The following is a 57,671-nucleotide window of genomic DNA, read 5'->3' on the forward strand; positions in this document are numbered from 1 at the left end:
AGCTTTCACTTTTAAATTGATTTAGCCTGACTAAATCCAGGAACTCAAGCAATGAAAAAACTGTTTAGTGTTTTTTTAAGTATTGCAGTCGTTGTTCTCGCAGCTTGTTCAAAACAACCTGAAGATAACAAAGCTGCTGCGCCTGCAAATGCTTTGCATAAAATTACGCTTGCCTCTAGCGGTTCAGATACAGATATCTGGCGTTTTATCGCACAGCTTCCAGAGACCAAACAAGCGGGCATTGAACTTGATGTGAAAAACTTCACAGACTATGTTTCGATGAACACAGCGGTTGCCAACAAAGAAATCGATGTCAATGCGTTTCAATCTTATGCATATTTAGTCGCATTTAATGCGGGAAATAAATCTAAAATTGCTCCATTGGCCACAACTTATTTAGAACCAATGGGGATTTATTCAGATAAAATCAAGAAGATTGAAGACTTCACAAATGGCGAAACGATTGCCGTTCCAAATGACCCTGCTAATGAAGCTCGTGCCTTGTTATTGCTCCAAACTGCGGGCTTGATTAAGTTAAAGCCTGATTTTGATGTCGCTAAAGGCTCTCCTGCCGATATTACTGAAAATCCGAAGAAACTCGTGATTAAAGAAATTCCAATGGCGACTTCTGTACGTGTAAAAAGCGAAGTCGATGCCATTGTATTGGGTAATGTTTTGGCCATGGAAGGTGGTTTGAATGTGCTTAAAGATTCAATTTTCCATGAACCTGTAGATCAATCTACCAAAATGAATGTCAATGTTCTTGCGGTTGCAGAAGGTCGTCAAAACGATCCTGAGTTATTAAAGCTGAAAGACCTTTATCATTCTGCACCTGTAAAACAATTTATTCAGGAAAAATTTCAGGGTACAAAAGTTGATGTGAACGAACCAATCAGCTACCTTACTGGCGGAAAACAGTAATATAATATCCTCTTCATAAACAGGCACACTGTGTTGCCTGTTTTTCTTTTTTTAGCACTCTAGATCATATGATTGAATTTAAGAATATCTCCAAGTTCTACACACAAAATGGGCAAACCATTCCGGCACTGGATCAAATTAACCTGAGCATTCCCGCTGGTAGTATTTTCGGCATCATTGGTTATAGTGGTGCAGGTAAAAGTACTCTCGTACGATTGATCAATTTACTGGAGCGTCCAAGTGAAGGTCAGGTCATCGTCAATCAAAAAGATATGACAGCACTGAGTGCTAAAGATTTGCGTACTGAACGTACTCATATTGGTATGATCTTCCAGCATTTCAATCTATTGCAAACCAAAACTGTAGCAGAAAATATTGAAATGCCATTGCTACTTTTAGGTGTCGATAAAGCCAAACGTCAGGCGCGTCTGGAAGAATTGCTGGATTTCATCGACCTAAAACATAAACGTAATGCTTTTCCTGATGAATTATCTGGTGGTCAGAAACAGCGGGTCGGTATTGCACGTGCTTTGGCAAATCACCCTAAAATTCTATTATGTGATGAGGCGACCTCAGCACTTGATCCGCAAACCACCAAATCTGTCCTCGATTTACTTAAAAAAATTAATGAAGAACAAGGGATTACTATTGTTATCGTCACCCATGAAATGGATGTGATTGAACGTATTTGCGATCAGGTTGCGGTAATGGAAGCAGGCAAAGTGATTGAGCATGGTCCAACCGTGCAAATTTTTAGCCACCCCCAACACCCAACGACCAAAACCTTTATTCAAACCGTGTTTCAGCAACAATTACCACGCAAGATTCTGGATAATTTGCAACATAAAGGAATTGATACCATCTACCGTTTACAGTTTTTAGGCAAATCAGCACATCAGCCTGTGATTCAAACGGTCATTCGTGAATTTGATATCGATTTTAATATTTTATTTTCCAATATGACTGAAATTAATGGCACGGTTATTGGTCAGATGTTTGTCCAAATATTAGGCAGTGTCGATGTTGTTGCACAAGCAGTTGACTATATGAAAAAGCATGATGTTCTGATCAGTCAAGCGGAGAATGAATAATGAAAGAATTCATTGTGCATTGGCTCACTGTAATTACACAACCATTCTGGACCAGTCCGCTCGGCATGGATCAATTTGTTGATGCCATGCAAGAAACCATACAAATGGTGCTGTTGTCTTTTCTATTTGGCGGAATTTGGGGTTTAATTCAAGGTGTAGCATTGGTTGTCACCCGTGACAAAGGCATCTTACCTAATAAAGCCATTTATCATGGTTTAAATCCCGTGATTAATGCCCTACGCTCTTTGCCTTTCTTTATCTTAGCCATTGCTGTGATTCCATTGACGAAATGGATTGTCGGATCATCCATTGGTACATGGGCTGCGATTGTTCCTTTAACGATTTTTATCGGCCCCTACATGGGACGATTGATTGAAACTTCTCTGCTCGAAGTTAATGATGGCATTATCGAATCCGCACAGGCGATGGGCGCGACGCCATGGCAAATCGTATTTAAGTTTATTTTGCCAGAAGCACGTAGTTCACTCATTTTAAATATGACCACCGCAACAATTAGCCTGATTGGTGCAACCGCAATGGCGGGTGCTGTCGGTGCAGGTGGTATTGGTGATCTGGCTTATTCTTATGGTTATCAACGTTTTGATAGTAGCGTGATGCTCTTGACCGTGATTGTATTGTTGATCTTGGTACAATTGGTACAGTCACTAGGGAATTGGCTTTCCAAACTTCGCTAGTTGAGCCCAAAGCCGCTATAGAGGGAGCTTTATCAGCTCCCTCTTTTATAGCTCAATGATTTTAATGATCTGAGAAATAGGTAACATCCGCTGCAATAAAGGTATTGACGTGTAATGGGACAAGCTCTTCAAGTGGCTGATAACCACCAGCAAGTACAAATAAAATTGGAATCCCTTTTTGTTTTGCCATTCTAAATACAGCTTGATCACGTTGATATAACAATTCAGTCGTGAACCATTTTGAGCCATATTTGTCTTTTTGATGGCAATCCATTCCAGCCTGATACACAATTAAATCGGCTTGAAAGCGTTCAATCATTTCAAAACTTTCATGTAAAGCCTCTAAATATTGTTCAAAATTTCCCTGTTTAGGATGAATATATCGAGTAAAGTTACGACTGTTGGCACGGCACCCAAAACGAATCCCAAAAATTCCAAAGTTAATGAGATTGGGGAATTTTGTTGTAAATTGTGCTGTTCCATCTCCACCATGTTGATCACAGTCCAATATAAAGATCGTTTTCTTTGGATAATATTTAGCGATAAGTGCCAGCCCATTAAAAGTACAATATGCAGCGCCAGCTTCATAACTGGCGTGATGAAAACCCTGTGCAATATTGGCAGCAATTCCCTCTTTCATAGCAAGTTCAGCACCCAATAATTGACCTGCGTTAATTGATAATACTGCATCACGAAGCTGTGGATTCCAGTCACGAAATCCTTGTATCGAAGCTTCTGGCTGTTTACCCGCGAGAAATGCTTCAACATAAGCAGGACGATGCAACTGTTTAAGTAATTCCACCTCAATGATGCCCGGATCAATGCATTGCGCTAATTGTTTTTGTTCGACTATTTTCGCAACCGCAGTTAATTTTTCCATACTGTTGGTATGAGTATTTGCATAATAACGTGGTGAATAACAGGCTTTGAGCATAGTATCCCTTTTTATGATTAGATTTGCTCTAGAGCAACTTCAATTAATTGGCTCAGTTCAGTACTTTCAGGACGGAACAAACCACTTTGAACCTGTTGTTTAAAATGGTGACTAAATGCTCTCGCCCGATGAGCTGGAGAAATTGCAAGCGTCGTTAATCTTAAAAACCAGAAACCCTCGACTTCATCGATTGGAATAATATTGCCTTTATAATTTTTATTTTTTCGTTTGCTAATACTTGCATGATCATAGCTGACAGAAAAAAGACAACCCGCGGGTAAACGCACACCATTCATGATTAACGGCTGCAAACTAATACAGGAGTGATTATCCCCCATATTTAGTTTTTCAATCATGACGGGTTGTTGATGTGGATCGACAAAAATATTAATTTCACCCTGTCGTAATAAGCGTCGATGCGCCACTTTAAAAAAATATTTTTCTGCTAAAGGACATGAGCCCACTTTGGGTTTTTCTAAAAGGGTTTTTAATTCAATAAAATGATTCATTTCAGCCTGTTTAGGAAGAATAATATCTTCAATCAACTTGCAAAACAGAATACTTTCTTCAAGTTGCATCTCTAGATAAAGGCTTCTAAGTTTTGCCTGAAAACTTGCTTCCTGCGATACCGCCTGATGAAAATGTACTGAAACATCATGGGCTTTGAGATCATTTTGCAAATTGTGATGTTGATCCAGATCGCGCCATGAATCCAGATCAATGTGATAGCAGGAACTTTGATTTAAAATATATTTCAAAAGTTTCGGATCATAATCTGCAAACAAACGTAAATCCTGAAAGTTTTGATGATCTCTAGGCTGATTCACTATTTCTGCAATCACACGGGTTGCTTGCGTATAACCACAGCCGCGTCGTTCGGTCTGATGGCTATAATGTTCATTTAACATTTCTGTCAGTTTTTCTGAAAGTGGATGCAAATATGTTTTAAATACTTCGACGATTTCATGATCTTGTCTTCCTGACATATCTCCTCTCCATACATGAAACTACTGATAAATCGTTTATTTAAATGTCGTTATTTTGATTGAACAAAAGTGTTGCTCAAGTGCGTATCTGTTCTTTTAAAAGAATCATAAAATGGTTGATCGATAAAATCCACTGTAAAATCATAAGATTAGCTTACTATATTTAACTGCATTATATTATTAGGAAAGAATGATAAATTCATCACTTTCTAAAAGTTAAACATTTATTCTATGCCAAGCTTACTCAAAATATCTGTTATGATGATATTGAACAAGTATAGACTCGCCTTTCAATTTAAACGGTTTAATTGATTTTTAGGATAAAAAAATGCGTTATCAGGTTCACTTTATTGATGTCCAAAATGATTTAAAAAATTACATATGGATGCTTGAAGATACAGAAACGCAAGAAGTTGTTGCTATTGATCCGACTGAATCAAAATTGGTAGAAAATTTTTGTGAACAACATCATTTGAAGTTAACTCAAATCTGGCTCACACATTGGCATAAAGATCATATCGGTGGCGTACCCGCTCTAATTGCCCAACATTCAATCCCTGTTTTTGGCCCTCGTGAAGAGTTGAGTAAAATTCCATTTATCACTCATGCTTTACAACATGCAGATCAATTTAGATTTAATCAATTAAATGTTGATATTATTGCAACTCCGGGTCATACGCTTGGTCATATCGTCTATTTTATCGATCAAATTGATAGTCTATTTTGCGGTGATACACTTTTTTCACTTGGCTGTGGTCGAGTTTTTGAAGGTACATTTGAACAAATGTATCACTCCTTAAATCGCTTGGCTGCACTACCACCACGAACCGAAGTCTACTGCACCCATGAATATACGCTTGCCAATGCACAATTTGCATTAACAATTGAACCTCATAATCTTGCCCTGCAAGAACGTGCTCAACAGGTTCAACAACTCAGAGAAAATGGTCAAATCACCTTACCCAGCAGCATTCAACTAGAATTAGAAACTAATCCTTTCTTACGCACTGACTGTGTTGAAGAGTTCGCTAGAATACGAACGTTAAAAGATCAATTCTAAAGATGAAGCATCAATCGGTCATTGATTGATGCAACTCTCTCTTTTGCCTTATGACCGATCTTTTTAAAATATGAAATATATTTTTACATCTATTTTTTATGAATGCTCTACTCATTTAGCTAATTCCTCATCTTTAGCATTAAAAATTAAATGATTAAAAATCAATATATTAATTAAAATAGTTCTAATTTTTTAAGCGTTGTGCTTTGCAAAAAACATAAAAATTGATCTTTTATTTATACAATTTGATGGCAATTTCATGAATTGAAAAATTCTTAAACAGTTTTCCCCTTTAAAAAATTCACAGTTACCCTTATTAATAAAAATAACGATTGTGGTGGTGATGGAGAACATTCAAATGAGAAAAGTGGTCAAAGCTAAAAATTTAATTGCGTTTCGTATCTGGTTAGAAAAACTGGGATATTCCGTAAAAAACTTAGCGGATAACAAAGGTTTTACGTTTAGTTTCAAAAAAGAATATGGTCTAGTTACCTGCGATTTATCTGGTAATAATTTAGCCATTCAACTTGGTGAAGAATTTGAGGATCATTTAAAAGCATAAACTTGATAAGCTATTTTCTCTATGTACTTAATCCATATAGGATTGTATAAGAATTGAAATTTAAAAAATGATGAATGACTTTAAATAGCATCATATCTGATGCTATTTTTTATTGTAATTTTTATGATTCAATATTCCTTAAGCTTAAATTTTGCTATACATTTCTTATATTGAGAATTATTCTCATTGCATTAAGTTATTTTTTACTGTATAAAAAAGACTCAACAATTATAAAAAGGTGGGGTTATGAAAACAGTAGAAGTCGTTTTAGTTTCCTCGACCATTTTCACACTCATGATTATGGTCTACTTATTTGGACAATTAGCGTATAGATAAAATAAGTGATTGATAATAATATAATAATCACTCAAAGGCTTAAGCATTATGTTTAAGCCTTTTTAATGTCTACAATTCATGAATATAGGTTTTACAAATAAAAAAAGCTTAATATTCTATGATATTAAGCTTTTATCGAAGCTAAGTTCTTAATTCAAAAGCAAATCAACTCTTGATAATATATGGTGGGGGCGAAGAGACTCGAACTCTTACACCTTGCGGCGCTGGAACCTAAATCCAGTGCGTCTACCAATTTCGCCACGCCCCCAAAACTTGGGATTTTACAACTAAATTCTGGCAGAGGATCAAGGACTCGAACCTTGACGAACGGTTTTGGAGACCGTCATGCTACCATTACACCAATCCTCTATATCTTATAATGTGAAGAATTTCACTTCTCACTATAATTAAGCAAAGCCTTATCTTGCTTAAAATGGTGGGGGCGAAGAGACTCGAACTCTTACACCTTGCGGCGCTGGAACCTAAATCCAGTGCGTCTACCAATTTCGCCACGCCCCCGATGGCTGTGTATATTATAGAGAAGGTTGGATTGTGACAAGTATTTTTTATAAAAAAACCAATTGGATGATTAAATAAAAAACAAATCAAAAAATTATGTTTATTATATCGGCATTTTTGTTAAGTTAAGTACTTTTAAAGCTTGATTTACATCATGAAATCGTAAGTTTTGCTGCTTGTTTAATAAGCCAGCGAGTAAGGGAAAAAAACATTGTTTATTTTCAGGTAGCTCTATGTTGAGTTGTTGGCAATGTAAAATTGCCCAATCTTGATAACTAGGTGCATTGAATCGTTGTGTTGTGAGCCACTCATATAAAATAACGCCTATAGCGTATAAATCACTTTGAATAGTTTTGGGACTGCCATGAAATAACTCTGGCGCCATATAATGAGGTGTTGCTGTCATGGTTAACGCATTTTTAGCATTTATTTGCTGAGACTGCTCAAAATCGATGAGATAGACATGTTCTTGATATTTTGCAAAATGTTCAGTTTTTAAATCACCGTGTATCCAGCCAGAAGCATGCATGTTCGCTAAACTCTTTAGCGCCTTATCAATATATTGCTTAGTTTGCGACAAAGTCATTGAAGAGATCTGATGATCCGTAAAATAAGGATCAGCATGCGGTAGTACCATTCCCCACTTATATAATTCTTCTTGAAAAAAATCATCGATTTCGCGAAATTGTACAGGCAGTACAAAATCATAAGAACCTTGCTTTTGATAAAAGCTGAGCTCATGTTCAAATCCTGCTTTGCTGGTTGGATGAGAATCTTGTAACTGTAGCTTAAGCCAATAGTTTTTTCCTTCAGATTTAAAAGTATAAAGACGACGCCCAAGCGCCATACTTTTAGCTTTGGTCTTTAAACACAATTGATCAAACTGTCGCAGCATTTATTTTTTAACACTTTCTTTAGTCAAATGCTGCGTTTCTTGAAAATACAACATTTCTAAACAATGCTGAATGGTCTTTCCAATACGGGCATGAATTTCTATTGAGGAAATTTTAGGCCATGTGGCTCTCTCACCTTCTTGCTGCAACAGTTTAAATAATTCGGGGCGAGGATTTTGCAGCATATAACTATAATTACGCAGATTAAAGCGACCAATAATATTGACATCGCCATAATAGCGCTGCCCAACGATACCATAACCATGATCCAATAAACGGCGTACTGGTTGTACACGACCTAAGCGTTCACGAGTAAAGTCCATGAAGCCCATTGCCACCACTTTCGCCTGACGACGTAAAATTCTTTGCGGCCAACTAAGTAAATCTTTACGATAACGCGATTGATCACTTTGCATAAATGGCACGACATGGGGATTGACCTGACTGGCAATGGTATAGTTCAGATTATATAAACGCGCCATTTTTTCTTGAGGAAAATCACTACGAACACTTCCATCCACCCATTTTGCATTGGCCATATAAGGGGTATGAATACCATCGTAGCGTTTACTGGTTAAACGAATTGGCGGGAATAAAACAGGAACCGCACAAGATGCCAAGACAGCACTCCAAACCAGTAAATTAGGCGCGGTATATCCATTCATAATCCGTGGATTCTGTGAAGCATCATAAGGTGCCACTGCCACATTGGTATGTAAGCCTGATTTCTTATAGGCTTCTGCAAAAGTTAAATCACCCAGATTTTCAATTAAAAAGTTTTTTAAATACTTAACATCTGCCAAGCCCCCATTCCCTTTTGCAATGTCACTTAACTTTCTAAAATGAAAGGCTTCAGTGAAGAACTTCTGTCCTTTTAGAATTTCTGGAATGTCGCCAATAGAAGAAGTGCCAAGCATCCCCGCCATAATTGCGCCTGCACTTGATCCTGATAACACTTTTGGCAATAGGTCTTGTTCAACTAACGCTTTACAAACTCCAGAATGAAACAAACCCAGTGTTGCACCGCCAGAAAACATTAAAGCGGGCTGACCATAGGCTTTTTGACAGTTTTCAAAAAAATTAATCTTTTGTTTAAGGGTAAGTGTCTGACAGGTACTAATCGCAATGAATCTCAGACAATGACTGACCTCTTCCACATAATCGACAATTAATTGTTTAGTCCCCAGATAAGTTGCTGTAAAGAGCATCGGATGCCCAATATTTGCAATGTCATGGGTCAAGCCTTCCTGCAATAAATAAAGTGCATCCAATACTCTTTGCTGTGTACGATATTTGCGTAATAAATTAAGCCGATAGGAAATAACTTCAGCATTGAAATAGGGCGAACTGTTATCATATTTCCATTCTTGCGCCCCTGTTTCTTCATCCAATTTTAAGGCGACAGTTTTCCACTCATCATAAGATTCGGCGTTTTTTAATTGATATTTCAATTTTTTTACACGATGTCGCTGATGTAAATTCATATCCTGTTGAAGTGTTTCAAACATATCAAGTCAAATCCTAATTCTGGATTATTTTATGCACTATGCAAGCTGAACAGCTTAGGGTCAATTGCTAAAATGTTCGACTCTAGGTTATAGAGGTTTACTTTGAAACATCACACAAGAGTCTGTATCATCTTGTGGCAATGACTACAAAGGAATCATAATGGCAAACTTTGAACTCCCAGATCATCTGATTGAAACCCTTTCTTTGGTGTTAAAACAACTTCATCAAACTTTGCCAGAGGTTCATCAAGAGCCTGATTTTGATGCCCCAGCCTTTAAATGGCATCATCATCAGCTCAAACCCATTTATCAACCCAAGCAAATGTATCTGGAAGATTTGCTCGGAATTGATACACAAAAACAAAAGATTATCCAAAATACATTGCAATTTCTTGAAGGTTTACCTGCCAATGATATTTTGCTGACAGGTTCCAGAGGGACAGGGAAATCCTCGATTGTTAGAGCGCTATTAACACAGTATGCAGATCATGGACTTCGTTTGATTGAAATTGAACGTGATGATCTCTCTGATTTACCGCTCATTCAAAAAATCATTCAAGATCGTCCTGAAAAATTTATCGTTTACTGTGACGACTTGGCGTTTAATGCAGAAGATGAAAACTATCGTAGCCTAAAGAGTGTTCTGGATGGTTCACTCCAATCAGGTTCAACTAATTTTATTATCTATGCGACCAGTAATCGTCGCCACCTTCTGCCAGAATTTATGCATGAGAATACACCAGTTACCAAAGTAGATGTTCCGCAGTACACCGAATTGCATCCACAAGAAGCCATTGAAGAGAAAATTTCATTATCAGATCGTTTTGGTTTATGGCTTTCATTTTATCCAATGAATCAGGTCTTATATCTTGAAATTGTTGAACATTACATCAAAAAATCAGGGCTAGAGTATAACGATGAAGTTCGTGCCGAAAGCTTAAGATGGTGTCAATTACGTGGACAACGTTCAGGACGTGCTGCTTATCAATTTTCTAAACACTGGATTGGTGCTGAGCAATTACAGCAAAAATTGTCAGACAATTCATAGTAAATTGTGTCCTTAACTGACTTAAAAGTGACTCAATAAGGTCTGTAGCCTGTCGTTTAAAGATTTATACACTGAACAGTATAACTTATAACTAGACAGGCTATTTTTATGAATCTTTTCTCTCTTCCCAAATTATCTCCCCGAGCCGAACTATTGGCAAAAACTCTACATCACCTCACTCCATTAGTAGATCATTCCACAACTTTTTCACGTCAAATTTTCCAACAAGATGCCATGATCCAACCGTATTTTGATCATCCTTTTTATTCATGTACCCGTTATGGATTTAACTTTCCTCATCTTCCTTCGCCATTACAGTATCTAAATATCTCGGCGATTTTAGGTACAACAGGTTTACTTTGCTATGATCAAGATGAGTTACAGCATACTCCTCCGAGGAAAAATGCCACCGTTTTTATGAGTACCGCTTTTGAATCTTCAGCATTGTTGCAACATTATGCTTTAGATGGCGATGAGGTAGTACATACTTCAAATAAAATGTTATTTGGTCGTGAGCTTTTAATTGAAGGTCATTATCCAGAATTTCAGTTAAAAGCACATTTTCACGGTATCGAACTTCAATTCAAGATTGATGTGAGTCGTCAAAGCTCGTGGATGATGAAAACTCCCTTATATGATGATCTAAGTTTAGTGATGCACTATGAAGGATTTTTTCATATTCAAGGTGAACGCTATCCTGTTTCTGGTACAGGAACATTTGAATTTGCAAGAGCAGCGACGCCAAATAGTTTGCTCCCTCACCCTCTATCACTAGCAGATAAAGTTCCAGTAAATTTTGTGACTTATCAAATTATCAACTTGGATGACCATAGCCAACTGATCTTATCTAAAATTGACGTGGCTGCAAAATCGATGAGCTATAAAGCCTATATCAGGCATAAAAGCGGTCTATGCGAAGTCTATGATAACGTTGAATTTAGTATTGCTGAGTATCAAGACAAACCGACCTTGTCACCTTTTGGGCAATATACGCTTTTACCCCAAAGCTTTGAATGGAAAATATTCAATCAAAACCAAGAACCCTATTTAATGATTAAAGCCAAAATCAGTAGTACGTTTCAGTATGGCGTTGGACTAGGCTATGCCGCGGCTTTTGAGTTTGAAGCGATTGATCATTTATATTCATGTCATCGATATGGTCAGGGTTATTTAGAATATATCGATGTAGTTGAACAAACCGAGATCTGCCCTTATCCCGATGATATTTCAGGATTAATACAACCTCAGCAAAGCATCCCGATCATATAAATAAAGGCTTTCAGGCAAATAGCTTGAAAGCCTTGTGTTTTATTTCTTTAAAAATCCTGAAACGATATTCAGTACATTTTGAATATCTTGATTGGCTTCTTGCGGATTGGTTTGATCGCCCTGTGGGGTCAATGAATTAATAATCTGAGGCAATACAGATGAAATGGCTCCATAAATATCTTGCTTAGGAACTTGTGTTTGTTCAGCAACCTGCTCGACCTGCTGATCATCAAATAATTCCTGAACATTTTGAGGAGCTATATGATTATTACTTTGTTCAGGGTCAACCCAACTTTGCACTTGAGAACCCAAACCTATATTTCTAAGTTTATCCAAAGCGCCCTGTAAACCACCCTGTTGCTGAATCCAAGCCAAAATCAAAGGCACGACTGCAATCAATAATGCCTGTGTTGAACCACCAGAGCTATTACTTGAACTTTGATTGCTTGAACCTTGATTATTCGCTCCAACACCAAATTGATTTAGTACCGAACCCAAAATGCCACCGAGTCCAACGTCCGTATTTTGAGTTTGAGTATTGCCCTGATTTTGAGTCTGTTGGTTTGCACCTAATTGACCCAAAACCGAACCTAAAATACCACCCAGACCGCCTTGAGAAGATTGTTGACCGCCCATTGCCTGTTTGGCTAGGATCTGAACAATATTAGTTAAATCCGTCATCCTATGTTTATCCTGAAAAATATTCCATCTTCAGCATAGACCAGTTTTTAGATAGTTTCCAAAAGACAAATTGTTTATTTTTGCAAGATCAATGATCCTTTTAAATTACCAGCGAAACTTATCCCAGTTATCAGGATTTGCCCAAAATTTTGAGTTAAACCAGTCAGGTACGTGCTTATAGGTTAAAATATTAAACTGCCACAACGCAAAATCCGCTTCGTGTGAAGTTTTATCAATCAATTGGGTGAAACCTAGAGCACGAAGTAATTTTTCATCCTGACGTTGACTCACCACCACGATTCTTTTTGCCATCAAATCACGTAATTTGACTAGCATTTGAGACTTTTGGATTTCTGAAATATCACGCATCAATGCTGTATCAAAAACCACAAAACCCAGATCATAACGCTGACTAAAAGGCAGATTTAAAAACTCATTTACGTTAAAATAGTGCCACTGGATTGCGCTATTCTGGTCAATATTTTGACCTATACAGAGTGCAGTGTGTATGGGCTGTTCACTTGATAAATCGTCTAGCATAGAAGTGATGACATTTAATTCAGCCATAACTGCAACCTTTTTTGATGTGAGTTTAAATCGATGGAACTACAAGGCATTTGTCATAAAATGCACGCAGCGCTTAAAGACTGTAGTGTAACTGATCAGCAAGCAAGCAAGGCAAATGTTGAATACAAATTTATATTAGACCGTTCAGAAATTGACCTCCCTTTCGTTCCGGGTCAAGAAGTTGAGATTGAATGGACAGGAAATATTTATTGTACCTCTTGCGGTGCTAAAACGCCTAAATCCTATTCACAAGGTCATTGCTTTAAATGTTTTAAAACCAAAGCTGAATGTGATCTTTGCATCATGAAGCCAGAAACCTGTCATTATCATCTTGGGACTTGCCGTGAAGATGATTTTGCACATAAGGTTTGCTTTCAGCCACATATTGTTTATCTGGCAAACTCTAGCGCACTTAAAGTTGGGATTACCCGAGTCAGCCATATGCCCACACGTTGGTTAGATCAGGGGGCAACACAAGCACTGCCGATTTTAAAAGTTGGCTCACGACGCTTATCAGGCCAACTCGAGATTTTATTTGGTACGCAAATCGCAGACAAAACTGACTGGCACAAACTATTAAAAGGTGAAGCAGAACCTCTCAATCTACTTGAACAGCGCGATCAAATTATTGAAGAATTTGCGCCAAAAATTCAAAGCATTCGTGAAGAATTTGGGCAAAATCTTGAGTTTAATGAATCTGTTGAATTGCTAGAGAATGAACAGCCACGTGAGTTTGTCTATCCTGTGGAACAATATCCAGAAAAAATTAAATCATTAAACCTAGATAAAACGCCTAAAATTCGTGGTGTTCTGCACGGAATCAAAGGGCAATATTTAATTTTTGATATGGGCGTAATCAATATACGTAAATATACAGGTTACGAGCTGATTCTCCGCGCTTAAAACTTATTGTAAATTATAAAAATGGAGCAATCATTGCTCCATTTTTATACGTTTAATGATCTACTAAGCTTAAAATTGCTTGAACGGGATCTTCAGTATCACCAGAAATGAGTCTTTTATGCATCGAAAGATGTTGCATCACCTGAATCTGAGATTTTTCTATATTCATGAGTGATTCAATTTCCTGTGCCAAGCGTTCAGGCGTGGCTTGTTTTTGAATCAACTCTTCAATGACTTTTTTACCTGCAATGATATTGGGTAAAGAATAATATGGAATTTTGACCAAAAGCTTGGCAATAAAATAAGTCAACGTATTGAGCTTATAAAAAGTTACCATTGGTCGATGTAACAACATCGCCTCTAAGGTTGCTGTACCCGATGCCAATGCCACAATATCACTGGCACTCATCACCATCCGACCAACGTTTGATTCAGTATCGCTATTTTCAAGAATATGTAATTTCGCAATCAAAGCTGGATCACATTGCGCTACACTACTTTCTATTTGAGTCTTACGTGCATCATTAATTGCAGGGATCAAGTATTCAACATTTGGATATTTTGTAGATAAAATCTGGGCTGAACCTAATACTAAAGGCAACAGCCGTTCCACTTCGCCCCGACGACTACCCGGTAGCAAGGCAATATAGGTTTTCTCAGGATCAAGTCCCAAGTTTCGCTTTGCATCCTGAACTGAATTATTTAAAGGAAGTTGCTTTGCCAATGGATGTCCCACAAAAGCTGCTGGCACACCGTATTGTTGATAAAAATTCTTTTCAAACGGAAATAGGCATAACACCAAATCAATGGTTTTCTTGATGCCATGTACTCGTCCTTGTCGCCATGCCCATACCGATGGACTGACATACTGTACCGTTTTAATTGGTAAGTTTTTTTCTTTCATTGTTTTAGAAAGTCTTAAATTAAAATCTGGTGCGTCTATCCCAACAAATACATCTACGGGTTGCGCTGTCCAGAGTTCGACCAATCCATCGCGTACTGCAAATAACTTTTTCAGGTCTTTTAAAACTTCAACGATCCCCATCACCGATAATATTTCCATCGGATAATAACTTTTAAATCCTTCCGCAATCATTTGCGGGCCACCTATACCTTCAAATTCAGCATCAATGCCCTGCTCACGAAAACTTTGCATCAGTTTTACGCCTAAGGTATCACCTGAAACTTCCCCAACCACAATGCCAATTTTTAGTTTTCGTGTAGACAATTGCAAACGTCCTGCATCAAATTTATAGCGGGTTCTATACTAACATATAGGTTTTATAATCAAGAAATTCCGCACTTTTTTCTATTTGTGTTCGTGTATTTGTTACATAAGTTTATCTAAAATTACATTTAGAAATATCATGATTATCACAATTAACGATGACAAGAAGATTGTAGAGCATTTAGCTAAATAATAAAATAAATGAGAATTATTCACATTACTTTATCTCATGACCACATCCAACCCACTTTTATTTAAGTTATCACTGATCACTCTAGCGATCTTCCAAGTGCATCTTGCGCATGCAGAAGATACAACTCTACCTGTGATCGAACTTCAGGCGGATGCTTCTGGTAATCAAAGTTCAGAACAGACTAAATCCTACATCATCAAAAAAAGTAGCAGTGCAACCAAGCTCAATATTGATGCTCAGGAAACACCCCAGACCATCAATGTCGTCACTCGTCAGCAAATGGATGACTTTAATATTACTGACACGCGTGAGACCCTAAGAAATACCCCAGGCATTTATGTCGCCAATCAGGAAACTGAACGTAGCACCTATATGGCACGTGGCTTTGAAATTTCTAATGTACTCGTGGACGGTGTAGGTTTTCCTGCTGAAGGTTATAATTATCAAAATACCAATCCTGACACCTATTTATATGACCGTGTAGAAGTCATTAAAGGTGCTGATGCAATTACCAATGCCTTTGGTGATCCATCTGCTACTATCAATATGATTCGTAAGCGTCCAACCCAACAGTTTCAAGCGAACGGCACAATTAGCTATGGTTCGTGGGATAAACAACGCTATGAGGGAGATGTTTCAGGTTCGCTAACAAAAGATGGTCGAGTTCGAGCTCGAGTTATGGGCTTTGAACAAACTGGCGATTCTTATCTTGACCGCTATTCTCAGGAAAAAAATGGAATTGCAGCCATTATTGATGCTGATTTAACCGATTCTACACTTTTGACCATTGGCGGGAGCCAAGAAAAAACTTTATCTAATAGTGTCAATTGGGGGGCATTACCTTTACTCAATAGCGCAGGTCAGCAACTCAGCTATGATCGTAAATATAACTATAGTCCTGACTGGACTTACTGGGATAATACAGTTACGACTGCCTTTGCAGAATTGACTCAAAAACTAGGTGGGGACTGGAAAGCGAAAGTTACCTTCACCAACAAAGAAACAAAGTCCGATTCAAAACTTCTTTATCTTTCAGGCTTACCAGATAGTAGCGATAATACCAGTGGTGTTTATCTCTGGCCTTCAGCATTTGATGGTAAATATACCCAAAAACAAGTCGATGCCAATGTTCAGGGTACTTTCCCTCTATTAGGACAACGTCATGAGGCAGTTTTAGGATATAGCTGGACATCTTATAAGACCAAAGAACAGTCTTATCCAGGGGCTTATCCTGACCATCTAACAACTGATCTTGCTAGCTGGACACCAGATGAACCAACTTGGGATTACACCACCCCAACTCAAAATAACTCATCTGATATCTATCAAAAAGTACATTCCTTGTACGGTGCTACACGTTTACACTTAAACGATGACCTTAAACTACTATTAGGTATCAACTATATTCAGGCAATTAGTAAAGGATATAACTACGGTTCAACCGCAGATTATGATAAATCAAAAACTTCACCGTATGCAGGTATCACGTATAATATCACCCCAGAATATACGGCATATGCCAGTTATACTTCAATTTTCCGTCCACAAACTGGTCAAGATGAAAACCATCAACCACTAAAACCTATCGAAGGGAAAAGTTACGAAGTTGGCGTAAAAAGTTCTTGGATGGATGATCAATTAACTGGAACACTAGCCGTATTTAGAACAGAGGAAAGTAATTATCCATTGCGCTCGAGTGATATTATTACACGCACCACTCCTGTCAGTGATTTGCGCTCGCAAGGTGTGGAATTTGGTCTTGCTGGAAAATTAACTGATAATTTGGATCTTTCATTCGGTTACACCAATTTCAGTCTAAAAGATCTTAAAAATGGCGGACATGCAAGAACATATAGTCCTAGTCAAATGTTTAATCTCTTAACTACTTATACTGTTCCTGCACTTCCAAAACTCAAACTAGGTGTGGGGGTTCAATGGCAGGATGATGTCAGCCTTTACAATGAAGATGTAAATGGTTTAATTAAGCAAAAAGATTATGCTCTTGTTAATTTGATGGCAAGTTATGACATCAATAAAAATATTTCAATCCAAGCCAATGGCAACAATATTGGAGACAAAAAATATTTATATAATTTTCAAGACTCCCAAGCATTTTACGGCGCACCTGCCAATTATACCGTTGCTGTAAAATTTAAGTACTAAGTCCATTAAGCCAAGTCTTGGGTACAAGGCTTGGCTTAAGCATTTTAAAAGAAGCAAGCCATTATGAGTAAAACACAGTCACTTTCCATTACTTACCGATTTACAGTGTTCTATCGCTTTGTAATTGCCTTTATTATCGGTTTTGTATGCACTGCTTTTTTTAGTATGGCTTTGGCTTATATTTTTAATATGATGATGCCAAAAGCTGAATCTGTTTATTTGGCAGCATTTTGCTCGATTTTATTTTATGCCGTTTTTGTCATCATCGCATTTTGCGTTCAATCTTTATTAAAACTGACCATTTATAGTGTTGTGGTGAGTGGTATCTGTATTTTTCTGACATTAGGATTAGGCTAAATCATGCATAAGAGTATTCGACAGTCGATGGCATGGTTACACTCTTGGACAGGATTACTGTTAGGGTGGTTACTATTTGCTATTTTTGTAATGGGGACAGCCTCCTATTATCGTCATGAAATTAATTTATGGATGCAACCGAAACTTGCTCAATATGATGTCAACCAAGAAACTGCGATTAAAACAGCCTATCAATATTTGCAAGAACATGCCGTCGGGGCTAAAACTTGGTATATCGGTGTTGCATCTGAACAGTCTCCTGTCACGAATATTTATTGGCAAAAAGCAGATGGTGGCTATGAAAGTAAAACACTCGATGCCACTACAGGCAAAGAGCTCAGTCTTTCTGCCACGCAAGGTGGCGATTTCTTTTATACCTTTCATTATCAACTTTTTGGTTTTCCCGTCATTATTGGTCGGATCATCGTCTGTATAGCTGCATTTATTATGTTGATTGCCCTGATTTCAGGGATCATTACTCATAAAAAAATCATTACCGATTTCTTTACGCTCAGGACTTTTAAGTCGCAGCGCTCATGGCTAGATTTTCATAATGTTTCATCCGTCATTGCTCTACCATTTTTCTTGATGATTACCTTTACTGGTTTAGCAATTTTCTTTTATATCTATTTACCGTTTGGAATGAAAAAACTTTATCCAGAGAACTCTTTTCAATTCTTTAAAGAAATTCGCACCAATGTCATAGAAAACAAACAACCTCCAATAGACATGCAAAATTTACCTCTCGAAGTTCTGCTTGCCAAAGCACAAACTCAATGGGGAAATAAAGAAATCGATTCCATTACGGCGGATAAACCCAATACTAATCAAGCCCAAATTACGATTAGTCAAACTGAAGATCATTCCATTACAGGCAATAAACCACAAATTACCTTTGACGCAACAACAGGAAAACAATTGGCTGCCACACGAAATGATAGTTCCATTGCCACATTAAGCTTTGGTGTATATGGTTTACACATGGCGACTTTTGCCCAACCATTATTACGCCTTGCCTTCTTCTTTTCAGGTATTTTAGGCTGTTTTATGATTGCTTCTGGGTTGTTACTCTGGAGTTTAAAACGTCAAATTCAAAATAAAACACATGCATTTCATTTTGGACATTACTTGGTCGATCGGCTAAATGTTGCTACTTTTGTAGGTTTACCAATTTCTATGCTGGCTTATCTCTATAGTAATCGTTTTATCGAGTTACAGCCTGCAATGCCGAACTATGAAATCTATACCTTTTTTATTGTCTGGCTGGCTAGTTTTATCTTGGCAATCTTTACAAAAAAACACTGGCTATGGCGTTCGCAACTCAGCATTTTTATTCTTTTGGCTATCGCGCTGCCTTTTTTCAATGTGATTTATTTAATCCAAAACCATCTGATTACAGACTTAAGAAGTTACTGGCTATTTTTAAGAGTCGATATTGTCTTTATTTTGTTTGCTAGTTTGGGATTATTTATTGTTCGAAATATTCATCCGATACAAACCAAATCCCGAGAAAAACTTGAAAAGAAGTTAGCGCTTGCTAATCCTGAGGTAAATGCCTCATGAGTATTGTATTGGGTGTCTTTTTGATCATGTTCGGCATGTATATTTTATATGTGCTGAGCATTAAACAGATTGAAAAAACCAAAAAATCTAAATTACATTTTATGACCCAGCATATCAATATCCTGCGTCTCTTCGCATGTCTTTTATTTTTGGTTGCAGGAAGTTTGTTTATTGCGGCTTATGGCACTTCTATCGGCTTTGTCAGTTGGTGGCTGTTTGCTACTCCTTTAGTTTTTGCACTTATATTGTATCTCAATGACTTAAAACCCAAAGCCGGTAAGCGTAATCAGTCATCCAGAGTACATAAAATTTAATTTGCCAATCTTAACTTGCTGATTTGTGAAACGCTAAACATGTCTTTAGCGTTTTTTTGCATAAGCAAAGCATTATTATTCACAATCCTTTATCTTAAAAAGTCATAAGATATGCAGGTTTTTTATATTTGGCTGATTTATTCATGTTTGGTCCTCTTGAGTTTATATTAGCAGGCGTATTGGTTGGTTTCTGTGTAGGTATAACTGGCGTTGGTGGCGGTTCGTTAATGACCCCTATCTTAATCAGCCTTTTTAGAATTGAACCTCATATCGCAATTGGTACAGACTTACTCTATGCCGCAATTTCCAAATTTTGCGGTTCTCTGGTACATGCCAAAAAACTCAATATCGTCTGGCCGATTGTCATCTGGCTGGCAGTAGGCAGTATTCCTGCTTCTTTTGCTACCGCATGGGTGCTCGAACATTATTTAAGTCAGTCCTCGCACTATAAAATGGTTTTAACTATGGTGTTGGGCTTCATGCTCACCCTGACTGGTATTTCAATTATTTTTCGCGCCACGATTGAAAAGTTTTTTATGGGTTTGCGTAAGAAAAAAGAGCTTCCAGAACAAATCGCACATGACACTATTTCGGAAACCAAACGCGTTTATATTATAATCATGGGCATTATTTTGGGTGTGTTTGTCACGTTATCATCGGTCGGTGCTGGTGCTTTTGGTATCATGGCACTGATTATTATGTTTCCTAATCTGCCGATGATTCGAATTATTGGTTCAGATGTGGTACATGCCGTACTGTTAACTTTGGTAGCTGGTTTGAGTCATATGAGTGCGGGTAATGTCGATTTTCACTTACTCATGTGGTTATTAGTAGGTTCAATTCCTGCGATCATAATCGGAACTTTAATTAGTTCACGTTTACCTGAAAAAATTATCCGTAAGGTTTTAGGTGTTACGCTATTTGCACTGGGTGTGAACTTTATTATTCATCCTGTTAAAGCCAAACCTGTTGAAAAGCCTGCCATCACTCAACCTGTTTCTGCCGAAAAAACCACCACAAAATAAGCTATCTAACGGATTAATCGTTTTTTTTAAATGATTAATCCGTTGTAAATATAGTCAGATATCGCTTATTTCATGGTATATTCGTTAAACAGATAACCCTAAGCAATGATCGAATCAGTGACAGCAATGAATACTCTACAGTCTAATCCAGTCTCTCAACCAGATATCGACGACGTTAATATTAAAAGCATCCACCCTCTTGTAACACCAGCAGAATTAAAGTCTGAACTGCCATTGACTGAAGATGCGTATCAAACCGTTCTCAAAGGCCGCGAAACCATCCGTAATATTTTAGATGGTACCGACAACCGTGTTTTTGTTGTGATTGGCCCTTGTTCTATTCATGATCCAAAAGCTGCACATGAATATGCTGATCGTTTAAAAGCTTTGAGTGAAAAAGTAAAAGATACACTTTACATCGTGATGCGTGTTTATTTTGAAAAACCACGTACCACCGTAGGATGGAAAGGACTAATTAACGATCCAGATATGAATGACTCTTTTAATATTGAAAAAGGGCTACGTATTGGTCGTCAATTATTACTTGAGTTAAACCAAAAAGGTTTGCCATGTGCAACCGAAGCGCTTGATCCAAACTCACCACAATATTATCAAGATCTTATTTCCTGGTCTGCGATTGGCGCGCGTACTACGGAGAGTCAAACTCACCGTGAGATGTCATCTGGTTTATCTTCTCCAGTCGGTTTTAAAAATGGGACAGATGGTGGTTTAACAGTTGCGACCAATGCAATGCAATCGGTTAAGCATGGTCATAGCTTTCTTGGTCTCAATGAAAATGGACAGGTTTCTGTGATTCGTACCAGTGGCAATCCGTATGCGCATGTGGTGTTGCGCGGTGGAAATGGTAAACCCAATTATGATGCGGGTTCTGTAGCAGAAGCAGAAGCAGCTTTGGTCAAAGCCAAAGTCAGCAATAAGATTATGATTGATGCCAGTCATGCCAACTCAAATAAAGACCCTTACCTGCAACCATTGGTATTACGTAATGTGGTTGAACAAATCAATGACGGAAATAAGTCCATTGTGGGTGTGATGGTAGAGAGCCATTTAAAAGGTGGTCGCCAAGATATTCCTGAAAACTTATGTGATCTTGAATACGGTAAATCTGTAACCGATGGCTGTATTGATTGGGATACTACGGAACAAGTTTTACTCGAAATGCATGAGAAACTTAAAGAGTTGCTTCCAAAACGCTAATTTGAGCAACCATTGAATAAAAAACCCTTATTTATTAAGGGTTTTTTTATATTCATCTGATTCGAGAATACTTACTGATCAATGATCATATTTTCTGATCAACAATCCAGTAGATTTTATAGGGAATTTAAAGCTAATATGATGATGCGGTTAACATTCAGTTTTGACTGAAACGAACACCTTATTATATTCTAACGATATATCAGTATTTTTATGACCACTTTAGAACAATCTTTATCCCACATTCCGAACTTTTCTCCAGTCCATGAACATCTACTGAGTTCAGGACAACCGACAGCCGAGCAGTTACATCATATTAAAGAATATGGCTGTAGCACGGTCATCAATCTTGCATTGAATGATGCCGATCCACACCTTGATCAGGAAGACCGAATCTGTCTGGAACTAGGATTAAACTATATTCATTTACCTATTTTATGGGAAATGCCAGCAGCAGATCAGTGCCTATTGGTTCTAGATTTAATCGACCATCTGGTTACAAACGAGATCGTCTGGATACATTGCGCAAAAAATTATCGTGTCAGTTGCTTAATGGCACTGTACCGCCAATATTTCATGGGAATGGATATCGGCTCCGCACAAGAGCTATTGCATCAAATTTGGGAACCGAATGAAACGTGGACGGGACTGATGCATAGTGTTGCCCTACAACTTCAAGGTCGTATGGCAACTCAAGATTTACAACAATCTTTGATCGATCCAAATCAATTTACTTGATGGGTGATTAAAACAGTGGCCGTTGAGAGGATTCCCTCTTGGCGGCCTGTAAAGCCAAGCTTTTCTGTCGTAGTTGCTTTGATGCTGATTTGAGTAATATCTAGCTCCAACACATCGGCGATACTCTGACGCATTTCCAGATTATACTTTGCAAGTTTTGGACGCTCACACGCTACGGTAATGTCTGCATTATTTAAAACATAGCCACGATCTAAAATGAGCTGATAGACATGTTTTAACAAAACACGACTATCTACACCTTTAAAATCTGGATCAGTATCGGGAAAATGCTGGCCAATATCGCCAAGTGCCAAAGCCCCCAATAATGCATCCGATAAAGCATGTAACACCACATCTCCATCGGAATGTGCCTTTAAACCATGGGTATGTGGAATTTTTACGCCTGCTAAAGTCACATGGTCTCCATCTTCAAAAGCATGCACATCCAGCCCCTGACCGATGCGAATTGGTAATATCATTTATTTTCCTTTATAAAACAAATCACACAACTTGTATTCTGGCTTTTGGTTTCGCTATAGTACGTCTAGCCACTGAAATGGAAGTATAAGCGATCATGACGTCTCGTACAGATAGATTTCCTTTAAAAAACGTAGTTTGTGCACTCACGATCAGTTTTTGCTTTTCCTCAGCCCATGCAACAGATCGATTTGATTGTGACAATCATAAAGCATCATTTGTGAGCAAGAAAATCTGCGCTGAAAATTTTCATGAAACACGACATGAGCTCAATAATAAATTTCTAATTGCTTATCTAGTTTCAGATGCGCCTATTAAACTGTTGTACGACACGCATTCACTTTGGTTCAATCGTTTACAACAATGTAAATCTCAACACTGTATTGATCAACAATTTGCACTACGCGATGACGATCTCAACTTTTATACCTCTTTGAATCAGAGTTTAACCCAGCATTTTTTAAAGTTTGAACATGGCAAAATTGCCCAACCAGCAATTCATTTACAGGTTCATCAACTAGGCAAAGACAAAATTAAAATTGAAGGCATGGCATATCGCAATCCCAATAACAGTAATGATAGCCAGACAATTTCTTTTTTGGCGTATACGACACCAGATAAAAAAGAGCAAATTTTTGATAATGAGCATGATTGTAAATACAATTTTAATTTTCAGAAAAGTATTTTAGTGGTAAAAACTGACCAGAAAGGTTGCGAACGGTTCAGCGGTATCTATCGTCTTTATGATTAAAAATGAGGGTTGATCTCCCCTCATTTTATTTTTAAGCTTTAATTTTATAGCGTCAGGCAGATAATTTTATCGCGATTTCCTGACTAATAATAGCCGCTGTTGCTGCTGAAAGTGTCCAGCCCAAATGTCCATGTCCTGTATTATAAAATACTCGCGGATGCTTTCCTTGTTTAATGACAGGCATCATATTCGGCATCATCGGGCGTAAACCCGCCCAAGGAACAGCATGTTCTGTAGATATGTCAAAGTTGGCATTGACCCAATTAATCAAGGGCTGAATACGATCTGCACGAATATCACGATTATAACCATTAAATTCTGCCGTTCCTGCGATACGGAAACGATCTTCACCTAAGCGTGAAGTCACAATTTTGGCACTTTCATCAAGCAGACTAACCCAAGGCGCATTTTGAATACTTTTTTGATCGTTTAAATGTATCGTAATGGAATAGCCTTTCACAGGATAAACATTCACTCGATCACCCAGCATATCTGCCAGTTGATAACTCCCCACGCCTCCACAAATCAAAATTGCATCAGCTTCTAAGCGAATAGGTTGATCTTTAGGTTCAAACATGTTTTCTGTGCTTGGCTGACAAGACACAATCACTTTCTGATCCGAAAGTTGCACTTGTTGTACATCTAGCCCAAAGCGATATTTCACGCCGTATTTTTTGGTTTTTTCAGCCAATCCTACAGTAAATTTATGGATATCACCTGTCGCATCGTCTGGCGTGTAATAACCGCCATAATAATCACCAGAGAGTGTAGGCTCAATTTGCTTAATTTCCTCTGGACTCACCGCATGTCGTGCCAATGTTCCCTTGCACAACATATCATTAACATTTTTGGCAATGTTGTAATCTGCTTCGCTATGGTAAATATGTAAAATTCCACGCTTTTCCAGATTGAAATCGACTTGTTCCTTTTCAGCAATTTCAAACAGACGTTTACGAGCCAGCAAAGCTAGTCTTACCGTTTCGAGTGTATTGGTTTCATAGTGTTTAATACTGGCTAAAAATTCAAATAACCAGCTATATTTATGAACATCGAAAGACGGATTGAGCAATAATGGTGCATCTTTTTTTGACATCCACTTCATGCCTTTCAACACCGTTGATTTTTGATTCCAGACTTCAGCATTACACGCAGATAGTTGACCACCATTGGCAAAAGACGTTTCCATGGCAGGAAATAAATGCCGATCGATCACTGTGACATCATAGCCCAATAAAGCCAATTCATAAGCAGACGTGACACCCGTGATTCCAGAACCAACCACAATTACATGAGACATATACAACTCCTTGAAATGAAACTCATCTCAAAAAATGCCCCATCTGTCTATGTACCTGAGAGCTTCGGTTTTCAATAATTCCTATTAATTATTTTAACCATCCCCTTCGGTGAGTATTTTTAAATACTTCTCTCCAGATTGAAGTCGATTATTACAGTCCTTTTGCCTGAGAGTTTCCGGGGTCGTTGCTCCTTCGGCGTGTTCACAGGAACATCTCTCCTGCAATAATTCATATTGTTATAAAAGCAATGTACATGCCAGTTTTCAAAAGTCCAACTTTATTTTGTAGCTCAAATAAAAAAACCTCATCAGCTTAAAGCTGATGAGGTTTCTGCGAATAAAATAGGTTGAAAAAGCTTAATCGTCGACCGGATAGGTAATCTTGATTGTCTTGATTCTATTTTCATCCATTTCCAATACTTCAAAACGAATGCCTTCATGATCAATCGTGGTACCAATCTGAATCGGTGAAGCTGCTTTATCCATAATTAAGCCCGAAACGCTTATATATTCACCATCTTCTGGCATGAGTTCGATCATCCCCAGTTCAAGCTCAAGCTGATACAAATCCAAAAGCCCAGTTGCTTGCCATGTACGTTCATCGATTTTTACCAATTCTGGCTGCTCATCGGCATCTGGAAATTCACCGGCAATTGCTTCAAATACGTCCAGCGGCGAGATCAGACCCTGCACTGTACCAAACTCATCACTCACTAAAACCAGTGACCCTTTGGAAGCACGTAAGGTATTAATCGCATCAATCACTTTCATACGTTCAAAGATAAAGATTGGACGCTGTCGCTTTAATAAAACTTTGACATGATCTGGATGATCCAGCGCATCAATTAAATCCTTAGCACGAGCAACCGTAATCACTTTATCCAAACTGCCGCGACATACGGGAAACAAACTATGCGGAACAGACAAAATCTGCTGACGGATATGTTCAGGATCATCATCAATATTGACCCAAGAGATCTGAGAACGAGGGGTCATGATCGATGCCACAGTTCGTTCGGCAAGGGTCAGTACACCGCCAATCATATATCGCTCATCATTTACAAATAATGTTTGAGATTCCGAGTTTTCATCCACAGCCGCAATTCGGTCTTTCTCACCCATCATTTTGAAAATGGCATTGGCAGTTCGATGACGTAATGGAATCTTGGACTGATTTTTTTCGACATTACGCTGTGAAAACTGATTAAAGGCTTCGATCAGAATGGCAACGCCAATACCTGAGTAGATGTAACCTTTTGGAATATGGAAACCCATTCCCTCAGCGATCAAGCTGACACCAATTAAAAGCAAGAAACTCAGACACAAAATAACGACGGTTGGATGTCGATTCACAAAGGCTGTTAAAGGTTTAGATGCGATGAGCATCACAATCACCGCAACAGTCACAGCAGTCATCATGACATAAATATTATCCACCATCCCAATGGCAGTAATAACTGAGTCTAACGAGAATACAGCATCAAGTACGATAATCTGTGCAACCACTGCCCAAAAACTTGCATAGGCTACTGAAGAATTCGTTTTGATTTCAGGTTTGCCTTCCATCTTTTCATGAAGTTCTGTCACCGCTTTATAAACAAGAAATAAACCACCCAATAGCAGAATTAAATCTCGTCCAGAGAATGTCATTCCCGCAACATCAATCAAAGGTTTTGTGAGTGTAACCAACCACGAAATAACAGAAAGAAGCGCCAAACGCATAATAAGCGCCAGCGATAAACCAATAACACGTGCTTTATCACGCTGTTCAGGAGGAAGTTTATCGGCCAAAATAGCGATAAAAACCAGATTATCAATTCCTAGAACAATTTCTAATGCAATCAGGGTCAGCAACCCTACCCAAATACCGGGATCTAATAAAAATTCCATCATTAGATCACCTCAAATACTTGAGAATAAATCAATAAAAATAACCTACACGGCGATGGATCCATTCACGGACACCCTTTTCAATTAAGATGGTTTTATTATGCATAACTTTTTCTACTTGTAATTATTTTTTTGTATATTGAGTAAATTTTTTAAGCTTAAATTAAGTTTTATAAAAATATCTTACAAACTTTAATCAAAAAAGTTAATTTATCGAATAATTTTAACAATTGCCGCACACAATCAAATAAAAAAGTGAAACACTCAGATTTATCCAAAATATTGATACTTTACAACTGGATAATGACTGCTATAAATTATCATATTGTGCTTTTGAGCACTGCATTTCCACCGGAATAAATATACAAATTCAAAAAATATTGCCAAACACATCACAAAATATTATGATTATTCTGCTAACACAACGACTTTAGAACAATACGGTATAGCAACAATAATTACACATTCACCAACTTGGGAATTATGAAATGAGTAAAAAATACACGAGGTTTTTACCAACCGCAGAGTCTTATGACTTTAACGAATTTCCATATTACTGGATTACACAAGTCCATGCACGTTATGTCCTAAACATTGATAATGTCCTAAAAAAATACGGTTTGGATAATTCTCGTCGGCGTATTTTATTAGCATTGAATTCAAAACCCAAAGCCAGTGTTTCAGATTTATCTGAGATGATCATTTCAAAAATGTCTACGACCACGAAAATCGTTTACCGCCTAAAAGATGAAGGGCTAGTCAATACCTTTTGTTGCCCTGAAGATGCGCGAATTACTCGGGTTGAACTCACTGAAAAAGGCAAAGAAATGATTTATAAAATTAATGACATTACCAGTGTAGTGCTTGAACAGTCTTTTGATGGCTTGACTCCTCTTCAACTGGAAAAAACCATTGAAAACTTAAAACAGATTTATAAAAATCTGTCACATTAATCAAAAAAGTTTAATTGCGGTGATATTTTCGTAGCAGTTTGACGTGGTACATGCATACATTCAAACTCATCAACAGGAAAACCCTCTATAAAACTTTGTATGTCAGGTGTTTTTAAATCAAGCCATTCATGCAAACGTTCATGAGGAATCACGATTACCGATCGTTTGACATCTCCTGGTTCGTGAAATTCTTTCATCATCGGGTGATCTATGGCGTCCATTGTAATCATGGCAGCCGAACGAATAATATCACCATCTAATCGACAAATTTCATAAATTGCTGCAATAAAGAAAGCTTCACCATCTTTACGACGCACACACCAACGTTGTGGTTTCCCATCAATATATTTAGCTTCATAGAACTCAGTGACAGGGATAACACCAAAATTACATTTAGTCGCGGCTTCAAAGAAGCTTGAACGCTGTAACAAGGTTTCACTACGCGCATTGTAGGTTTTTTTTGCAGAAGATAAATCAGTCGCCCATTTAGGTACTAAACCAAACATCACATCGCGCCATTCCAAACCCAATTCAGATTTAAATAATAAAGGTGTCGTATAAGCAGGATAAACTTCATCCAAGTATTCAAAAGGAATTGGAGGTAAATTCAATGCTTGAAGTTGACTATAAGTTAAAGGCTTAAAATTTGCGCACATTTTAATAAATCTTGATTACCCTTTATTTAAATGAAACTGATTTTCTATTTTTCAATAAAAAAGTCCCCGAAGGGACTTTTTTATCAACAGGTGATTAAATTAATCACCTGTATAACCTTTCAATTTTAAACGAGCTGCATGTAGTAAAGGCTCAGTATAACCTGAAGGTTGCTCAGCTCCTTTGAAAATCAAGTCAGAAGCTGCTTTAAAGGCAATATCATTGACAAATTTAGGCGCCATTGGCGTGTATTCTGGATCATTCGCATTTTGACCATCCACCACTTTCGCCATACGCTCCAGAACTTCTTCAACTTGCTCTTTGGTCACAATACCGTGACGCAACCAGTTCGCAACGTGTTGTGAAGAAATACGTAATGTCGCACGGTCTTCCATCAAGCCAACATCATTGATGTCTGGAACTTTAGAACAACCAACACCTAAATCAACCCAACGAACCACATAACCTAAGATACCTTGACAGTTGTTTTCAAGTTCTTTGGTAATTTCATCAGCTGTCCAGTTGGTATTTTCAGCCAACGGTGGAGTAAGCAAATCATCAAGTGGTAAAGCTTGCGTATTGAGTAACTCTTTTTGGCGTTCAGATACATTACATTGATGATAATGAATTGCATGAATCACCGCACCAGATGGAGACGGAACCCAAGCACAGCTTGCGCCTGCTTCTGGATGCTCAATTTTGGTTTTATACATGTCTAACAGCATATCTGGTTTTGGCCACATGCCTTTACCAATTTGTGCTTTACCACGTAAGCCTGTTTGCAAGCCAATCATGACATTACGGTTTTCATACGCAGGGAACCATTTTTGTCCTTTGATTTCGCCTTTACGAACAAACGCACCCGCTTCCATAAAGGTATGGATTTCGTCACCTGTACGATCCATAAAACCAGTATTAATAAAGATGGTACGATCTTTCGCCTGAGCAATACAGTTTTTCAGGTTTACAGAAGTACGGCGTTCTTCATCCATAATACCGACTTTAAGTGCTTTAGCAGGCAAACCTAAGGCTTGTTCTACGCGCTCAAACAATTCAACCGTAAATGCAACTTCTTCTGGACCATGCATTTTTGGCTTAACGATATACATAGAACCTTTACGCGAGTTCTTCAATGTATTGTTGCCACGAATATCTGGAATGGTAAGCAAAGGCGTTACTAAAGCATCCATGATGCCCTCATAAATTTCTTTGCCATCGACTAAAATCGCTGGATTCGTCATCAAATGCCCAACATTACGAAGAAGCATCAATGAACGACCATGTAACGTCGTTGTACCGCCAATCAGATTCTTAATAACACGATCTTCGCTGAGTTTACGTGTAACCGTTTTACCGTTTTTCTCGATAGACTCTGTTAGATCACCTTTCATTAGACCTAACCAGTTACGGTAACCTTCAACTTTTTCTTCTGCATCTACAGCCGCAACTGAATCTTCCAAATCCTGAATAGTGGTAACCGCAGCTTCTAAAACTAAATCTTTGACCCCAGCAGCATCTGTTTTACCAATTGGGCTGTTGGCATCTATTTCAATAATGACATGCAAACCATTGTTGAGTAAGACCACTTCGGTCGGTGCTGCTTCTTCACCGTTATAACCAACAAATGCTGATTCTTGCTTAAGCTTGGTTTTTGAGCCATCTTTTAAGGTCACTACGAGTGCTTTATTTTCAATCGCATAGTGAGTTGCATCGGCATGTGAGCCTTGTGCTAAAGCGAATGTTTGATCAAGGAAATTTTTAGCAAAAGCAATTACCTTTTCGCCACGCACTGGGTTATAGCCCTTGCCTTTTTCAGCACCATCCGTTTCTGGAATCACATCGAAACCATAAAGTGCATCGTATAAAGAACCCCAGCGTGCATTAGCAGCATTAAGGCTATAACGTGCATTACGTACAGGTACGACCAATTGTGCGCCTGCAAGTAAAGCAATTTCTTCATCTACATTTTCAGTGGTGATCTGGAAATCTTCTACTTCTGGTAATAAGTAGCCAATTTCTGTAAGGAAAGCTTTGTAAGCTTCTAATTCAAATTTGTTATTACGGTGCCACTCGTCAATTTTAGCCTGTAACTCATCACGCTTTGCCAAAAGCGCCGTGTTTTTTGGACTAAGATCAACAACGACTTGCTCAAAGTTCTTCCAGTAAGTTTCACTGTCCAAACCTGAAACTGGTAGAGCTTCATTTTCGATAAAGTCGTAAAGTTCTTTAGCAATCGCTAACTTGCCTTTTTGAATACGTGCCGTCATTGTCTTTCCTGATGTTGCTACTTTTTATAACAAGAGTTTCAAGTATACCGATTTATACTTTGCTGAATAGTAATATCACGCTGCTAAATAACAAGCATTTCAAAAACAAACCATCTTGTTGGTTCTTATTTAGCGAGGTAAAACTTTCATTTCAGCAATTCGCATACCCAATTACAGTGTATAAAATTTTTAAAATGCCGAAATTAGACTTAAGTTCAGATCAGTCTAATCGACTCCTTTTTCATAATGAACCATAGTTATAACAAAAAAATATGGCATTGAAAGCATTGGCTCAAAGAAATTTGTACATTCTTTTATAACGATTTAGATGCAAAGAAAAAGGCGTTCAATTTGAACGCCTTGAGTATCCATTATTTTAAAGCTTAGCTGTTTTCAGCGGCTTGATGAATCTGTCTGTGTTCAGAATGCAAATACTCATCAGATTGCATTTCTAGCAAGCGAGAACGAGTACGTTCAATTTCAAAAGCCAATTTCTCACCTTGATATAAATCAATGATGGAATCCTGAGAAGTCAGAAGCAATTTGACGCCACGATCATAAAACTCATCTACCAGATAAATAAAACGACGCACACCTTCAGATAAACTATCGGTTAAATGCGGCACATTACTGACCAAAACCGTATTATATAAGTTTGCGATTTCAATAAAATCTGCTGGACTGCGCGGTTTAAAGCAAAGCTCCGAAAACTCACACCAAAGCACATCTTCCGTATGACCTAACGTTTCTACAACACGATGATTAATGGTAATCGGCTCATCCGAATAACCTTGTGTTTGGGTAATGGCTTTAAAACGCTGTGCCATCCAGATTTTAGCATCATCAGTAAGAGGATACTTAAACAGTTGTGCTTGCTTAAGTACACGCAAACGATAATCGACACCTGCATCTACATTTAAAACCACACAATTCTTTTTCACCTGTTCAATTGCAGGCAAGAAACGATCTCGATGAATGCCGTTTTTGTATAAGCCATCTGGAGCAATATTTGAAGTTGCAATGAGGGTAATACCACGTGCAAACAACTTTTGGAACAAATCGCTTAGAATCATGGCATCCGTAACATTGGATACAAAAAATTCATCAAAGCAAATCACCACAGCATCTTTATAGATTTGATCCGCGACCAAATCTAATGGATTGCGCTGACCAGACAAACGATTTAGCTCACGATGTACATGCTGCATAAAATGATGAAAATGCATGCGAGTTTTACGGCGAAATGGAACAGAATCATAAAATTGATCCATCAACCATGTTTTACCACGTCCTACACCACCCCACATATATACGCCTCGTGGCGCAGTTTGGCGACGGAAACGGCGGAATGCTTTTTTTGAAGCTTTATAACGACTAATGAGATCCTGCCAAACTCGTTCTAATTCATGTACAGCCTGTGCCTGTGCTTCATCAGGCATAAATTGTCCTGAAGATAATGCTTGCGCATAACGCTCTGCAGGAGATAAAGGAGTAAACGCTGTACCATGAGGAGAATGAATGTTTGCCATGTCTTTTATTTGCTTTCAGTATTTGTAGAAAAAGTATATCGAAGATTCGATGCGTGAAAATAGAACTTTGGACTATAGCTTTGATGCTATTTTCCATACTGTCTTGGACTTTGTCCAAACCAGCGTTTAAATGCATGATTAAATGCAGCAGGTTCTGAATAACCCAGTAATTCTGCAATGACTTCGATTGAATATTCCTTATATTCCATAAGCTTTAATGCCTTAGTTTTAATTAACTGCTCACGAATTTGCTTATAACTCGTATTCAGTTGTTGCAATTGATGCCGCAGAGTTCGCTCAGGAATCTGAAGAGCAATCGCCGTTTCCGCCATTGTGGGAATTACACCCTGTTGTAATTCGAGATAGTTATGCACACGCTGTACCAGATCGGATTGCTGTGTTGCTTCATCATCTAAACGTTTGATCTCATCCAAACATTTAGCTTCATAGACGCGATGGGTTATGATATCCGCAGATGGGATTTTTACATCTAATACCGCTTGATTCAAACTAAAAACCGCATGATCTGCATTAAAATGCAAATTATTGCCATAATAATGCTGATACTGCGCTAGCATATTTAAATTTTGCGGCTGCGGGAATGGCAAATCCACTCGAATTTCAGGTGCCTCCAATCCCATCATTTTATAAATATCTAAAATAAATTTGTAAGTACCCGATATTTCACACTGGGCTCTTAAGCGCCCCATTTCTGTATTTAAATCGATGGGTACGTAAACTAATGACGCATATCCATCTCGTTCACTCAGACTGAGTTGTCCAAACAAATGCGTGAGACTTTGATATTCAATACCTTTATAAATGGCATGACGAATGCTATCGGCAGTGACCAACAACATTAATAAAGGTCCATAACCTGCCAGCGCGTAATGTTGTCCAATATATAAGCCTTGTTCAGAAGGAACATCCTGACTGATAATATGCTGGATATCCCATTCCAAACTATCATGAATAATAGAATGTGGATTGAGGGCATCTATCCGAATTCCAATATTTGCCAGACGCGAATCGACATCAATACCAGAATTACGCATTCCTTGTATTAAATACATGAGTCCAAGTATTGATCGCTTCATTCACAGTTCTATTTTTCGATTACTGTAGTGTTGTACTATAAAGCAGCAATAAAATTAATTGCCGAATCTATCAATTTTGATGTCGATCTAATCATGTTTCTGGCTCTGATAATTTATTAAACTGATTATAAATAGATCATTATTTCATTATCGGATCAATATCATGCAAGATTCCTCAATCAATGCAATTCAAAAAACAAAAGTTGCGATTATCGGTGCGGGTTTTGGTGGACTTGCAATGGCAATTCGTCTTCTACAAAACAATATTCATGATTTTGTAATTTTAGAAAAAACCAAAGATGTCGGTGGAACTTGGCGAGAAAACCAATATCCCGGTGCGGCTTGCGATGTCCAATCACACATGTACTCACTTTCGTTTGCACCCAAAACCAACTGGTCTAAACGTTATGCCGAAGCGGGCGAAATTTTTTCATATATTCAGGATATTACGGAGCAATTTCAACTTAGAGAATATTGTCAATTTGAGCATGAAGTTACCCGTGCAGAATATGATGAAGGGCGTTGTATCTGGACACTTTCATTTAAAGAGCATGCTCCTCTAGAAGCACAATTTGTGATTTTTGCTTCAGGCCCTTTACATGTTCCACAAATCCCACATATTAAAGGCATTCAAAACTTTCAAGGCAAAGTATTTCATTCATCAGAATGGGATCACCATTACGACCTAACAGGTAAAAATGTTGCTTCTATCGGAACAGGCGGCAGCGCAATTCAATACATTCCTGAAATAGCCAAACAAGTTAAGCAACTGTATGTATTTCAACGCACAGCAGCGTGGGTGATTCCAAGAGACGAGCGTCAATATTCACATTTAAGCAAATTATTATTTAAAAAATCAGACATTTATCGGCAACTTCATCGTGCAAGATTATACTGGAGTAATGAATCGAGAGTTATACCTATTGTCCAACCACAAATTATGAAATATGGACAAAAACTTGCAGAAGCTTTTATTCGATTTCAGGTAAAAGATAAAGCACTTGCGAGGAAACTGACCCCAGATTTTGTAATGGGTTGTAAACGTATTTTGATTTCAAATAAATATTTTCCAACCTTCAATCGTAAAAATGTCGAGTTAATAACCGACGGAATTCAAGAAATTACAGAAAATGCCATTGTGACCAAAGATGGTAAGCAAAGACAGATCGACTGCCTGATTTATGGAACGGGTTTTATTACAGATCCACGTATCTATCTAAAACATTTTGAATGTTTCGGGAAAAATCACCAAGAACTTAAACAAGCTTGGAAAAATGGACCAGAAAGTTATTATGGAATAACGACAGCAGGCTTCCCAAATTTATTTCAGCTTCTCGGTCCAAATACAGTGCTTGGACATAATTCCGTTATTTTTATGATCGAATCTCAAGTGAACTATATTCTTCAACTGATCGAGATGGTGGATAAAACTCAAACACTTGCTGTTGAGGTGAAAGCCGATGTTCAAACTCAATTTAACCATAAAATTCAAAAGCAACTAAAAGATACTGTCTGGCAGTCTGGCGGATGTGTCAGTTGGTATCAAGCTGCGGATGGTAAAAACTTTGCTTTATGGCCAACCTATACATGGAAATATTGGTTAGAAACCAGAACTGCGAATGCCTCTGACTATGTCTTTCTTGGGCAAAATAGAACAAATGATAAAAAACAGGTTGCTGCATAATTTTTTATCATCATAATAAGTAGGTTAAATATAACCTACTTATTTTATGCAATCCCTTATTTTAATTGTGCAAATTTTTATCGCAATTGGCTTAGGCTATTTTATTGCACCTCATTTAAAGCAAACCCTTCGCCAGTTTATATTTAAAACACTCCCCTACTTTTCTTACTTACTGTTAATCAGTGTTGCTTTTGAATTTGCTCAAGCCTTAACTCATTTAGAGCACCCTGAGCGGATTTTACCCACAGCTCTTTTAATTGCAGCATCAACTTCAATTGCTTCATTTTTTGTGTGTTTGATCGCTTATAAATTATTAGATAAAGACAGTGTACAGGGAACAATTTCTTTACATCTGTTTTTAAATGCATTAAAAAACATCAGTTATGCCTTTATTGCACTTGGTTTTGGAGCCACGTTAGGCTTTATAGTTCATCATTTTCAGATCAATGTGCTGTTCAATAGTTGGTATTTGCTTTTAGTTTTTATAGGTTTTATCGGTGTTGAACTTGCTTACACCCATTTTGACCGTACTTGGCTCAGTTGGAAAATACTGGTTGTACCTTTGGCTGCGATATTTGGTTCACTGATTGCTGCTTTCTTCTGTTTTATGCTTTTAACTGGCTATAGCTTAAATGAAGTGATTGCTTTATCTCAGGGTTATGGTTGGTATTCGATGTCAGGAATCTTATTTACTAAATTACATTCAACCGAATTAGGTGGCATTGCTTTACTCACTGATTTATTTAGAGAGATTTTTGCAATTCTGTTGATGTATTGCTTAGGTTGGCGCTTTCCTCGCTCTGCAATTTCAAGCGCTGGCGCAACATCAATGGATGTCACGTTAGCAATGGTCAAACAGTCATGCGGCACACATTATGTACCACATGCCATGATGAGCGGGATCATATTAAGTTTACTTGCACCCTTGCTCATTAGTTTCTTTTTAATGCTTTAGTTAAGTGATGCCCAAATACTTTTGAGCATCTCATTTGGATTTTCAGCTTTGGTAATCGGACGACCAATCACCAAATGAGTTGCACCATCTAGCATCGCTTGCTTTGGCGTCACAATCCGTTTCTGATCATCGGCACTTGAACCTTCTGGGCGAATCCCAGGCGTCACCAAAGAAAATTCTGAACCAATTTGCTCACGTAACATCTTAGCTTCTTGCGCAGAACATACTACGCCATCCAAACCACTGTCTTTGGTCAATTGAGCTAAACGTTTGACTTGTTCAAATGGCTCGACATCTAAACCAATATCACGTAAATCTTCTCTTCCCATTGAAGTGAGAACCGTAACAGCAATCAATTGAGTATGATAGTTCCCTGCTTTTAAGCGCTCAACGCAAGTTTCCATCATCTTACGCCCGCCTGAAGCATGAACATTGACCATCCATACGCCTAAATTAGCCGCGGCACAAACCGCCTGTGCCGTCGTATTCGGAATATCATGAAATTTAAGATCAAGAAACAACTCAAAGCCACGATCCTGTAAAATTCTGACCGTTTGTGGACCATCATGAGTAAATAGCTCTTTACCCACTTTTACACGACAAAGTGATGGATCGAGCTGATCAGCAATGCTCAAAGCGTCATATTGGCTCTTTGCGTCCAAAGCAACAATAATACTCACAAATTTATTTCCACAGCTTTAAATTCGGCTAATTATAGATGGATTCACGCATTCAACAAAGCAGGAATATGGCTTTTATGACAAAAGCCATATCACAAAATTGATCTGATCTATCTTTGTTCAGAGATCAGGATGGCACGTGTATCATCACCGAGTGCTTCAAGTATATGTTCTTGATCAGCAGCTTAACAAATATAATCCCCGTCATTTAAAATCACGGGTTCAGCACTCAACCCAACTTTTGCGTGTACTTGCATAATAATATGTTCAATACTTCCGATCGGGTGCGGATGAGTTATCCGTGGTTCACTTGGCTGAGTACTCAGGATATAAATCATGTCTTAGTTTTGTAGGACAATTCGCTAGTAAATTGCCTGATAATGCGAATCTCCGATCTAACTATAGACCCGTAATCCTGATTACAGTTAGAGTGACTGCCAGCTTGAGAGCTATAGGTTTCCCATAAAAAAACCCTTTAAGTCATAAAGGGTTTTTCTATTTCAATATCTCATGCTTTCATCTATAAATAAGACAATTTATAAAGGAGTTCGATTCTGAGTCTCAGGTTGAACTTCTACCACTGTCTTTTCATGCTTGGTATTCGCCGCAACTTGGGCAGCAGCAACCTGTGCCATTTGAATCTGCTCTTTACGCAGATGTTCAATATCCTTTCTCAGTCGTTTAATTTCCCAACCTTTTTGAATGACTTTAAAGACTAAAACACCCAGTAAAAGTCCAATGACAATTCCAAGTGCCAAAGTAATCAAAAGTAGTAAGCCCAAACGCATTGCTGGTATTTGCGTGAACAACAAATCCACAGATAACTCCGTACTATTTTGGAGTACCAATGCAAGCGAATAACCAAATAAAACAACGAGTAATGCGATCAAGATAATACGCATAAGCACCTCATTTTTATTAATTCTTAATTGTTATTTTGCCACAACTTCGTTTACCGCATCACGAAGTGCTTTTCCAGGTTTAAAGTGCGGAACGGCCTTCGCTGCGACTTCAACTGATTTTCCCGTCTTAGGATTACGTCCTACACGCGGATCACGATGATGCAATGCAAAGCTACCAAAACCACGAATTTCAATGCGATTATCTGTTGATAAAGCCTCGATCATTTGATCGATCATGATCTTTACCGCTTCTTCTACTAAAGGTTCTGCCAAGTGAGGATTCTTTAAGGCAATACGCTCAATTAAGTCAGATTTATTAAGTGCTTCAGTCGTCATTGATGACCTCTTTATTTCTTACTGATTTTCAATGACTTTAATAATAACCTGTTTAAATACAAAACGGTAGCGCAGTACACTAATACTACGCTACCGTTTACAGTAAATCGTATAAAAAGTACGAATTAGTTACACTAACCGTACTTTTATATAAGTTTTACTTCATTTGTGCCTTGATCAAGTCACCAATGGTCTTAGGACCATTTTCTTGAGAAGTCGTTGCAGTACGAAGATTTGCAACAGCTTCTTTCTCTTCAGCTTCGTCTTTCGCTTTGATAGACAAGTTGATAGAGCGAGACTTGCGATCAACGTTGATGATTTTCGCTTCAACTTCTTGACCAACTTCTAGGAACTTAGTTGCATCTTCAACGCGATCACGGTTGATTTCTGATGCTTTCAAAGTTGCTTCAACTTCGTCAGCCAACTTAACAGTTGCGCCTTTCGCGTCAACTGCAGTTACAGTACCTTTAACCAATGCACCACGTTCATTCGCTGCCAAGAAGTCATTGAATGGATCGCTGTTCAATTGTTTGATACCAAGGCTGATACGGTTGCCTTCAGCATCTACAGACAAGATAACCGCTTCAACAGTGTCACCTTTCTTGTAACGACGGATTGCATCTTCACCTTGTTCGTTCCAAGAGATATCAGACAAGTGAACTAGACCGTCGATACCGCCAGGTAAACCGATGAAAATACCGAAATCAGTGATTGATTTGATCGTACCAGAAACTTTTTCACCTTTGTCGTGAGCCTTAGCAAACTCTTCCCATGGGTTAGCACGAGTTTGTTTGATACCAAGAGAGATACGACGACGTTCTTCATCAACTTCAAGAACCATAACATCAACTTCATCACCAATCTGAACAACTTTAGATGGGTGGATGTTTTTGTTGGTGTGATCCATTTCAGAAACGTGAACAAGACCTTCAACACCTTCAGCGATTTCAGCGAAACAGCCGTAGTCAGTTAAGTTCGTAACACGAGCTTTAACGATAGAACCTTTAGGATAACGGTTCATGATCGCTAACCATGGATCTTCACCAAGTTGTTTAAGACCTAGAGAAACACGGTTACGCTCACGATCAAATTTAAGGACTTTAACAGTCACTTCTTGACCTACTTCAACCACTTCAGATGGGTGCTTGATACGTTTCCAAGCCATATCTGTAATGTGAAGAAGACCATCGATACCGCCAAGATCAACGAATGCGCCGTAATCAGTAAGGTTCTTAATTGTACCTGTAACAGTTTGACCTTCTTCAAGCTGAGCAAGAAGTGCTTCACGGTCAGCAGAAGATTCAGCTTCCATAACTGCACGACGAGATACCACAACGTTGTTACGTTTAGCATCAAGTTTGATCACTTTGAACTCTAACTCTTTACCTTCAAGGTGAGTTGTGTCACGGATTGGACGAGTATCTACAAGTGAACCTGGTAGGAACGCACGAACTGGACCGATGTCAACAGTGAAACCGCCTTTAACTTTACCAGAAATAACACCAGTAACGATTTCGCCATCTTCAAAGATTTTTTCAAGCTTAGTCCAAGTTTCAGCACGTTTTGCTTTTTCACGTGATAAAACAGTTTGACCCATACCGTTGTCAAGCGCTTCTACAACGACGTCAACAGTATCACCAACTTGAACTTCAAGTTCACGTTGTTCATTTAAAAATTCAGCACGGTCAACAACGCCTTCAGATTTAAGGCCAGTGTCAACAGTTACCCAGTCACTATCGATGCTAACAACAACACCTTGGATGACTGCACCCTTTTCAACGTTGAGGTTTAATTCACTTTCTTCAAAGAGGGCTGCAAAAGATTCGGTCATGATATACCTGATAAAGTCAGCGGTCTTGGATCAGACAAGGCCGGTTTAGTTAAGTCTCTACATAGTCCGTAATAAACTGATCAAGCTATGCTTTAACTGATTTAAAAAATCGGTTAGGCTTTTATACGTTGGTCGACGTAATCGGTCATCAACTGAAAAACTTGATCAATAGTCAAATTTGAGCTATCAATCTGATAAGCGTCTTCAGCTGGGCGCAAGGGTGCAACTGCTCGTTGCATATCACGCTGATCACGCGACTGTATATTAGCCAAAATGTCGTTCATTTTAACATCTAGCCCCATCCCCTGCAACTGCTTTACACGACGCTCTGCGCGCGACTCAGCAGATGCGGTCAGATAAATTTTGGCTTCGGCTTCTGGGAAAATGGAAGTCGCCATATCACGACCATCTGCAACCAGACCTGGGGGCAGAATAAAAGCGCGTTGTCGATCAAATAAGGCTTTGCGAAGTTCGGGAACTGCCGCAACCTGTGATGCAAACTCCCCTACGCGTTCTGTACGAATCGTTTGGGTCACATCCTCACCATCTAAAATAATGGCAGTTCCTTCATCTTTTGTTTCAAATTTAATATTAAGATGGGTCGCAACTTCTACACATTCATCTAAACGTATATCTAACGCATCAAGTAAGTTTTTTTGATGTAATGACAGCCCCAGCAATCGATATAAAGCACCTGAGTCAAGTAAATGAAAATCATAATGTTGAGCAAGTTTTGCAGCAAGTGTGCCTTTACCAGAACCACTTGGTCCATCGATTGTAATAATATGAACTGTCATTAAAATCCCACTAAGCGATCGATTTTGCTAATTTTGAAAAGCCTAGTGTAATCGCTGCTTTAAGTTGTGCAAGAATTAATTTGCTGACAAATGGAATTTTTGCGGTTAATTCAATGGTATAGGTCACTAAAGTTTTGTTGGGCGAAATTTCCTGAAAATCGATTCGACCAATATGATGTTTGATCAATGGATTATCGATTAATTTGTATTCGATACGCTTGTTTTCTTCCAACAAAGTAATTTCTTCTTTTAACGGCTTAAATGGCCCAAACCCCATACGACGTACTGACCCTAAACCATCTGGGCGATCAGGATCTGCGGAGTCCTTAACTCTCACCACTTGAATTGGTGCAAAAGCTTGGTTATAGGTTGCATGTTTTGAGAGTAGATCAAATACTTGATCTATCGGCGCATTAAATTCTTTTTTTATGGTGATGGCATTCATCACATCCCTCCAGATAGCAATGACAATTTATATTGTCAAAACACACTATCGAAACATACAAAAGGAATCAAGAGATGCTGCGTGAATGTTTTTTGTCAGTTCAGCGAATATGAGATTATTCTGCATCACTTTTTAAAGCGTTAAAATTAAGTAGACGCTCGGAACGCTTTTGCTCTCTTCGCTGCTTAAAAAAAAGGCTCAATTGCTCTGAGCATTGTTGTTGCATACAACCATGCTCAACGATAAATTTATGATTATAATAGCCTGAGTCGAGTAATTGGCGCGCACTGACCAACGATCCTGCCTTTGGTTCTGTGGTTGCAAATACCACACGATAAATACGCGAATGTATTAATGCGCCCACACACATCGTGCACGGCTCTAAAGTCACATACAAAGTTGCATCAGCGGGTAAGCGATAATTTTGAATCGATTCACAAGCCATGCGAATCGCACGAATCTCAGCATGTGCTGTAGGATCATTTAAACAAATCGGTGAATTATAACCTGTACCAATTACCTTATTTTGGCTCACAATCACAGCACCAACAGGTATTTCTCCTTTTGATGCAGCCAATGCAGCCTGCTCAAAAGCAAGCTGCATCCAATACTCATCAGAATAAATCGGCTCAGACATAAGCTAGTTGATAACACCATAATGTTTGAGCAATTGATTCCAGCTTTCAATATTGGTGACAGGTGGATGATCACCCAAAATACCTTTTAAGCTAAAATCTTGAGTATCTTTCCATGCAGGCGATAAATCTTTATCAACCAGACGTGCACGAACACCCTCTACAAAATCAGGATGGCGGATTTTCCAGTCAGAAATTTGCGCTTCAAGCTTAAACACTTCATCCCAAGCATGTACCTGCTTGCCCCATTGCCACAGAAGCCATGTAATTGCTGCCGTACTTGGTGAACCTTTTTGCAAGTTTTCACTGGCTTGGCGTAACCAGTCACTACGCGCATCATTTAGTCCAATAATCGCCTGATAGTCCTGCTCAAAACTGACGCCACGACAGACACTATGAATGACATCCAGAGAATTTTGTAGCGGCCCTGCTGCCACAGGTCGATGCAAACTATTTAAGGTATCATCAATTGCTCTAAAATCACCTGCGGGATAATGATTCCAGTCGATATCGATGACTTTTTTCAGTACATTATCACGTTGAGCATCGCAGATATGGGTTGCCCAACCAATGCTGTACGCACCAGCTGCCGTCATGATCGAACCTGTCAGCCCTGTAAATAAACCTATAGGACCACGATCTGCGAGGAAACGACTTGCACCGACATCAGGATACAAACCAATATTAATTTCTGGCATGGCTAAACGTGAATATGGCGTCACCAAACGAAATGGTGCAGCCATAAATAAGCCTAAACCACCGCCCATGACATAACCTTCACCCCACACAATCACAGGTTTGGCATAGTTATGAAGTAATAAGTCTAATGCGTATTCCTGCTCAAAAAACTGATTGGCAGTTTCCACTTCATTATTAATCACCAACTGGCGTAGCTTACGGACGTCTCCCCCCGCACAAAATGCTTTTGGCGTTGTAGAATCTAACCAAATGGCTTTCACCTGATCATCCTTGTGAAAATCCTCAAAGACACGCAATAGTGCAGTCGCAATCGACTCATCTAAAGCATGCAAAGACTTCGGGCGATTCAGGCGAACAATGCGCCAGCCGTTTTTTGCCTCTTCGACAATAAGATCTGGGTGATATCGGGTTACATCGGGAGAATTTGTCATGCGTCCAACTGCCAATCTATAGGCTCAATGCCATTTTGTTTCAAATAATTATTCGTCTTGGAAAAGACTTTACAACCAAAAAAACCGCCACGATTTGCTGCCAGTGGCGATGGGTGTGCTGCGGTGAGCACTAGATGTTTGTTTCGATCGATACGTTGTCCTTTACGTTGTGCATACGCCCCCCATAAAATGAAAACCACATGTTCACGCTGTTCATTTAATACATCGATAACATGATCTGTAAACTCTTCCCAACCACGTTTCTGATGTGAGGTCGGTTGTCCTGCTTCAACAGTCAGTACGCTATTGAGAAGCAAAACGCCTTGATTGGCCCATTTGGTCAAATCCCCATGATTTGACATAGGCACACCCAAATCAGTGTGTAATTCATGAAAAATATTGCGTAAAGACGGTGGTAAAGTGATGCCACGTTGTACAGAAAAACTTAATCCATTGGCCTGATTCGGTCCATGATAAGGATCTTGTCCCAAAATAACGACTTTGACCTGATCTAAAGGCGTGGTATTCAGGGCATTAAAAATTTGTTTACTCGGCGGATAAACCAGTTTTTGCGCCTGCTTTTCCTGAACCAAGAAATCACGCAAGTTATCCATCAGCGGACTTAGTAAAAAGTCTGCCAGTGAATATTTCCAACTTTGTTCTAACTGAACCTTACCCAGTTTATCCTGCTGTTGCTCAGTTAATTGCATTATTCCATCCTGAAATCAATCGATTACCTTTTATATTCTTTATTGACCTAGATGGTCACTTGTAACTCAACTTTTGGGTTTTGAAATTTAGCGCCTTGTTTTAATTGTTCATACATCTCTGGATCAGACCACTCTAATCTGACTTGCTCTGAAAATTCAATACTTTCCAGATCCAGTTCACCCATTTGTGTATTTTGAATATCTTCCAAAAAGCTTTGTGCATACCCTGTATCAGTTTCATGCACAATCACAGAATAAACCTCAACATCTCCTTCACCATTTTGGGTTTCCGTTGATTTTAAAACTTGCTGTGCCAAATAAAAGAAGATACGGGAAAACTGTTCTGCCGAAGGTGAAACAGGTAACGCCACCCAACGTGCACTAAATGTTTTACAGGCTTGAATATATTCAGCACTATCATTTTGCCAGAAACAAATCGCATGATCAAAGCTATCAAATAGTTCTTTGATGACCCCTTTGAGCAAACCGAAGTCGTATACCATTTGCCCATGATCAAGCTTGGAAGCTTTAAGTATCAACTCAACTTTATAGCTATGACCATGAATCGAACGTTTACAACGATCCGATGTACAATTTCGCACAATATGAGCATTTTCAAACTTAAATAACTTTCGGATTAACATGCGCCAAATTAAAAATAATGATCAACGAATTCTAATTATAAAGGAAAAAGTCGGAGCTTTACATTAATTTTAACGTTAATAGCAATAGTCAAAAAGTATCAGAACATTTATTTTTAGGTCAATTTTTCAACACTGATGAGCGATCGTACTTTTTAATACTTTTAAAAACGCGCCAAGCTTCTTGAATAGACAAAAACCTGTTTGTCCTTACGCATCAGGCTACTACTAAACTGACGTTTACGTTCACTCAACATGACCTCTATATGTGCCTGAAAATAATTGGATTTAACATCGAGTAAAGACATCACCCGTTGTTTATTGTCTGGATCAATATTTTTAAATGCATCTAATGACCAGAGATCATTGACACTATTAAAATATTCCATTTTTGCAAATTTTGCCTTAAGTTGATCGTCAATCGCGTGTTGATCCAGTTTTTCATCAATACTTGCCAGAACTAGAGCAGGTGCCGTATTAATATTGATTTTTGTGGATTGTGTAGTGGGTAAAGCACTAATATAAGGTTTGATCAAATCAAAATTTTTACCCTCAAAACCGCGTACCCTTTTTAATTCTTCAATATTATGAAACTGGGTATTGGGTGCAAGATAAGGCGGCTGTAAACCTTGATAATACGAACTTTCCGCCCCCATTGCGCCAGTAGGTTGATCATCTGGATCTTGCCAATCAATGACAGCCTGACTTAGTTCTGCTGGCAACCCAACTCTGACCAATAACTTTTCAAACCATTTTTGAACATTTTCATCAGGTGTTCCATCCGCCTTCACCAAATTATTAAGATTGAATTTTCCAGATTCATCCTGCAACTCTCCAGAAATATAACCACCTTCCACAGGAAAAGCAGGCATCGGCTTAGCCCACGTTTCACCCAGATGATCAACTTGCGCACTATCTTGAGCATCTTGCACCAAAAGCTCAGAAAAGAAGGCCTCCGCACTTTTGGCATAAAGCAAGGATTGATCTTGTCGAATCAGATAGGCTGTGTTTTCAGCAGTATTGCTTTGTTTTTTTGCAATTGTTGCGGCCAAAATTGTTGCTAACGCCACCATCACCAGAATTGTAATCAGTGCAATACCTTGCTGGTTCTTTATGCGGCTTCTCATCATGACGATTAATTCTGTCCAGTCTGATTAGTGGAATTGTGATTGGTATTATTCGTTGAATTATTATTGTTGCTTGATGCATCATTTTGTTGCTGCTTTAAAACAATAGCTTTAGTATCCAATAAGTTGTAAATCCATTCATATTCAGTTCCTGCAATGGCGACATCAATTTTTAAACCTGCGGGCAGAAGTTTTAAATTTTGAGTCTGAGTAAAATCTAAATTTGCATCAGGCCATTGATTTAAAGCTTGAGGATTCAATACATTAATTTGAAACTGTTCCACATTTTTCAATAGGATACTGGATTGAGGCTGTGCACTATTGGGTAAATTCAAATCTGAATATTTTAAGCGATAGACTACTTTCTGCGAAACATCATAGCGATACTCAATCCGCTCATAGGGCGATACCCCCTGCCCTAATGGATCAGTCACACCAGCTTTGCTAAACTGGAGTACGTTATTATTCAGTGATAATGCTGGACGCATTTGCCCATTCATATTTGCCGTAAGTGGAATGATCTGTAGAGTATCTCGCAAAATTTGCTGATATGCGTCTTGTAAAATAAAAAGTTGCTCTTCGTGCTGAGCATTTCGATCTTTAGTCTTGATGAGATAATCAAAAACTTTCCAACCCAATGCAGACAATACTGCAAATATCGCAATCGCGACTAAAAGCTCAACCAACGTAAATCCTGAGCGAGTATTAACAAAGCAACGCTTTGTCCGAGCGCAAGGTGAGAAGCTATGCCTTGAGTCGCGAGGTTTTAATCGAGCAACGCTCGATCCTGNNNNAAGACGAGAAGCTGTGCTTTTAGTGCGAAGATCAGCGCAAGGTGAGAAGCTATGCYTYGAGTCGYGAGGTTTTAATCGAGCAACGCTCRATCTGAGAAGCAACGCTTCGCAAGAAGACTGAGAAGCTKTRCTTYGAGTACGAGAATGAGTGCAAGACACGAAGCCATAGGTCGATTGGCAAGGTTGAAATTGCGTAATTATTTTACGTCTCGAAAAAATGGCTTCATTACAAGCTTGATTGTCATTTTTATTTTTCATTGCGTTTTGACTTGTTGAGGATAATTAAAAAACACAATATTGGTAATGCCAGATTCGATCTTACCTTGCTCATTATTAAATAAACTGACTTGTATCTCAACCCGCTGTACATTAGGGCTGATGGTCGATTCAGAGCGCTTATCAATTTGCCAAGTTTCACCCTGAGAGGTAATTTGCTTAGATTCAGTTCCTGTCAGCCATTGTTTATTAATTTCCATTTGAGCCGCCTCATTCATGGCAACAAACTGGGCTTTGGTTCTTAAAATGGCATTTGCAGTGGACTGAGTGTATTGCATACCCACTTTTGTCACGGCAACAGCTGCAATTGCAAAAATAGCCAAAGCCACCATCACTTCAAGTAACGTAAATCCTGAGCGAGGATTAACAAAGCAAAGCTTTGTCCGAGCGTAAGATGAGAAGCTATGCTTCGAATGGCGAGGACTAACAAAACATAATTTTGCCGCTGCGCAAGACGAAAAGCTCTGCTTCGAGTGGCGAGGTTTAAATCGAGCAATGCTCGATCTGAGAGGCAGCGCTTCGCAAGAATAATGAGAAGCTATACGTCGAATGCGAGGATGAGCATAAGACCAGAATCCAGAATCGGGTTTATTGGTTTTCATTAATATTACCCAGATGATCAACCTCAATTGGATCACCAACAGGGTTTTGTTCAAAATAAAACTGGATTCGTACTGGTTTTACTTCACCATTACCAAACCAAATTAATTTGGAAGCTTGTTGATTAATTAAATCCTGTTGAGTTGCATTCTGATAGTTTTGATCAACAGATTCAATATTAAACGCAACTCTTTCAGGTAATACTCTGACAGGAAATTCCGAATAAGGTTGCCATTTTTTATCTTCCTGAATAACCGTTTGAGCACGAAGGTCATGATATTCAGCCAGCTCATAGCTAAATGGGGCAACATCGGTCGCATTATGAGTTAATAGAGCAAAAATACGGGATTGATCAACCGATTCTTTATTGATTTTTTTTAAATCGAGAATAAAAAATTCACGTGCTTGCATTGCTTTACGCTGATCGACCCCACTGATATTTAATAAAATCAGCGAAGCCAAAATCGCGATAATAACAATGACCACCATCAACTCGATCAACGTAAATCCTGAGCGAGTATTAACAAAGCAACGCTTTGTCCGAGCGCAAGAYGARAAGCTATGCTTGGAGTGGCRAGGTTTAAATCGAGCARCGCTCGATCTGAGAAGCAACGCTTCRCAAGAAGGCTGAGAAGCTATGCTTCGAGTRYGAGRATRAGCGCAAGACGARAAGCTATGCTTCGCGTGTTCATCCTGATTAGGCATATTGTTCTTGAATAAACTTAGGCATTGCCAAAGCCTGATCAATATAGGCGATACGTAACGTATCTCTGGAACCCAAATAACGCTGATAAAAACTCGAATTTAAAATAGCGGCTGCACCATGTGTAAGCGACCAAATTCCAGCCAAATAATCACGTGTCGTCATTGAGCTTTGGATTGACTCCAGATAAGTATCTGTCATACCAATAATAATGCGTAAACGTTTCTTACGAATCTGATAAAGCTCTTGAAAAAGTTGCTGTATCCCTTGTCCAGTTGTCGACAAACGCTCTTCGATCTGATGAAACATCACAGTACGTTCAGGATGATGCAAATGATGTAACATAAAAAAAGCTAAATGCTCCTGAAAAGTCTTTTGCGTATCCTGCACCATTTCGTGCAACATCTTTTCATTACGAATGATCAATAAAATATACAGTTCATCTTTACTTTGAAAGTGCTTATAAAGCGTGCCTTTAGCAAGATCAAGCTCCGCTGCCAAAGCATCAAGTGTCATACCTGCTTCGCCATTTTCCAATAGGAGTTGTTCTGCAACCTGAAATATCAATATTTCTCTTGCTCGAAACTGAGCCTGACGATCCATCTTCACGCAATAACTCTCTTACTTTAGCTTTCGTTTAATTCAACTATTTCATATTCAGAAGATTTTCAAAGTTTTGGCGAGTAATAGCTGCCATTTCTTCTAGAGGTTTATCATATACATCACTTAAAGCTTTGGCTACAAATGGCACATATTTTGGTTCATTTGATTTACCACGATAAGGCATAGGTGCCAAATAGGGGCTATCTGTTTCGATTAACACCCGATCAAGTGGCACTTGTTTAGCGACATCTCGTAAATCTTGCGCATTTTTAAAGGAAATAATGCCTGAAAAGGAAATATAGTAACCACAATCTAGCGCCGCTTTTGCTGTTTCCCAATCTTCAGTGAAACAATGTAAAATACCATGTGTCGAATGTTCAGCACGAATAATCTCAATGGTATCTTGCTTGGCAGAACGAGTATGTACCACCACTGGTTTTTTCACAATTTTAGATGCCGCAATATGCCTTACAAAACATTGCTTTTGTTGTTCTACAAATTCAGTGCTGTGATAATAATCAAGCCCCGTTTCGCCTAATGCCCAAACTTTATCAGATTGTGCCAATTCAACCAGAAATTCAGTGGTCGCTCGCGCCATCGTGGCTGCATCTTCACAGGGATGCACACCAACCGTATATCCTACATCATCATGGCGTTCGGCGATTTGAGCAAGTTGAAGATGATCATCCAGATCCACTGAAATACTCATAAACTTGGATACACCTGCTTGACGCGCCTGTGCCAAGGCCTGATCCAAATCTCCATCATAAGCTGTCAAATCCAGCATGGTCAGATGACAATGAGTATCTACAAACACAATTTTTTCCTATTTTTTACATGGTGAAATTAGGACGATCAGATACACTACCTGCCAAAAGCTTCTCTGCTTCATTTTTGTAGTAGATCCCCTTTTCACCACTGAGTTGAATCGCAAAACCATGCGGTTTAACCCCAGTTTGTTTACGTGAAATCCAGATCACTTTTCCAGTGAGTGGAATCTTTTGCGACTGCTCAGGCAAGGTAGCCAGTACAAATATCTCGTCACCCAGCTTGACAGCTTGCTTGGAAGGAATAAATAAACCACCACCTTGCACAAAACTCATATAACTGGCTTGCAAGGTTGCACGATCAGGAATATTTAACTGAATAATTCCGCCCATCATACGTGGTTCCATTCTACTTCCCCTTTATTTAACATTCATTAATTTTATAAAAAGTTGATCCAAAACCAGATTGGTTTGTACATTTTGCTCAACCAATTGCTTGGCATGTTGTATTTCTGCATAGATTTCAAACAATTGCTCAAGCGTATAGGTTGGCACGATTTGATCAAAAGACAGATCAATGTTTTTGATTGATTGATTGAGCTTGACACAAATTACATCACCCAACAAGTACTCCAACATCGCAACAAAATCATTAAAGCTCAGTTCTTTTGACCATTTGGTTGCGAGCATTATGGGTTTATTTTTCTGTATGACTAAATTTGTCCAATCAGCCATAAAGTCAGTACGCTTATTTAACCAATCACTTTCTGCTAACTGTAACGCGCTTATGGGCATAGCGCCCGTAAGATTCAAGAGCAAGTTGATTTGTTCTACCAAAAGTTCAGGCTGTTCATTTTGAATATATTGCAATGCTTGCTCAGGTGAAATTCGATCCAGTGCAAAGTGCTGCAAACGACTACGAATAGTCGCAGGTAATTTTAAATAATGATCTGCCAATAAAATTAAAATGATACGTTCACCCGGCTCTTCGAGTGTTTTTAAGAGCGCATTGGACGAAGCAATATTCAAAGCTTCCGCAGGTTCAATCACAATCACACGCCAGCCATCTACGGTTTGTTGCACAAAAGGCAATAGCTCACGTATTTTCTCAATTTTGATCTTGGCATTTTGTTTTTTATTGTCTTCATCGGTACTGATATGTACATAATTGGGATGGGTATCGGACTTTAACCACTGACAACTTACGCATTCACCACATGCTGCTTGAGCCTGTTTATGAGAACAGAGAATCCAAGCTAAAAAATGCTGGGCAAATTCATGTTTCCCACAACCATTTTTGCCATAAAACAAGAGACCATGGCCCACTTCTGGGAATCGGCTGGTGAGCGTCTCCCATACATTTTGTTGCCACGGATAAACAGTTTGCATCAAATCATCCAAAATTATTGAAAGCTTGAAACGGGCATCGCGTTTAAACGCTCTAAATCCGCCAAAGTGTCCACACCCGGTGGCAGATTGGCTTCTGCAATCGCAATCGCGATTCGATGACCATTTTCTAGCACACGCAACTGCTCAAGACTTTCAAGTTTTTCTAATGTGCCCTGTTCCCAAGTCACATATTCCTGTAACAGACTGACCCGATAAGCATATAATCCCAAGTGACGATAAGCATGCGCATGTAGTTGTTGAGTGTGCTGTTGTGCCGCATCTCGGTCATAAGGAATCGTTGCACGACTAAAATATAGCGCTTCATTGCCTTTAGACATGACAACTTTCACAATACTGTTACGCTGAAATTCCTCCAACTGGTGAATCGGCTCACACAAGGTCGACATGGAACAATTTGGTTTTTCAACCAATAACTGACTCACCTGTTGCACTAATTTAGCAGGCAACAAAGGTTCGTCACCTTGCACATTAACAATAATGTCATCACTTGCCCAGCCTTTGATTCGTGCAACTTCACTTAAACGATCTGTACCAGAAGGATGTTCCGTACTGGTCATCACGACATCAATATTTTCTGTACGACAAATATGAGCAATACGTTCATCATCTGTGGCCACGCAGTAATCATCAAAACCTTGAACTTTTTTTGCCTGATCAACAACACGTAAAATCATGGCACGACCATGAATCTCTAAAAGAGGTTTCCCAGGTAAACGTGAGCTAGCAAAACGAGCAGGAATGACGATGTGTTTCATTTAAATTTCCTGAAGCAGAGAAATACCCAACTGTTGTAATTGAGCGTCAAGTAATTGGTAACAATCTTGAGAAAGGATTGCTTCTACAGGCACGACCCAAATTTCAGTAGCGAAATCTGGATACTGTTGAAGCAAAGCTAAAATCTTTACCGCATCTTTTTCAGTGGTAATAATGGGGTTGTGATCATCAAACTTTAAATCTTCAATTTCATAATCATAATGATCAGGAAATTCATGGCATTGAAATTCCTGAATACCAATCGATTCAAGCGTTTTATAAAAACGCTGCGGAAAACCAATACCGACTACTGCATAAAACTGGTCTTGCGGATTAAATAAATTTGCAGCATTTTCAGATGGATTTAGCAAATACGGCTGACCTGCTTGAAGGTGCATATTTAAGCTCGACTGCGGTTGTACTCCATGTTCAATAACAGTCCCCGTTTCTAAACGTGATTTGGGTTCACGTAAATAACCTTCAGGCAACAGTTTTTCATTGCCCAAGCCGCGATTAAGATCCAGTACAATCCATTCAATTTGTCGATCTAAGGCCCAATGTTGTAAGCCATCATCACTAATAATGAGATCGATGTCATATTGACTTAACAGCAACTCAATTGCTGTTTTACGATCTGCTCCTACAGCCATCGGTACATGTGTAGATTGAACAATTAAACACGGTTCATCGCCCACTTCGTCAGGTTTGGAACTCATATCCACGAAAGCGGGAAAAGGACCTTGACCACCATAACCACGACTGATCACACCGACTTTAAGCTGTCGCTGCATCAGATATTTGATCAGTTGGATTAATAGAGGCGTTTTACCACTCCCACCTACCGTAATATTACCAATCACCATCACTGGTACGGGTGCGGTATATACCGTTTTTACGCCAGTTTGATAAAGCTTGTGATTAAAACTTGAACCTACCCAATATAAACATGACAGTGGACGTAACAAAATTAGCCATTTTGCTTGTTTATTCCACGCATCCTGAATTATTTGGGCAAAAGACATGCAGACTAATCCTCAAAATTACGCTGGTGTAATTGATAGTAAGCGCCATGTTTAGCCAGTAATTCCGAATGTGTACCTTGTTCCACAATACGACCTTTATCCATCACCACAATTCGATCTGCATTTTCAATCGTTGACAAACGATGTGCAATCACAATGGTGGTACGATCTTGCTGCATCGCCTGATCAAAAGCTTTTTGGATAAAATGCTCAGATTCATTATCCAGTGCACTTGTCGCTTCATCCAAGATCAAAATCGGGGCATCTTTTAGGATCGCTCGGGCAATCGCGATACGCTGACGCTGACCACCCGATAGATTCAATCCCTGAGCGCCAAGAACGGTGTCATAACCTTGCGGTAAGTTCATAATAAAATCATGTGCATAAGCAGCTTTTGCCGCAGCGATAATATCTTCTTCTTTTGCACCTTCAAGCTGTCCATACGCAATATTTTCGCGCACTGTACGATTAAACAACACTACTTGCTGATTCACCATCGCAACCTGACGGCGTAAAGTTGGTAAATCGATATCTTCAATACGAAGATCGTCCAGATAAATTTGACCGCTAGTCGTTTCCTGAAAACGCACCAACAAATTCACCAAAGAAGTTTTACCTGCGCCAGAACGCCCGACCAAAGCAATCGTTTCACCTGATTTAATATTGAGCGTAAAATCCTGAATGGCATGAACATCTGATTTATACACCAGACCCACATGATCAAAACGAATATTACCTTTCAATTCAGGCTTCAATATGCCTGTATTTTTTTCTTCAGGTAAATCCAATAATTCAAAAACAGAATAAGCTGCTGCAATACCACGTTGTATCTTTTCATTTACATCGGTCAGATTTTTTATAGGCTTTGCGAGCAAGCCGGCAGCCGTAATATAGGCCACAAACTCACCCGCAGTCGTATTACCCAAAATTTGTGGGCGTAGAGCCAACCAGACGATCAAACTCATGGCAAATGCCATTACTAATTGTACCAGTGGCGAGTTCATGTTTTGAACTACCACCATTTTCAAACCACGTTTGAGGTTTTCCTGAGAAGATTTATAAAAGCGCTGTTGTTCTGAGGCCTCGCCATTAAAGGTTTTGACCACTGAATTACCATTGATACTTTCCTGTACCACGTGATTCACATCACCCATGGTATTTTGTACTTGAATCGAAAGTTTACGCATTCTTTTAGATGCTTTACGAACAAGCAAACCAATCAAAGGCATAAAAATTAGAATACACAGAGTCAAACGCCAGTTCGAGTAAAAAAGATAACCCAATAAGCCAATGGTAATAAAACCCTCTTTAACAATGGTCGTCAGCGATTCAGAAGATGCAGCCGTAAGTTGCTCTACGTTATACATGATCTTGGCAGTAATATGCCCTGACGAATTATCCAGATAATATTGTGAAGGCAAACACAACAGTTTTGCATAGACATCCTGACGAATACTAAAGATCAAACTGCGTGAGATGACAGCGGTAAAATAACTGCCCATGAACAAGCCCAGACCACGAAAGAAAACCAACAACACTATAAGGGCTGGAAACCAATCAAGATTTTGTCGACTACCTTCCTGAATTGCATCAATGATATATTTTAATAACTTGGCAACTGACACTTCAGTTGCAGCATTGATCGCAAAACCAACCAATACTAATAATGCAATGCCCCAAAAGGGTTTTAGATAGGATAGTAGACGAAGATAAATCTTAAAATCTTGCTTCACTCAGTAAAACCTCTGGAAGGAACTTTTGTACTAATGTTGATGTTAACAAAACCAAGCTGTCCTGCCACATCCATCACGCGAATCACATCCTGATGCGTCGCTTTGGCATCAGCGGCGATGACAAACATTAAATCACGACGATCATGTGCCGCCTGTTTAATTGCACTACTTAAATCAGAACTACTCTGACTAGAAATGGCTTGACCATTGACCATGTAATGCCCCGAAGAGTCTACCATGACCTCGATTTTTTGATCGTATTGTTTTGGTGGAACCCCTTGCGCATCGGGTAAAGTCAGATTAATTCGACTATTTTGTGCAAAGGTCGTAGAAAGCAACAAAAACACCAAAATAAACAGCAGACAATCAATCATAGGTGTCAGATTGATATGAATATCTTCAACTTGCGGGCGCTTAAATTTCATAATATCCCGCCCTAGCCTACACGACGTTGCTCAAATGCATTTGACTGCGAAGGTTTGAAAAAAAGTGCGGCATGAAAAAGAGTCGCTTGTTGTTCAAGCTCTGCGATATATTCATGTACAAGACGCTGAAAATAACGATACGCCATTAATGCTGGAATTGCGATCAACATCCCCACAGCGGTAGTGATCAACGCTTTAGAAATACCAGGAATCATTAAAGTTGGACTACTACTCGATCCAATATCAATTACTAGAAAGGATTCGATGATTCCAACGACTGTACCCAAAAGACCAAGCAAAGGTGCAACGGCACTCATCGTTCCCAAAAAGTTAATATTACGTTCCAGATATCCAATTTCCTGAGAGGCAGTAACTTCCATTTGTGCTTTGGCAAATTGCTCGCCCATACTCTGGTTTTCAATACCAACTTTTAAAATTCGTCCTAAAGGACTGGTTTGCAAGGCTTGGTTTTGCTGCAATTGCACAATGACCTGATCAACTGAATGAGAACTTGAAGACATGAGGGCGCTTGGCAAAACTGCTGATCGTCTCAGGCGAATAAAACGTTCGATACTAATCGCCACAGTAAAAATAGAACATAGAATGAGGGGCAGCATCAACCAGCCCCCTGCCTTAACTAATTCCCACATGCTGTACTTCCCCAATGACTACAAAAAATTTAAAAGGTCAGCATAGACTAATCGGTTAAGCAAATATTTAAAATACCATCTAACTCATCAAGTGAATGATAGTGAATGACCAGTTTGCCTTTTCCTTGTTTATTGTGATCGATTTTTACATTTGCACCAAAACGTTCAGATAATTTTTGGGTCAATTGCTCAATATCTGGCGAAATCACAGCCTGAGGTTTGTCTTGTTTTGGCTCATTCCATTCACGAACCAGTTGCTCTGTTTGACGTACTGAAAGACTTTTTTCGATGACAATTTTAGCGACAGCCATTTGATCTTTGGCTTTTAACGCCAAAATCGCTCGAGCATGTCCCATATCCAATTGACCTTCCTGCATCAGATTTTTGATGGCATCATCCAGACTGAGTAAACGCAGTAAATTACTGACCGTGGTACGGGCTTTACCCACGGTTTCTGCAATTTCTTGATGACTTAAACCAAACTCGTCATGAAAACGTTGTAAAGCCAATGCTTGATCAATCGGGTTAAGATCCTGACGCTGAATGTTTTCAATCAGTGCCAATGCAATGGCAACCTGATCATTCAAGTCACGGACAATCGCAGGAATTTCTTTTAAACCTGCCAATTGTGCTGCGCGCCAACGACGTTCACCCGCAATGATTTCATAGGGATATTTTTCATCCTCAATCGGACGAATCACAATCGGCTGCATCACACCATGTTTTTCAATAGATGATGCAAGCTCTTTTAAGTCTTGTTCCTGTATAAAGCGACGTGGTTGGTATTCCCCACGTTTCAGTAGATTGACATCAATCTGTTTGAGCTGACCATGATCAATCGCCTGTGCTTCTATTTGTAACTTTTCTTTTTGAATAGAGCCGAGAAGTGCATCCAGACCACGACCTTTTGCCAATCCGCGTTTTTTTGTGGTCATGCGTGACTCCCTTTTTTCACTTTACTTTTTTTCAACATTTCAGCAGCCAAATTTAAATAAGCCACAGCACCTTTGGAGCTTTTCTCGAAATAAATAATCGGCAAACCGTGTGCAGGTGCTTCAGCAAGACGAACATTACGCGGAATGACCGTGTCATAGAGTTTTTTGCCAAAAAATTGTTCTAATTCAGCAGAAACATCACGAGTTAAAGCATTACGTGCATCGTACATGGTGCGTAGTACACCAATAATTTGTAGCTCAGGATTCAATGCCTGTTGAATACGATCAATGGTCTGAGTTAAATCGGCTAAACCTTCCAGTGCATAATATTCGCACTGCATCGGAATCATAACCCCATCTACAGCAGCAAGTGCGTTAACGGTAATTAGACTCAGACTAGGCGCACAGTCGATGATGATATAATCAAAAGCATCACGAACACTATCTAGCGCTTTTTTTAGAATAAATTCACGCCCTTCCTGATCCGCAATCGCAAGCTCTACACCCGAAAGCTCACGGTTTGAACCCAGCACTTTATAACCTACTTCAGATTTTGTGATTGCAGTTTCGACAGGAACTTCACCGAGCAATACATCGGTGATGGAATACAGCAAATCATTTTTCTGCACACCAGACCCCATAGTGGCATTGCCCTGTGAGTCCATATCCACTAAAAGTACGCGTTTTTTTAATACAGCCAATGAGGCAGCCAGATTCACAGCGGTCGTGGTTTTACCTACGCCGCCTTTTTGATTGGCTATTGCAATAATCTGAGCCATAGTTACCCCAATTTAAGATTGTTTTTGTTCAAGTAAAAGCAAATGACGTTGTTCATCTAAACGCGGCACTTGCAACTCAATCACCTGACACGAAAATTCATGTTGCATTTGCTGCATCTCTTCTAAAGGAACTAAACCTTTCATCGCAGCGATGATACTGCTTTGATGCATGTACGGTCGTGCGGCATTGACAAAATCAGTTAGTGAAGCAAATGCACGGCTGGTAATCACATCGAATTGCCCCAATTCACCAATCGAATCTTCATTTTCTACACGTGTTTGGACAGCAATCACATTTTTTAATTTTAAATCTGCAATAAACTGTTTTAAAAATCGAATCTTTTTACCATTTGAATCTAGCAATACACAGCAACGTTCTGGCTGACACAATGCAATGATCATGCCTGGCATACCGCCACCTGTACCGACATCGAGTAACCGACCTTCAGGTAAATCTTTTAAGATACTTAGACTATCCAATAAATGCTTCACCAACATTTCTTTCGGATCCCGTATCGCCGTGAGATTATAGGCTTTATTCCAGAGCACCAATGCATCTTGATATTTCAACAACAGATTTAAAGCGTCATCGCTCAGGTCTAAACCTAAAGCCTGACTGCCCTGTTTTAATTCGTGGAAAAAAGGATGCATATCCGTGGAA

The 57,671-nt window shown here is 38.9% G+C and carries 59 protein-coding genes, 3 tRNA genes, 1 pseudogene and 1 riboswitch; of the genes and pseudogenes, 19 read left to right on the plus strand and 44 right to left on the minus strand.

Translation table 11 applies throughout. The annotated features are described in order from the left end of the window. The first annotated feature begins 51 nt into the window (after nt 1-51). The 3 genes from JR005_RS12815 (at nt 52) to JR005_RS12825 (ending at nt 2,707) form a co-directional block, all read left to right on the plus strand. Entirely contained in the window at nt 52-921 is an 870-nt protein-coding gene (locus JR005_RS12815; RefSeq protein WP_004997413.1) for a MetQ/NlpA family ABC transporter substrate-binding protein, read from the plus strand. Nucleotides 922-989: 68 nt separating this feature from the next. Then, nucleotides 990-2,012: a methionine ABC transporter ATP-binding protein gene (locus tag JR005_RS12820; RefSeq protein ID WP_004989347.1), complete on the plus strand. Its 1,023-nt coding sequence runs from the start codon at nt 990-992 to the stop codon at nt 2,010-2,012. Continuing rightward, nucleotides 2,012-2,707, plus strand: a complete 696-nt coding sequence (locus JR005_RS12825; protein WP_218665214.1) for a methionine ABC transporter permease — start codon at nt 2,012-2,014, stop codon at nt 2,705-2,707. The genes JR005_RS12820 and JR005_RS12825 overlap by 1 nt, the downstream gene beginning before the upstream one ends. Nucleotides 2,708-2,768: 61 nt before the next feature. Here JR005_RS12825 and JR005_RS12830 read toward each other — a convergent pair whose 3' ends face one another. Then, nucleotides 2,769-3,641, minus strand: coding sequence for a histone deacetylase (locus JR005_RS12830; protein WP_218665215.1), 873 nt, complete (start codon nt 3,639-3,641; stop codon nt 2,769-2,771). Nucleotides 3,642-3,658: 17 nt separating this feature from the next. Further along, nucleotides 3,659-4,627 carry a hypothetical protein gene (locus JR005_RS12835; protein ID WP_218665216.1) on the minus strand — a complete coding sequence of 323 codons (969 nt, stop codon included), beginning with the start codon at nt 4,625-4,627 and terminating at the stop codon, nt 3,659-3,661. A gap of 328 nt (nt 4,628-4,955) precedes the next feature. On the opposite strand from JR005_RS12835, the gene gloB reads away from it, so the two are divergent. Then, entirely contained in the window at nt 4,956-5,687 is a 732-nt protein-coding gene (gene gloB, locus JR005_RS12840; RefSeq protein ID WP_218665217.1) for a hydroxyacylglutathione hydrolase, read from the plus strand. Between the two features lie 358 nt (nt 5,688-6,045). Beyond that, on the plus strand, nt 6,046-6,249 hold the full coding sequence (locus JR005_RS12845) for a hypothetical protein (RefSeq protein WP_004989356.1): 204 nt from the start codon (nt 6,046-6,048) through the stop codon (nt 6,247-6,249). A 519-nt stretch (nt 6,250-6,768) separates the two neighbouring features. On the opposite strand, the gene JR005_RS12850 is transcribed toward JR005_RS12845, so the two are convergent. The 5 genes from JR005_RS12850 to JR005_RS12870 all read right to left on the minus strand — a co-directional run bounded on the left by JR005_RS12850 (nt 6,769) and on the right by JR005_RS12870 (nt 9,505). After that, nucleotides 6,769-6,853, minus strand: a tRNA-Leu gene (locus tag JR005_RS12850). Between the two features lie 27 nt (nt 6,854-6,880). Beyond that, a tRNA-Trp gene (locus JR005_RS12855) sits at nt 6,881-6,954 on the minus strand. Between the two features lie 65 nt (nt 6,955-7,019). Next, nucleotides 7,020-7,104 (minus strand) — tRNA-Leu (locus JR005_RS12860). 103 nt (nt 7,105-7,207) lie between these two features. Further along, entirely contained in the window at nt 7,208-7,951 is a 744-nt protein-coding gene (locus JR005_RS12865) for a protein kinase domain-containing protein (protein ID WP_228731706.1), read from the minus strand. Nucleotides 7,952-7,999: 48 nt separating this feature from the next. Next, nucleotides 8,000-9,505, minus strand: coding sequence for a DUF3336 domain-containing protein (locus tag JR005_RS12870; RefSeq protein WP_218665219.1), 1,506 nt, complete (start codon nt 9,503-9,505; stop codon nt 8,000-8,002). Between the two features lie 160 nt (nt 9,506-9,665). Between JR005_RS12870 and JR005_RS12875 the strand changes: the two genes are divergently transcribed. Both JR005_RS12875 and JR005_RS12880 read left to right on the plus strand, forming a co-directional pair. Then, complete coding sequence (locus JR005_RS12875; RefSeq protein ID WP_218665220.1) at nt 9,666-10,553, plus strand: ATP-binding protein; 888 nt, start codon at nt 9,666-9,668, stop codon at nt 10,551-10,553. A 108-nt stretch (nt 10,554-10,661) separates the two neighbouring features. After that, complete coding sequence (locus tag JR005_RS12880) at nt 10,662-11,822, plus strand: DUF6670 family protein (RefSeq protein WP_218665221.1); 1,161 nt, start codon at nt 10,662-10,664, stop codon at nt 11,820-11,822. A gap of 39 nt (nt 11,823-11,861) precedes the next feature. On the opposite strand, the gene JR005_RS12885 is transcribed toward JR005_RS12880, so the two are convergent. Beyond that, nucleotides 11,862-12,503, minus strand: a complete 642-nt coding sequence (locus JR005_RS12885; protein ID WP_218665222.1) for a YidB family protein — start codon at nt 12,501-12,503, stop codon at nt 11,862-11,864. A gap of 105 nt (nt 12,504-12,608) precedes the next feature. Continuing rightward, nucleotides 12,609-13,070: a DUF6231 family protein gene (locus JR005_RS12890; protein ID WP_004989364.1), complete on the minus strand. Its 462-nt coding sequence runs from the start codon at nt 13,068-13,070 to the stop codon at nt 12,609-12,611. A 33-nt stretch (nt 13,071-13,103) separates the two neighbouring features. Between JR005_RS12890 and JR005_RS12895 the strand changes: the two genes are divergently transcribed. Further along, nucleotides 13,104-13,973, plus strand: coding sequence for a DUF2797 domain-containing protein (locus tag JR005_RS12895; RefSeq protein ID WP_218665223.1), 870 nt, complete (start codon nt 13,104-13,106; stop codon nt 13,971-13,973). A gap of 52 nt (nt 13,974-14,025) precedes the next feature. Here JR005_RS12895 and lpxB read toward each other — a convergent pair whose 3' ends face one another. After that, nucleotides 14,026-15,201: a lipid-A-disaccharide synthase gene (gene lpxB, locus JR005_RS12900; protein ID WP_218665224.1), complete on the minus strand. Its 1,176-nt coding sequence runs from the start codon at nt 15,199-15,201 to the stop codon at nt 14,026-14,028. Between the two features lie 229 nt (nt 15,202-15,430). Between lpxB and JR005_RS12905 the strand changes: the two genes are divergently transcribed. From JR005_RS12905 to JR005_RS12935, 7 genes are all read left to right on the plus strand, one after another. Continuing rightward, nucleotides 15,431-17,557: a TonB-dependent siderophore receptor gene (locus tag JR005_RS12905; RefSeq protein WP_218665225.1), complete on the plus strand. Its 2,127-nt coding sequence runs from the start codon at nt 15,431-15,433 to the stop codon at nt 17,555-17,557. A gap of 63 nt (nt 17,558-17,620) precedes the next feature. Continuing rightward, on the plus strand, nt 17,621-17,914 hold the full coding sequence (locus JR005_RS12910; protein ID WP_151724877.1) for a hypothetical protein: 294 nt from the start codon (nt 17,621-17,623) through the stop codon (nt 17,912-17,914). 3 nt (nt 17,915-17,917) lie between these two features. Further along, a complete protein-coding gene (locus JR005_RS12915) occupies nt 17,918-19,477 on the plus strand; it encodes a PepSY-associated TM helix domain-containing protein (RefSeq protein ID WP_218665226.1) in 1,560 nt (519 codons plus the stop codon). After that, the gene (locus JR005_RS12920) at nt 19,474-19,791 is read left to right on the plus strand and encodes a DUF3292 domain-containing protein (RefSeq protein WP_218665227.1); all 318 of its coding nucleotides are present in this window, start codon (nt 19,474-19,476) and stop codon (nt 19,789-19,791) included. Before JR005_RS12915 ends, JR005_RS12920 begins: the two co-directional genes overlap by 4 nt. 143 nt (nt 19,792-19,934) lie before the next feature. Next, entirely contained in the window at nt 19,935-20,816 is an 882-nt protein-coding gene (locus JR005_RS12925) for a sulfite exporter TauE/SafE family protein (protein WP_218665228.1), read from the plus strand. A 126-nt stretch (nt 20,817-20,942) separates the two neighbouring features. Then, nucleotides 20,943-22,034 carry a 3-deoxy-7-phosphoheptulonate synthase gene (locus tag JR005_RS12930; RefSeq protein ID WP_218665229.1) on the plus strand — a complete coding sequence of 364 codons (1,092 nt, stop codon included), beginning with the start codon at nt 20,943-20,945 and terminating at the stop codon, nt 22,032-22,034. A 213-nt stretch (nt 22,035-22,247) separates the two neighbouring features. Then, on the plus strand, nt 22,248-22,772 hold the full coding sequence (locus tag JR005_RS12935) for a protein tyrosine phosphatase family protein (protein WP_218665230.1): 525 nt from the start codon (nt 22,248-22,250) through the stop codon (nt 22,770-22,772). Here the strand turns inward: JR005_RS12935 and ispF are convergent. Continuing rightward, complete coding sequence (gene ispF, locus JR005_RS12940) at nt 22,760-23,251, minus strand: 2-C-methyl-D-erythritol 2,4-cyclodiphosphate synthase (protein WP_218665231.1); 492 nt, start codon at nt 23,249-23,251, stop codon at nt 22,760-22,762. The two genes, JR005_RS12935 and ispF, sit on opposite strands and share 13 nt — an antisense overlap. 95 nt (nt 23,252-23,346) lie before the next feature. Between ispF and JR005_RS12945 the strand changes: the two genes are divergently transcribed. Beyond that, nucleotides 23,347-24,000: a hypothetical protein gene (locus JR005_RS12945; protein WP_218665232.1), complete on the plus strand. Its 654-nt coding sequence runs from the start codon at nt 23,347-23,349 to the stop codon at nt 23,998-24,000. Nucleotides 24,001-24,052: 52 nt separating this feature from the next. Here JR005_RS12945 and JR005_RS12950 read toward each other — a convergent pair whose 3' ends face one another. Next, nucleotides 24,053-25,297 (minus strand): D-amino acid dehydrogenase, encoded by a 1,245-nt coding sequence (locus tag JR005_RS12950; RefSeq protein WP_104794991.1) that lies wholly within the window; start codon nt 25,295-25,297, stop codon nt 24,053-24,055. A gap of 144 nt (nt 25,298-25,441) precedes the next feature. Further along, nucleotides 25,442-25,529: riboswitch (glycine riboswitch) on the minus strand. A gap of 125 nt (nt 25,530-25,654) precedes the next feature. Then, nucleotides 25,655-27,187: a TerC family protein gene (locus JR005_RS12955; RefSeq protein WP_104795010.1), complete on the minus strand. Its 1,533-nt coding sequence runs from the start codon at nt 27,185-27,187 to the stop codon at nt 25,655-25,657. Nucleotides 27,188-27,675: 488 nt separating this feature from the next. Here JR005_RS12955 and JR005_RS12960 point away from each other — a divergent pair, with 488 nt between their 5' ends. Continuing rightward, on the plus strand, nt 27,676-28,140 hold the full coding sequence (locus JR005_RS12960) for a MarR family winged helix-turn-helix transcriptional regulator (RefSeq protein WP_004997357.1): 465 nt from the start codon (nt 27,676-27,678) through the stop codon (nt 28,138-28,140). Here JR005_RS12960 and JR005_RS12965 read toward each other — a convergent pair. From JR005_RS12965 to JR005_RS12980, 4 genes are all read right to left on the minus strand, one after another. Next, nucleotides 28,137-28,796, minus strand: coding sequence for an SOS response-associated peptidase family protein (locus tag JR005_RS12965; protein WP_218665233.1), 660 nt, complete (start codon nt 28,794-28,796; stop codon nt 28,137-28,139). The genes JR005_RS12960 and JR005_RS12965 overlap by 4 nt on opposite strands. A gap of 99 nt (nt 28,797-28,895) precedes the next feature. Further along, nucleotides 28,896-31,061 carry a malate synthase G gene (locus tag JR005_RS12970; protein ID WP_218665234.1) on the minus strand — a complete coding sequence of 722 codons (2,166 nt, stop codon included), beginning with the start codon at nt 31,059-31,061 and terminating at the stop codon, nt 28,896-28,898. 383 nt (nt 31,062-31,444) lie between these two features. Then, the gene (gene zapE, locus JR005_RS12975; protein WP_004997212.1) at nt 31,445-32,590 is read right to left on the minus strand and encodes a cell division protein ZapE; all 1,146 of its coding nucleotides are present in this window, start codon (nt 32,588-32,590) and stop codon (nt 31,445-31,447) included. Between the two features lie 86 nt (nt 32,591-32,676). Next, the gene (locus JR005_RS12980; RefSeq protein ID WP_034697761.1) at nt 32,677-33,687 is read right to left on the minus strand and encodes a helix-turn-helix transcriptional regulator; all 1,011 of its coding nucleotides are present in this window, start codon (nt 33,685-33,687) and stop codon (nt 32,677-32,679) included. Between the two features lie 163 nt (nt 33,688-33,850). On the opposite strand from JR005_RS12980, the gene JR005_RS12985 reads away from it, so the two are divergent. Continuing rightward, nucleotides 33,851-35,371, plus strand: coding sequence for a flavin-containing monooxygenase (locus tag JR005_RS12985; RefSeq protein ID WP_218665235.1), 1,521 nt, complete (start codon nt 33,851-33,853; stop codon nt 35,369-35,371). Between the two features lie 46 nt (nt 35,372-35,417). Beyond that, nucleotides 35,418-36,326, plus strand: coding sequence for a lysine exporter LysO family protein (locus tag JR005_RS12990; RefSeq protein ID WP_004989415.1), 909 nt, complete (start codon nt 35,418-35,420; stop codon nt 36,324-36,326). Here JR005_RS12990 and pyrF read toward each other — a convergent pair. The 27 genes and pseudogenes from pyrF to rsmG all read right to left on the minus strand — a co-directional run bounded on the left by pyrF (nt 36,323) and on the right by rsmG (nt 57,661). Further along, on the minus strand, nt 36,323-37,006 hold the full coding sequence (gene pyrF / locus JR005_RS12995; protein ID WP_004989417.1) for an orotidine-5'-phosphate decarboxylase: 684 nt from the start codon (nt 37,004-37,006) through the stop codon (nt 36,323-36,325). The genes JR005_RS12990 and pyrF overlap by 4 nt on opposite strands. A 110-nt stretch (nt 37,007-37,116) precedes the next feature. Next, nucleotides 37,117-37,392 (minus strand): annotated as a pseudogene (locus JR005_RS15175) (transcriptional regulator); the annotation flags it as partial. Nucleotides 37,393-37,542: 150 nt separating this feature from the next. Beyond that, on the minus strand, nt 37,543-37,908 hold the full coding sequence (locus JR005_RS13000; protein ID WP_004989418.1) for a lipopolysaccharide assembly protein LapA domain-containing protein: 366 nt from the start codon (nt 37,906-37,908) through the stop codon (nt 37,543-37,545). Nucleotides 37,909-37,938: 30 nt separating this feature from the next. Beyond that, nucleotides 37,939-38,244, minus strand: coding sequence for an integration host factor subunit beta (locus JR005_RS13005; RefSeq protein WP_004989420.1), 306 nt, complete (start codon nt 38,242-38,244; stop codon nt 37,939-37,941). Nucleotides 38,245-38,401: 157 nt separating this feature from the next. Next, nucleotides 38,402-40,075 (minus strand): 30S ribosomal protein S1, encoded by a 1,674-nt coding sequence (rpsA, locus tag JR005_RS13010; RefSeq protein WP_004989421.1) that lies wholly within the window; start codon nt 40,073-40,075, stop codon nt 38,402-38,404. 113 nt (nt 40,076-40,188) lie between these two features. Continuing rightward, nucleotides 40,189-40,872, minus strand: a complete 684-nt coding sequence (gene cmk / locus JR005_RS13015) for a (d)CMP kinase (RefSeq protein ID WP_218665236.1) — start codon at nt 40,870-40,872, stop codon at nt 40,189-40,191. Nucleotides 40,873-40,882: 10 nt separating this feature from the next. Then, nucleotides 40,883-41,320 (minus strand): SRPBCC family protein, encoded by a 438-nt coding sequence (locus JR005_RS13020; RefSeq protein WP_034697759.1) that lies wholly within the window; start codon nt 41,318-41,320, stop codon nt 40,883-40,885. Nucleotides 41,321-41,432: 112 nt separating this feature from the next. Then, nucleotides 41,433-41,954: a tRNA adenosine(34) deaminase TadA gene (gene tadA / locus JR005_RS13025; RefSeq protein WP_218665237.1), complete on the minus strand. Its 522-nt coding sequence runs from the start codon at nt 41,952-41,954 to the stop codon at nt 41,433-41,435. 3 nt (nt 41,955-41,957) lie between these two features. Continuing rightward, a complete protein-coding gene (locus JR005_RS13030) occupies nt 41,958-43,082 on the minus strand; it encodes an enoyl-CoA hydratase/isomerase family protein (RefSeq protein WP_004997179.1) in 1,125 nt (374 codons plus the stop codon). Beyond that, nucleotides 43,079-43,792: a uracil-DNA glycosylase gene (gene ung, locus JR005_RS13035; RefSeq protein WP_004997171.1), complete on the minus strand. Its 714-nt coding sequence runs from the start codon at nt 43,790-43,792 to the stop codon at nt 43,079-43,081. The genes JR005_RS13030 and ung overlap by 4 nt, the downstream gene beginning before the upstream one ends. 47 nt (nt 43,793-43,839) lie before the next feature. After that, nucleotides 43,840-44,436 carry a 6-pyruvoyl trahydropterin synthase family protein gene (locus JR005_RS13040; protein ID WP_151732311.1) on the minus strand — a complete coding sequence of 199 codons (597 nt, stop codon included), beginning with the start codon at nt 44,434-44,436 and terminating at the stop codon, nt 43,840-43,842. A 161-nt stretch (nt 44,437-44,597) separates the two neighbouring features. Next, complete coding sequence (gspK, locus tag JR005_RS13045) at nt 44,598-45,563, minus strand: type II secretion system minor pseudopilin GspK (protein ID WP_151732310.1); 966 nt, start codon at nt 45,561-45,563, stop codon at nt 44,598-44,600. A 5-nt stretch (nt 45,564-45,568) separates the two neighbouring features. Further along, complete coding sequence (locus JR005_RS15030; protein WP_228731707.1) at nt 45,569-46,246, minus strand: GspJ family type II secretion system protein; 678 nt, start codon at nt 46,244-46,246, stop codon at nt 45,569-45,571. Between the two features lie 362 nt (nt 46,247-46,608). Continuing rightward, nucleotides 46,609-47,232: a type II secretion system minor pseudopilin GspI gene (gspI, locus tag JR005_RS15180; protein WP_218665239.1), complete on the minus strand. Its 624-nt coding sequence runs from the start codon at nt 47,230-47,232 to the stop codon at nt 46,609-46,611. Beyond that, a complete protein-coding gene (locus JR005_RS13060; protein WP_267460125.1) occupies nt 47,219-47,719 on the minus strand; it encodes a type II secretion system protein in 501 nt (166 codons plus the stop codon). Before JR005_RS13060 ends, gspI begins: the two co-directional genes overlap by 14 nt. Nucleotides 47,720-47,927: 208 nt before the next feature. Then, nucleotides 47,928-48,536, minus strand: coding sequence for a TetR/AcrR family transcriptional regulator (locus JR005_RS13065; protein WP_004989445.1), 609 nt, complete (start codon nt 48,534-48,536; stop codon nt 47,928-47,930). A gap of 43 nt (nt 48,537-48,579) precedes the next feature. Then, nucleotides 48,580-49,353, minus strand: coding sequence for a TatD family hydrolase (locus JR005_RS13070; RefSeq protein ID WP_218665241.1), 774 nt, complete (start codon nt 49,351-49,353; stop codon nt 48,580-48,582). Nucleotides 49,354-49,369: 16 nt separating this feature from the next. Continuing rightward, a complete protein-coding gene (locus JR005_RS13075; RefSeq protein ID WP_004989449.1) occupies nt 49,370-49,711 on the minus strand; it encodes a PilZ domain-containing protein in 342 nt (113 codons plus the stop codon). Nucleotides 49,712-49,723: 12 nt separating this feature from the next. Beyond that, nucleotides 49,724-50,707, minus strand: coding sequence for a DNA polymerase III subunit delta' (locus JR005_RS13080; protein WP_416378518.1), 984 nt, complete (start codon nt 50,705-50,707; stop codon nt 49,724-49,726). Further along, the gene (gene kdsB, locus JR005_RS13085; protein ID WP_004989453.1) at nt 50,707-51,468 is read right to left on the minus strand and encodes a 3-deoxy-manno-octulosonate cytidylyltransferase; all 762 of its coding nucleotides are present in this window, start codon (nt 51,466-51,468) and stop codon (nt 50,707-50,709) included. Before kdsB ends, JR005_RS13080 begins: the two co-directional genes overlap by 1 nt. Beyond that, the gene (lpxK, locus tag JR005_RS13090) at nt 51,469-52,488 is read right to left on the minus strand and encodes a tetraacyldisaccharide 4'-kinase (RefSeq protein WP_218665243.1); all 1,020 of its coding nucleotides are present in this window, start codon (nt 52,486-52,488) and stop codon (nt 51,469-51,471) included. A gap of 5 nt (nt 52,489-52,493) precedes the next feature. Continuing rightward, nucleotides 52,494-54,221 (minus strand): lipid A export permease/ATP-binding protein MsbA, encoded by a 1,728-nt coding sequence (msbA, locus tag JR005_RS13095; RefSeq protein ID WP_049175512.1) that lies wholly within the window; start codon nt 54,219-54,221, stop codon nt 52,494-52,496. Further along, entirely contained in the window at nt 54,218-54,646 is a 429-nt protein-coding gene (locus JR005_RS13100) for an ExbD/TolR family protein (RefSeq protein ID WP_004989460.1), read from the minus strand. Before JR005_RS13100 ends, msbA begins: the two co-directional genes overlap by 4 nt. 11 nt (nt 54,647-54,657) lie before the next feature. Further along, entirely contained in the window at nt 54,658-55,296 is a 639-nt protein-coding gene (locus tag JR005_RS13105; protein WP_218665244.1) for a MotA/TolQ/ExbB proton channel family protein, read from the minus strand. A gap of 47 nt (nt 55,297-55,343) precedes the next feature. Next, on the minus strand, nt 55,344-56,231 hold the full coding sequence (locus JR005_RS13110; RefSeq protein WP_004989464.1) for a ParB/RepB/Spo0J family partition protein: 888 nt from the start codon (nt 56,229-56,231) through the stop codon (nt 55,344-55,346). Beyond that, nucleotides 56,228-57,010 carry a ParA family protein gene (locus tag JR005_RS13115; RefSeq protein WP_004997149.1) on the minus strand — a complete coding sequence of 261 codons (783 nt, stop codon included), beginning with the start codon at nt 57,008-57,010 and terminating at the stop codon, nt 56,228-56,230. Before JR005_RS13115 ends, JR005_RS13110 begins: the two co-directional genes overlap by 4 nt. Nucleotides 57,011-57,022: 12 nt before the next feature. Further along, entirely contained in the window at nt 57,023-57,661 is a 639-nt protein-coding gene (gene rsmG / locus JR005_RS13120; protein ID WP_004989469.1) for a 16S rRNA (guanine(527)-N(7))-methyltransferase RsmG, read from the minus strand. Nucleotides 57,662-57,671: the final 10 nt, after the last annotated feature.

Source organism: Acinetobacter sp. Colony158, assembly GCF_019264745.1.
Taxonomy (GTDB): Bacteria; Pseudomonadota; Gammaproteobacteria; order Pseudomonadales; family Moraxellaceae; genus Acinetobacter; species Acinetobacter ursingii.

Bases quoted from the DNA above. Each gene is read 5' to 3' on its own strand.
- JR005_RS12895 (WP_218665223.1), top strand. From the start codon at position 13,104: ATGGAACTACAAGGCATTTGTCATAAAATGCACGCAGCGCTTAAAGAC.
- JR005_RS12955 (WP_104795010.1), bottom strand. From the start codon at position 27,187: ATGGAATTTTTATTAGATCCCGGTATTTGGGTAGGGTTGCTGACCCTG.
- JR005_RS12925 (WP_218665228.1), top strand. From the start codon at position 19,935: ATGTTTGGTCCTCTTGAGTTTATATTAGCAGGCGTATTGGTTGGTTTC.
- ung (WP_004997171.1), bottom strand. From the start codon at position 43,792: ATGCAATTAACTGAGCAACAGCAGGATAAACTGGGTAAGGTTCAGTTA.
- JR005_RS12885 (WP_218665222.1), bottom strand. From the start codon at position 12,503: ATGACGGATTTAACTAATATTGTTCAGATCCTAGCCAAACAGGCAATG.
- JR005_RS12960 (WP_004997357.1), top strand. From the start codon at position 27,676: ATGAGTAAAAAATACACGAGGTTTTTACCAACCGCAGAGTCTTATGAC.
- JR005_RS12870 (WP_218665219.1), bottom strand. From the start codon at position 9,505: ATGTTTGAAACACTTCAACAGGATATGAATTTACATCAGCGACATCGT.
- rsmG (WP_004989469.1), bottom strand. From the start codon at position 57,661: ATGCATCCTTTTTTCCACGAATTAAAACAGGGCAGTCAGGCTTTAGGT.
- JR005_RS12905 (WP_218665225.1), top strand. From the start codon at position 15,431: ATGACCACATCCAACCCACTTTTATTTAAGTTATCACTGATCACTCTA.
- JR005_RS12950 (WP_104794991.1), bottom strand. From the start codon at position 25,297: ATGTCTCATGTAATTGTGGTTGGTTCTGGAATCACGGGTGTCACGTCT.
- JR005_RS12945 (WP_218665232.1), top strand. From the start codon at position 23,347: ATGACGTCTCGTACAGATAGATTTCCTTTAAAAAACGTAGTTTGTGCA.
- JR005_RS12980 (WP_034697761.1), bottom strand. From the start codon at position 33,687: ATGAAGCGATCAATACTTGGACTCATGTATTTAATACAAGGAATGCGT.
- lpxK (WP_218665243.1), bottom strand. From the start codon at position 52,488: ATGTCTTTTGCCCAAATAATTCAGGATGCGTGGAATAAACAAGCAAAA.
- JR005_RS13060 (WP_267460125.1), bottom strand. From the start codon at position 47,719: ATGGTGGTCATTGTTATTATCGCGATTTTGGCTTCGCTGATTTTATTA.
- JR005_RS12825 (WP_218665214.1), top strand. From the start codon at position 2,012: ATGAAAGAATTCATTGTGCATTGGCTCACTGTAATTACACAACCATTC.
- rpsA (WP_004989421.1), bottom strand. From the start codon at position 40,075: ATGACCGAATCTTTTGCAGCCCTCTTTGAAGAAAGTGAATTAAACCTC.
- tadA (WP_218665237.1), bottom strand. From the start codon at position 41,954: ATGTCTGAGCCGATTTATTCTGATGAGTATTGGATGCAGCTTGCTTTT.
- JR005_RS12845 (WP_004989356.1), top strand. From the start codon at position 6,046: ATGAGAAAAGTGGTCAAAGCTAAAAATTTAATTGCGTTTCGTATCTGG.
- JR005_RS12935 (WP_218665230.1), top strand. From the start codon at position 22,248: ATGACCACTTTAGAACAATCTTTATCCCACATTCCGAACTTTTCTCCA.
- JR005_RS12875 (WP_218665220.1), top strand. From the start codon at position 9,666: ATGGCAAACTTTGAACTCCCAGATCATCTGATTGAAACCCTTTCTTTG.
- JR005_RS13040 (WP_151732311.1), bottom strand. From the start codon at position 44,436: ATGTTAATCCGAAAGTTATTTAAGTTTGAAAATGCTCATATTGTGCGA.
- JR005_RS13110 (WP_004989464.1), bottom strand. From the start codon at position 56,231: ATGACCACAAAAAAACGCGGATTGGCAAAAGGTCGTGGTCTGGATGCA.
- JR005_RS13100 (WP_004989460.1), bottom strand. From the start codon at position 54,646: ATGAAATTTAAGCGCCCGCAAGTTGAAGATATTCATATCAATCTGACA.
- JR005_RS12920 (WP_218665227.1), top strand. From the start codon at position 19,474: ATGAGTATTGTATTGGGTGTCTTTTTGATCATGTTCGGCATGTATATT.
- JR005_RS12910 (WP_151724877.1), top strand. From the start codon at position 17,621: ATGAGTAAAACACAGTCACTTTCCATTACTTACCGATTTACAGTGTTC.
- JR005_RS13065 (WP_004989445.1), bottom strand. From the start codon at position 48,536: ATGGATCGTCAGGCTCAGTTTCGAGCAAGAGAAATATTGATATTTCAG.
- gloB (WP_218665217.1), top strand. From the start codon at position 4,956: ATGCGTTATCAGGTTCACTTTATTGATGTCCAAAATGATTTAAAAAAT.
- JR005_RS12985 (WP_218665235.1), top strand. From the start codon at position 33,851: ATGCAAGATTCCTCAATCAATGCAATTCAAAAAACAAAAGTTGCGATT.
- JR005_RS12965 (WP_218665233.1), bottom strand. From the start codon at position 28,796: ATGTGCGCAAATTTTAAGCCTTTAACTTATAGTCAACTTCAAGCATTG.
- JR005_RS12880 (WP_218665221.1), top strand. From the start codon at position 10,662: ATGAATCTTTTCTCTCTTCCCAAATTATCTCCCCGAGCCGAACTATTG.
- JR005_RS12890 (WP_004989364.1), bottom strand. From the start codon at position 13,070: ATGGCTGAATTAAATGTCATCACTTCTATGCTAGACGATTTATCAAGT.
- JR005_RS12990 (WP_004989415.1), top strand. From the start codon at position 35,418: ATGCAATCCCTTATTTTAATTGTGCAAATTTTTATCGCAATTGGCTTA.
- JR005_RS13075 (WP_004989449.1), bottom strand. From the start codon at position 49,711: ATGGAACCACGTATGATGGGCGGAATTATTCAGTTAAATATTCCTGAT.
- cmk (WP_218665236.1), bottom strand. From the start codon at position 40,872: ATGACAGTTCATATTATTACAATCGATGGACCAAGTGGTTCTGGTAAA.
- JR005_RS12835 (WP_218665216.1), bottom strand. From the start codon at position 4,627: ATGTCAGGAAGACAAGATCATGAAATCGTCGAAGTATTTAAAACATAT.
- JR005_RS12865 (WP_228731706.1), bottom strand. From the start codon at position 7,951: ATGGCGCTTGGGCGTCGTCTTTATACTTTTAAATCTGAAGGAAAAAAC.
- JR005_RS13115 (WP_004997149.1), bottom strand. From the start codon at position 57,010: ATGGCTCAGATTATTGCAATAGCCAATCAAAAAGGCGGCGTAGGTAAA.
- JR005_RS12915 (WP_218665226.1), top strand. From the start codon at position 17,918: ATGCATAAGAGTATTCGACAGTCGATGGCATGGTTACACTCTTGGACA.
- gspK (WP_151732310.1), bottom strand. From the start codon at position 45,563: ATGATGAGAAGCCGCATAAAGAACCAGCAAGGTATTGCACTGATTACA.
- gspI (WP_218665239.1), bottom strand. From the start codon at position 47,232: ATGAAAACCAATAAACCCGATTCTGGATTCTGGTCTTATGCTCATCCT.
- JR005_RS13030 (WP_004997179.1), bottom strand. From the start codon at position 43,082: ATGACAAATTCTCCCGATGTAACCCGATATCACCCAGATCTTATTGTC.
- kdsB (WP_004989453.1), bottom strand. From the start codon at position 51,468: ATGAAACACATCGTCATTCCTGCTCGTTTTGCTAGCTCACGTTTACCT.
- zapE (WP_004997212.1), bottom strand. From the start codon at position 32,590: ATGGCAAACATTCATTCTCCTCATGGTACAGCGTTTACTCCTTTATCT.
- JR005_RS12970 (WP_218665234.1), bottom strand. From the start codon at position 31,061: ATGACGGCACGTATTCAAAAAGGCAAGTTAGCGATTGCTAAAGAACTT.
- JR005_RS12820 (WP_004989347.1), top strand. From the start codon at position 990: ATGATTGAATTTAAGAATATCTCCAAGTTCTACACACAAAATGGGCAA.
- JR005_RS13000 (WP_004989418.1), bottom strand. From the start codon at position 37,908: ATGCGTATTATCTTGATCGCATTACTCGTTGTTTTATTTGGTTATTCG.
- JR005_RS12830 (WP_218665215.1), bottom strand. From the start codon at position 3,641: ATGCTCAAAGCCTGTTATTCACCACGTTATTATGCAAATACTCATACC.
- JR005_RS12930 (WP_218665229.1), top strand. From the start codon at position 20,943: ATGAATACTCTACAGTCTAATCCAGTCTCTCAACCAGATATCGACGAC.
- JR005_RS13105 (WP_218665244.1), bottom strand. From the start codon at position 55,296: ATGTGGGAATTAGTTAAGGCAGGGGGCTGGTTGATGCTGCCCCTCATT.
- ispF (WP_218665231.1), bottom strand. From the start codon at position 23,251: ATGATATTACCAATTCGCATCGGTCAGGGGCTGGATGTGCATGCTTTT.
- JR005_RS13005 (WP_004989420.1), bottom strand. From the start codon at position 38,244: ATGACGACTGAAGCACTTAATAAATCTGACTTAATTGAGCGTATTGCC.
- JR005_RS12815 (WP_004997413.1), top strand. From the start codon at position 52: ATGAAAAAACTGTTTAGTGTTTTTTTAAGTATTGCAGTCGTTGTTCTC.